The organism is Methylobacterium sp. E-041 (assembly GCF_022829665.1).
Lineage (GTDB): Bacteria > Pseudomonadota > Alphaproteobacteria > Rhizobiales > Beijerinckiaceae > Methylobacterium.
Map to the genome: position 1 here is coordinate 1 of NZ_JAKSYQ010000053.1, position 55,882 is coordinate 55,882.

The following is a 55,882-nucleotide window of genomic DNA, read 5'->3' on the forward strand; positions in this document are numbered from 1 at the left end:
CACAAACACCAGGCCACCCGGCTCTCGCCAGCTGCCCCATCGCTCGTCATGTCGGTGGACCAAGTCCAGAACCGCGTCGCCGCCGCCCCGTCTCGATGAACAGGGGTATACGGACCACCCAGCAGCCCGTCAACAGCCAAATGCGGAGAAATCCATAAAATCCGCGACAGGCGTGTGACGCGGTCCTCCCGGGTTCCGGCGACGACGGCAGGCCTCTCCGGGAAGTCGACTCATCCCCACCCGTCCTCTTCGCGCGTCAGTGGCTGCGGCTCTCGGACGGCAGGCGTCGGGCCACCGTCCGCGCGGATGGGAAGCCTGCCGAACCCCTTTGACGGTGCGATCACGGGGTCTTCGCGAAACTGGACCGCGGAGGCGTTCGGCACGACATCGACGTCAGTCGGCCGGCCGGCCGGCCGGGCGATCGCCCGAGCAGGTGGCCCGAGCTCAGCCATCTGCCGCCGATCGCGCGACCGTCAGGCGCGCGTCCAACCCGGCACCGGTTCAATCCCCGTACGCCCGCGCGGGCCGATCGAGATCGAGGGTGACGGTCAGGCCGTCATAGGCCGGCACCACGCCGGGCGGCAGCTTGGCCGCCAGCGTCGCGTGGTCGAGGTCGGTGTGGAGATTGGTGAGGATCGCGCGGCGCGGGCGCACGTCCGCGATCAACGCCAGCGCCTCCGAGACCGAGTAATGGGTCGGGTGCGGGGTCTCGCGCAGGGCGTCGATGATCAGCAGGTCGAGATCGTGGAGCCGCGCCCGGCTCGCCTCGGGCAGGAGGCTGAGATCCGGGATGTAGGCGGCCGGCCCGAGGCGGAACCCGAGGGCCGCCTCGTTGCCGTGCTCGACCGGCAGCGCCTCCGCCTCGATCGCCCCGCCCTCCCCGCGGACTGCGACGATCTCGTGGATCGGCAGATCGCGAAGGTCGAGGATCGGCGGGTAGGCGCTGCCCGGCGGCGTCTTGAAGCAGTAGCCGAAGCGGGCGCGGAGCAGGTCGCTCGTGAGCGTATCGGCATGGACCGGAATGCGCGCGCGCATCTGGATCACCAGGGGGCGCAGGTCGTCGATGCCGTGGGTGTGGTCGGCATGGGCGTGGGTGAACAGCACCGCATCGAGGCGCGTCACCCCCGCATCGAGCAGCTGCTCGCGCAGGTCCGGGGAGGTGTCGATCAGCAGCGTCGTGGCGGCCTCGCCCTCCCGGCGCTCGACGAGGATCGAGCAGCGCCGGCGTCGGTTCTTCGGGTCGTGCGGGTCGCAGGCGCCCCAGCCGTAGCCGACGCGGGGCACGCCGCCGGACGAGCCGCAACCGAGGATGCGCAGAGTCAGCGTCGCCATCCGGACCTCCCGCTCGGGTGGTATCCGAGGACGGCGCCGGTTGTCACGCGGACGGGCCTGCCTTCAGGTCCGCCTTGGCGAACAAGCGATGGAAGTTCGCGGTGGTCAGGCGGGCGAAGGCCTCCGCTTCGAGGCCGAGGGTCCCGGCCAGCGACCGGGCGGTGTCGGCGGTGTAGGCCGGCTCGTTGGTCCGGCCGCGATGCGGCTCGGGGGCGAGGAACGGCGCGTCGGTCTCGACCAGGATGCGGTCGGGCGGCACCTGCCGGGCGATGTCGCGCAGAGCCGTCGAGCGGCGGAAGGTGACGATCCCGGAAAACGAGACGTAGAGGCCGAGCGCGACGCCCGTCTCGGCCAGCCGCGCGCCCGACGAGAAGCAGTGCAGCACCGCCGAGAACCGGCCGCGGCCCATCTCGTCGGTCAGCACCCGCTCCATGTGGGCGTCGGCGTCGCGGGCGTGGATCACCAGCGGCAGCCCGGTCGCGCGGGCGGCCTCGATGTGGGCGCGCAGCACCCGCTCCTGAACCGGTTCGGGCGCCGCGTCCTCGTAATGGTAGTCGAGCCCCGCCTCGCCGATGCCGATGCAGCGCGGGTGGTCGGTCAGCGCCGCGATGGTCTCGGGCGCGACGTCCGGCTCCTCGGCCGCGCCGTGCGGATGGGTGCCGACCGTGTACCAGACCTCCGGGTGCGCCTCGGCGATGGCGCGATAGGTGTCGGCCTTGGCGACCCGCGTCGCGATCGTGAGCATCCGGCCGACGCCGGCGGCCTTCGCCCGGGCGATCACGCCCGGGAGGTCGGCGGAGAAGTCGGGGAAGTCGAGATGGCAGTGGCTGTCGATGAGCATGCGGTCCGGGAGCCTGGGCGAGGGGTTCGGTGTGGCGGGAACGGCCGGCTCACGCAGCCGGTGCCTCGGGCTTCTCGAACCGCGGGAAGATCGGGCTCGGCGCCGGCAGCGGCGTTCCGGGCGTCAGGCGGCCGCCCTCCCCCACGTCGGCGAAGAGGCGCCGGTCGGCCGGCACCGCCAGCACGTCGAGCAGGCTCGCGGCCGAGCGCGGCACGAAGGGCTGCACCAGGATGCCGACCGCGCGCAGAACCTCCGCGGTCACGTAGAGCACGGTGCCCATCCGCTCCGGATCGGTCTTCTTCAGCTTCCACGGCTCTTCCGCCGCGAAGTAGCGGTTGGCGTCGGCCACCACCGCCCAGATCTCGGCGAGGATGGAATGGAGCGCGAGGTCGTCCATCAGCGCCCGCGCCCGCGCCGGCAGCGCGTCGGCGGCGGCGAGCAGTGTCCGGTCGGCCTCGGTGAAGGCACCCGGCTCCGGGACCGCTCCGGACACGTTCTTGGCGATCATCGAGAGCGAGCGCTGGGCGAGGTTGCCGAGGTCGTTGGCGAGGTCCGCGTTGATGCGGGTGATGATGGCCTCGTGGCTGTAGCTGCCGTCGCCGCCGAAGGGCACGTCGCGCAGCACGAAGTAGCGCACGGCGTCGACGCCGTAGGTGTCGGCGAGGTCGATCGGGTCGAGGACGTTGCCGAGCGACTTCGACATCTTCTCGCCCTTCGAGAGCAGGAAGCCGTGACCGAAGACGCGCTTCGGGAGCGGCAGCCCGGCCGACATCAGGAAGGCCGGCCAGTACACCGCGTGGAAGCGGACGATGTCCTTGCCGATGACGTGCAGGTCCGCCGGCCAGAATTTCCGCCGTTCGTCGGCCTCGTCGGGGAAGCCGGTGACGGTGAGGTAGTTCGTCAGCGCGTCGACCCAGACGTACATGACGTGGCCGGGCCGGTCGGGCACCGGCACGCCCCAGTCGAAGGTGGTGCGGCTGACGGACAGGTCCTTCAGGCCGGAGCGCACGAAGCTCGCGACCTCGTTCTTCCGCGATTCGGGGCCGATGAAGTCCGGTTGCGCGTCGTAGAGGGCGAGCAGGCGGTCGGCGTAGGCCGAGAGCCGGAACAGGAAGTTCTCCTCCTCCATCCACACGACGGGCGTGTCGGTGGCGAGCGAGCGGCGGGTGCCGTCCTCCAGGAGGCGGGTCTCGTCCTCGCCGTAATAGGCCTCGTCGCGGACCGAGTACCAGCCGGCATAGGTGTCGAGGTAGATGTCGCCGTTGGCCTCCATCCGCCGCCACAGTTCCTGCGCGGCGGCGGTGTGGGCGGGCTCCGTCGTGCGGATGAAGCGGTCGTAGGCGCAGTCGAGCCGGTCGGCCACCGCCTGGAACCGGGCCGCCATGCCGTCGACGAAGGCGCGCGGCGTGGTGCCGGCGCGCGACGCCGTCTGCTGGATCTTGAGCCCGTGCTCGTCGGTGCCGGTGGTGAACAGCACCTCGTAGCCGTCGAGGCGCTTGAAGCGCGCGATCGCATCGGTGGCGACCACCTCGTAGGCGTGGCCGATATGCGGCGCGCCGTTGGGGTACGAGATCGCCGTGGTGATGCTGAAGGTCTTGGTGCTGTTCGTCTTGGCGGTCACGTCGGACATTCCCGGATACGCGGCTCTGCAGGATCGGCGCCGTTCCGGCGCGGCGTCGTGCGCGTTCGCCGGCGCCGAACCGGCACCGTTCGGGACGATGCTCTAGCCGGTCCGCACGGCGCCCGCGAGGTCCGCGAACAGCGACAGGACCACGGGCCGGCGATCGAGATTGTAGGTCGCGGCCTCGCGCGCCGTACGGCCGAACTTCTCACACACCTCGACCAGGGCCGCAAGGCGCGCCGGCGGCTCCGCCCGCCGGCGGTGGAGCTCGGCCGAGACGAAGCGCTCGACGGTCTCCAGGCCGGCCGCGAACAGGGGCTCGGCCTCGCGCCCGGCGAGCTTGTCGGCGAGCTTGAGGACGCGGCCCCAATCGGGATGGTCGGCGCGCGACAGCAGGGTCTCCATCTCGGCGACCAGCCCCTGCATCGCCGGATCGAGCATCGCGACGGCGCGCGCCACCGAGCCCTCGGACAGGTCGGCGGCCCGGGCGAGCGCCTCGGCGGAGGGCGCCGGGAACGGCGGCGGGAAGCCGGACACCACCGCCGCCACGGCGCCCGCGTCCAGGGGCCGGAGCGCGAGGGCGCGGCAGCGCGAGCGGATCGTCGGCAGGAGCCGGCCCGGCGCATGGCTGACGATGAGGAACAGCGCGCGGGGCGGGGGCTCCTCCAGCATCTTCAGCAGTGCATTGGCGCCGTTGGCGTTCAGGTCCTCGGCGCTGTCGACGATGCAGATGCGGTAGCCGGCATTGCCCGCGGTGGAGCCGAACAGCTCGAGCGCCTTGCGCACCGCGTCGACCGGGATCTTGGTCGGCAGCGTCTTCGCGGTCGGCACCCGGTGGCGGCGCAGGGCCACGAGGTTCGGGTGCGAGAGCGCCGCGATCTTGGCCGTCACGGGATCGCCCGCGGCGATGTCGAGGCCGGGCGCGCGCGAGACCCCGTCGGGGTCGGCGAGCAGGCGGCGGGCGACGCGGTAGGCCAGGGTCGCCTTGCCGACGCCGGCCGGGCCGCCGATCAGCCAGGCATGGTGCAGGCGGCCCGAGGCGATGCCCTCGGCGAAGGCCGCTTCCGCCTCGGCATGGCCGACGAGGCGCAGCGTCTCGCGCGGGCGGACGATGCCGGGAAGGTCGCCGGGCTCGACGTCGTCGGGGGCGCGATCAGGCGGCATCGGTGCGGCCTTCGGTGTCGGCAAGGAGGCCGGGCAGGCGGCCGGCGACCGCTGCGCGGACCGCGTCCGCGACGGCATCGGGATCGCGCGCCGCGTCGACGAGGACGCAGCGCGCCGGCTCGGCCTGCGCGATCGCCCGGAAGGCATCGCGGAGGCGGGCGTGGAAGGCCAGCGCCTCGGCTTCGAAGCGGTCCGGTGCGGCCTGCGCCCCTTGTGCCCCCTGCCCGGCCGCCCGCGCCCGCGCACGGGCCAGGCCGATTTCGGGGTCGAGGTCGAAGATCAGGGTGAGGTCGGGCCGGGTCGGCCCGACGACGACCCGCTCGAGCGCCGCGACGGCTTCCGCATCGAGACCGTCGGCGGCGCCCTGGTAGGCGCGGGTCGAATCCATGAAGCGGTCGCACAGCACGACCTCGCCCGAGGCCAGCGCCGGGCGGATCAGGCGGTCGAGGTGGTCGATGCGGGCGGCCGAGAACAGCAGCGCCTCGGCGAAGGGCCCGTAGGGCTTGGCGACCCCGGCGAGCAGCGCCGTGCGGATCTCCTCGGCGCGGGTCGAGCCGCCGGGCTCGCGGGTGGTCGTGACCGTGCGGTGCGCGCCGAGCGTCCGGGCGAGGCGGGCCACCTGGGTCGACTTGCCCGCGCCCTCCCCGCCCTCGAAGGTGATGAAGACGCCGCGAGGTGTCGAAGCGGTCGGGGTCGAAGCGGTCATGGCTGCCGAAGCGGTGGTGGCAGCATGGGGCCGCGCCTCTCGGTCCTCACGACGGGTTGGCGGCCTTCTCGCCAGGCTTGTCGCCGGCTTTCTCGCCCTTGCCCGCCTTGTCGAAGGCGCGGCGGACGAGGCCGGTGCCGAACTCGAGCGCGGCATCCATCGCGCGCTGCTGGATGGTGCCGGCCTCGACGGAGGCGCCGGCATAGAGCGGCTGGTCGAGCGCCACCGCATCGCCGCGCATGATCTTCAGGCGGCCGACCTCGCGGCCCTCCTCCACCGGGGCGACCAGCGGCCCCTGGTAGACGGCGCGCGCCGTCACGCGATCGGAGGAGCCGCGCGGCAGCAGCACCCGCACCGGCTTCTTGGCGACCAGCGGCACCGATCCCGACGCGCCGCCGAACACCGAGGCCTCGGCCACCGTCTCGCCGGGGGTGAACACCTGCCGCGGCTCGAAGGCGCGGAACCCCCATTCCATCAGCTTGCGCGCCTCGGCCGCACGGTCCCGCGCGGTCTTGAGGCCGGAGATCACCATGATCAGGCGCTGGCCGTTCTGCACCGCCGAGCCGGTGAGCGCGTAGCCGGATTCCTCGAGGTAGCCGGTCTTGAGGCCGTCGGCGCCGATGTCGAGGGCGAGCAGCGGGTTGCGGTTCTGCTGCTTGATCTTGTTCCAGGTGAACTCGCGCTCGGAGAAGATCTTGTACAGGTCCGGGTAGGTGTCGATGATGTGCGCGGCGAGCCTGGCCATGTCGCGCGCGGTGACCCGCTGGTCGGGCGCCGAGTAGCCGGTGGCGTTGCGGAAGGTCGAGCGCGTCAGCCCGATCTCCTTCGCGCGCTGGTTCATGATGGCGGCGAAGGCCTCCTCGGAACCGGCCATGTTCTCGGCGATCGTGATCGCCGCGTCGTTGCCCGACTGGACCACGAGCCCGCGCAGCAGGTCCTGCATCTTGATGCGGCTGTTGACCTGGGCGAACATCGACGAGCCGCCGCCCCCCGCCCCGCCCCGGCGCCACGCGTCCTCGGTCACCGTGAACTCGGTCTCCATCGTCAGCCGCCCGGATTTGAGGGCGTCGAACACGATGTCGGTGGTCATCAGCTTGGCCATGCTGGCCGGGGCGAACGGCTCGTCGGCCGCCTTCTCGAACAGCACCGAGCCGGAATCGGCGTCGACCAGGATCGCGTGCGGCGCCGCGGTCTGGAAGACCTGCGCGCGGGCCGGCGTTGCGAGCGCGCAGGCCGCCGCCAGAAGGAAGACCCAGGTCCTGCGCATCAAAAACTCCCGTGCGGCCGGGCCGCCACGCTCGCGAACATCCCGCCTCGGATAACAAGCGTGACCATATTACGGTTTCCGCGCCGGATCGAATGCGAAATGACGCAGCGCACCTGCCCGCGCACCGACCGATGCGGGTTCTTCTACGATCCGAGGTTGCTTCGGGCCGAGATCGCCGGGACTTGAACGATCCCCCGGCCGCAGGGATACGCAGGGGGTCGGTCCCGGCCCGCCGGCCCTCCCCGCGACCGCGGGACCGACGGTCGTCTTGCGGACGACCGGGCTCCGCCAGGACGGGACGGCGCCGGCTCGTCAGTAGATCCCGGCGAGCCGCGCGCCGCGCTTGTCGGCAGGCTTGCCGGGCGGCTTCGCGGCGAGGTCGACGCGGCTCTTCACGACTGCGCGGGCCGTTCCCTTGTCGCCCGAGCTCTTGTCGCTCGGGGCCGCGGCGCCCGTGAGCCGGGCCAGCGCGAGCTTGGCCGAGGGCGGCATCGCGGGCGGGACGGAGCCCGGCCGGGCCGCCGGCACCCGTGCGGGCACGGCCTGGGCCGTGCGCGTCGCGGGCGAAGTCGCGGCGAGACGGACCGGCGCGTCCTTGCCGGGGAGCCGGGCGATCGGCGCGGAGGCCGTCGCCATGCGCTCCGCGGCCGGGTTGAGCCCCGCCACCCGCACCGGCGCCGGCCGGAACGCCTGGCCGCGCACGGCCGTCGGCTGCAGGGCGGCCGGCACGGCCACCGCCGCCCGCGCCAGCACGATCGGCGCGCGCACCGGATGCGGGGCGGGGGCCTCGTCGCGCTCCTCGCGCTCCGGTGCCGGCTTGAACGCCAGCGGCGCCGGCGTCGTGCGCGAGAACCGCTCCGGCTCCTCCGAGGGCCCGAGATCGGCCACCATCACCGGGGTGCGCACGCCCGCCGGCCCGCCGTCGGTGCGCAGCGTTGCCAGGAGCTTGCGGTCGTCGGAGCCGGCGACCGAGGCCTTGCCGAGATAGGCGACGCGCACGTGCGCGGTGCCCTTGTTGTGGAACTCGAGCGCCCGGGCGACCTCCTCCGAGACGTCCATGACGCGGTCGGCATGGTAGGGGCCGCGGTCGTTGACGCGCACCACCATCGAGTAGCCGTTCGCGGTGTTGGTGACGCGGACGTAGCTCGGCAGCGGCAGGGTCGGGTGGGCGGCGGCGATCGAGTGGCGGTCGAACACCTCGCCGTTGGCGGTCATCCGCCCGTGGAAGGCGGCGCCGTACCACGAGGCCAGGCCCTCGCGGACGTAGCCGCGGGCATCCTCCTTGGGCACGTAGGTGCGGCCGGCGACCACGTAGGGCTTGCCCGAGAAGCGGCGTCCGCCGCCCTTCGGGATCACGTCGCCCTCGTTGTAGAGGCGCGGGCTGGTCTTCACGCCGTATTTCGGGTCGAGCCCGTTGCCGGCGGGGCCGGCGAACTTCTGCGGGTTCGTGCTGCAGTTGGCGGTGGCCAGCGCGATCGCCGAGACCGCGAGCAGGCGCCGCAAGGGAAGCGGGCCGCGGCGCGAATCCGGGATTCGAAGAAGCGTCGAACGCGCCATGCCCACCGGATCCGCCTGTACGCCACGTGCCGAAGGTCCGGCCCGCACGGGAGCGGTCACGCCGGGGCGTCCGGCTCGCCCCCTGCACAAGGGGGCGGCGACCGAACGAGCCGACACTTGTCCGAACGCCGTAAAGGAAGCCTGAACGGAACGCGCCGCGCGCCGTCCGACCGCCGCGATTCACAGGGTTTCGCGTTCCCGCATCGCTTGAGCGTTCGGCGCCAAGGCGTTCCAGAATCGTTCAGAAACCGCTCGCACGCGGATCGGCGAGACCGGGCGGGGGCAAGGCCCGTACCCGTGATCTCGCCGGTGCGGTTGCGGAGCCTCAGCGCTGAAGCGGCTCCGAGAGCTGCTCGATCGAGCGGGCGCCGCGCTGCTTGAACAGCAGGTCGAGGGCTTCCAGCATGATCGCGTGCATCTTGGTGCGCTCGGCATAGGCGAGGTCGCGCAGCTGGTCGTAGACCGGCGGCTCGAGATAGACCGACATCTGCCGGGCGCGCTCCTTCAGGGTGGCGGGCCCGCGCTTCGGCGGGCTCGCGCCGCGGTCGAGCTGGACGATCTCGGCGGTCTGCGGCACGGCGCGCGCGGCCGGCACCGAGGCCGCGACGATCGAGGCGAGATTGAGCTTAGGCGGCTTCGACATGCTTCACCGCCTTGCCGGATCCTATCTGGCCCGAAACGGGCTTGCCCGAGACCGCCTGTCCCGATCCGACCTTGCCCGCCTGCGTGCGCTTCTCGATCCAGGACCACAGCCGGCGCACCTCGCCCGCCGCCTGCCCCTTCGGGTTGAACTCGGTGACGCCCTGGCCGACGCCGATCGCGTCCTGGTGGTCGGTGCGCGCCACGATGTTGACGTCGGGGAGGATGCCCAGCACCGCGAGGCCGTCGGCCGCGTCGCGGATGCGGTAGGAGCGCGGCGGCGTCTGGTTGAGGACGAAGGCGAACTTCTTCTCGAGCCGGTACACGGCGGCGAGCGTCGGCTTGAACGCGCGCAGGTCCGCGGGCGTCGGCCGGCACGGGATGATGCAGAGGTCGGCGGCGCGGATCGCCGAGAGGGTGCCGGTGGAATCGACGCCGGGCGTGTCGATGAAGACGTAGTCGTAGGCCGAGTCCCGAAGCTGGGTCATCACGGCGTCGATCTGCGTCGCATCGATCTGCGCGACCTCGGGGCCCTCCGCGGTGCGGTGGTCGAGCCAGTCGGAGATCGTGGCCTGCCGGTCCATCTCCAGGATGCAGACCGAGCGGCCGGCCTCCTGTGCGGCGACCGCGAGCGAGATGCAGAGCGTGCTCTTGCCGCTGCCCCCCTTCTGGGTGACGAAGGTGATCGCTTTCATCGGCCGGTCCTCGGTTCAAGCTGCCTTGGCTCAAAAGCGCGCGCATGCGCGTCGCGGTGCGGCACGATCCGGCGTCCTGCCGGGCGCGGGCATGCCGCCGTCCCGTTCGCAGGCCAAAGCCGGAGTTGCGGCGCACGCGCTCCGGGCAACCTAGAATCGGGGAGCTCCGCGCGAAGGCGAGGATCCTGTGACCCAGGGATGCCGTGATCCCGATATCGCGTCGATTATGGTTAAGAGGCCGTTAACGGAGGCGGGCCCCGGCTCGGGCCGGCCGGCATCCGCTCGCCATCCGCCGGCTCCGGAACGCGGCCCGAGACCCGGGATGCGGAGGGTTTTTCCAACCTCAAGTTTGTTTTCGAGGGCTCCCTGTCGGTTCTCACTTTTCTTAGAGGAAGCGATGCCTTAGATTGCTTTTCGAGGGCGCCATCCCGTCCGTCGATCGTACCTCAAGTTTATTTTTGCTGCCGCCGGCCTTTAGGAGTTGCATGGCACAGGCTCCGAACCCGCACTCCAACGACGAGCTCCGGGCTGTCCTCGACGCCTCCGGCGTCGTCGGCGCCTGGGTGCACGATCACTGGGCGGGGCGTCTCACGCTGTCGGGCGACTTCGCCGGCTTGCTCGGCCTCGATCCCGAGGTCGCCGCCGGCGGGGTATCGATCGACACGTTCCTCGAGCGGACCCATCCCGAGGACCGCAGCCGGGTCGAGAGCTGCCTGCACGCGGCCGGCGAGATCGGCGGGCCGGTCGAGGCCGAGTTCCGGACCGTCGAATCGGCGGCGGGCGTGCGCAAGCTCCTCATCCGCGGGCGCGTCGAGCGCAATGCGGTCGACGGGACGGCGCAGGGGCGGGGCATCGCGATCGATCTCACCGAGAACCGGTCGGCGGACCTGCGCCAGACGGAGCGCCTCGTGAACCGCATGGCCGAGCACGCCATCGCGCTCCGCGCCCTCGCCGACGGCCTCGGGGAGGCGAACCTGACCAAGCTGATCGACGGCCTGATGATCGAGATCGGCTTCGAGCTCGCCAAGTTCCTGCAGGATCCGCGCTCCCTCGGCGAGCTCCGGGCCGAGCGCCACCACTGATCCGGGCGGCCGCAGGCCGTTGGATCACGCTGCCGTGCGCGGTACTGTCCGGGCCTTGCTCGCCGGGAGGCCGCCATGCGCCGCGACACGATCTACGACCGCGACCTCGACCGGAATCCGGCCAACCACCAGCCGTTGACGCCGCTGGGCTATCTCGACCGGGCGGCGCGGGTGTTTCCCGACCAGGTCGCGGTGATCCACGGGCCCCTGCGGCGCAGCTATGCCGAGCTCTACGCCCGCTGCCGCCGCCTGGCCTCGGCGCTCGCCGCCCACGGGATCGGCCGGGGCGACACCGTCGCGGTGCTGCTCGCCAACACGCCGGCGATGATCGAGTGCCACTACGGCGTGCCGATGGCGGGCGCCGTGCTCAACACCCTCAACACCCGCCTCGACGCCGCGGCCCTGGCCTTCTGCCTCGATCATGGCGAGGCCAAGGTCCTCGTCGCCGACCGGGAGTTCTCGCGCGTCGCGCGCGACGCGCTGGCGCAGGCCGGGCGCAGCCTGCTGGTGATCGATTACGACGATCCGCACTATGCCGGCGCCGGCGAGGCCCTCGGCACCCGCGACTACGAGGCGTTCCTCGCCGAGGGCGATCCCGAGCACGACTGGGCGATGCCCGACGACGAGTGGGACGCGATCAGCCTGAACTACACCTCCGGCACCACCGGCGACCCGAAGGGCGTGGTCTACCACCACCGCGGGGCGGCGCTGCTGGCGCTCGGCAACGTCGTCACCGGGAGCCTGGGGCAGCACCCGGTCTATCTCTGGACGCTGCCGATGTTCCACTGCAACGGCTGGTGCTTCCCGTGGACGCTGTCGATCGTGGCCGGCACCCATGTCTGCCTGCGCCAGGTCCGGGCCGAGGCGATGTTCGCGCTAATGGCCGAGCACGGCGTCACCCACCTGTGCGGGGCGCCGATCGTGATGCAGCTGCTGATCAACGCCTCCGACGCCGAGCGCCGCCCCCTGCCCCACCGGGTCGCGTTCTTCACCGCCGCCGCGCCGCCGCCGGAGGCGGTGCTGGCGGGCATGCGCGAGGCGGGCTTCGCCGTCACCCACCTCTACGGGCTGACCGAGAGCTACGGCCCGGCCGTCGTCAACGCGTGGCACGCCGAGTGGGACGACCTCCCGGCCGACGCGCAGGCCGCCAGGAAGGCCCGCCAGGGCGTGCGCTATCCCGTGCTCGAGGGCCTCGACGTGCGCGACCCCGAGACCCTGGAATCGGTGCCGGCGGACGGCCGGACGATGGGCGAGGTGATGATGCGCGGCAACGTGGTGATGCGCGGCTACCTCAAGAACCCGGCCTCCACCGAGGCGGCGTTCCGGGGCGGCTGGTTCCACACCGGCGACCTCGGCGTGAAGCACCCCGACGGCTACGTGCAGCTCAAGGACCGCTCGAAGGACATCATCATCTCGGGCGGCGAGAACATCTCCTCGATCGAGGTCGAGGACGCGCTGTTCAAGCACCCGGCGGTCGCCGCCGCCGCGGTCGTCGCCAAGCCCGACGACAAGTGGGGCGAGACGCCGTGCGCCTTCGTCGAGCTCAGGGACGGCGCCGCGGCCAGCGCCGACGACCTCATCCGGTGGTGCCGCGGGCGGCTGGCCGCCTACAAGATGCCCCGGACCATCGTGTTCGGGGAGCTGCCCAAGACCTCCACCGGCAAGGTGCAGAAGTACCTGCTGCGCGAGCGGGCGCGGCAGGAGCCGGGGCAAGGATCGTAGGGAGCCGAGGATCATGGCAGTCGACCCGGGCGGCGCGCGCCGCCCGCGGGAGGCTCACCACTTGTAGCTCAGGCTCGCGGTGATGCGTCGGGCCTCGCCGTAGAAGCAGGCCGTCGTCGACTGGCAGGCCGAGACGTAGCGCTTGTCGGCGATGTTCTGAGCGTTCACCGCGAAGCGCCAATTGTCGCGGGTGTAGTGCACCACCGCGTCGAACAGCACCCGCTCGGGCACCGTCAGGGTGTTGGCGGTGTCCGCGAACGAGCGCCCGACGTATCGCGCGCCGCCGCCGAAGCCGAAGCCGCGCCACTCGCCCCCCGGGATCGTGTAGTCGGCGAACACGGTGGCCAGAGTCTCCGGGGTCGCGGTCGGCGCCCGGCCGATCACCCCGACGTCGCCGCGGGTGACCTCGATGTTGAAGGTCGTGAACGAGGCGGTGACGTTGAGGTCGCGGGTGAGGTTGGCCACGAACTGCGCCTCGAAGCCGCGCGAGCGCGTCTCGCCGAGCTGGAGCTGGTTGAGGTTGTTGCTCGGGTCGATCGTCAGCGAGTTGGCCAGGGTCAGATCGAAGGCGGCCAGCGTCAGGAAGGCGTCGTAGCCCGGCGGCTGGTACTTCACGCCGACCTCATACTGGTCGCCGGTGGTCGGCTTGAACGGCTGGCTGAAGAAGTTCGTCCCGATCTGCGGGTTGAAGAAGCTCGCGTAGGAGACGTAGGGCGCCAGGCCGAAATCGAAGTTGTAGATCAGGCCGTAGCGCTGGGTGCCGGCGTTGGCGGTCTGGCGCGTGACGGTGCTGGCCAGCAGGTTGTTGACCTCGTTCGAGGTGAAGTCGCCGCGGCCGGAAAGCACCAGGGTCAGCTCGGGCGTGAGCTTGATCTGGTCCTGCGCGTAGAGACCGACCTGCTGGAAGACGTCGTAGTTGACCAGGTAGGGCGCCGCCGCCACGGTCGGCGAGCCGTAGTTCGGCGCCAGCAGGTTGAAGTTCGCGACCGCCGGGCCGACGAAGCCGCCCGTCGCCTGGTTGTCGTTCAGCTGCACGTTCTTGTAGTCGAGCCCGACCAGGAAGGTGTGCCGGAACAAGCCGTCGTCGAACCGGGCGACCGCGTTGTTGTCGACGTTGAACGCGCCGATCCGCGAGGTGGCGCGGAAGCGGTAGCGCGCCAGCTGCGTCTGCAGCGGGTCGGCGTAGCCGTTGATGCTGAACGAGTTGTCGTAGGACTCGCTGTACGCGTAGCGCAGGTTCTGCCGGAACGTCCACGTGTCGTCGAAGACGTGCTCGAACTCGTAGCCGAGGCTGTACTGCGTCCGGCGATAGACGTTGTTGTCCTTGTCCTGGACGTTGTAGCTGCGCGGGATGCGCGCGCCGAACACGTCCGGGCGCGCCGTGCCCTGGTAGGGCAGGAAGGCGTTGATGCGGCCGGTGTCGTCGTATTGCAGGCTCGTCAGCACGGTGAGCGTGGTGGCGCCGTCCGGCTTGTAGGTGAAGCTCGGCGCGATGTAGCCGCGGTTCTCGTCGAGGCCGTCCACCTGCGTGCCGCCCTGCCGGCCGATGCCGGTCAGGCGGTAGAACCAGTGGCCCTCGGTGTCGGCCGGGCCGCCGAAATCGAAGGCGAGGTACTTCTGGCCGAACGAGCCGCCGCCGACCTCGACGTAGTTCAACGGCTCGAGCGGGGGCTTCTTGCTGATGATGTTGATCAGGCCGCCGGGGCCGCCCTGGCCGAACAGCACGGCGGCGGGGCCGCGCAGCACGTCGACGCGCTCGACCCCGAACGGATCGACCTTGTAGGAGGCGAAGCCGTAGTTGAACAGCTGCAGCCCGTCCCGGTACAGGCCGGTGTCGCTCGCGGTGAAGCCGCGGATCTGGAAGAAGTCGACCCGCGAATCCGGGCCGAAGGCGTTGCCGAACACGCCGGCCGAATAATTGATGATCTCGCCGATCTGCTGGGGCTTGATCGCGTCGAGCTGCTGCCGGCCGATCACGCTGACCGATTGCGGCGTCTCGATCAGCGGCGTGTCGGTCTTGGTCGAGGTCAGCGTGCGCTTGGCGACGTAGCCGTCGATCGGCCCGCGCGGATCCTCGCGCGGGACCACGACGCGCGCCGCCGTGCCGTCGCGCGACTCGACGGTCAGTTCCTCCAGGCGCACGCTGCCCTGCGCCGAGGGCTCGCCGACGCCGCGGCGCGGCGCGGTCGCCTCCTGCGCGGACGAGGGCAGGACGAACGGCGCCAGCGCGATCAGCGAGGCGCCAGCTAGCACGAGGCGACGCGGGTTCGGGGTGGGGCGGGGGGCGGGACGACGCATGGGACTGAAGGGCCTTGCCAGGATGCGGACAGCAGGGGACGATCGCTGCGAAAACGGCTTCGCGACGTTGTTTGGAATGATGCTAAACTGATGTTATTACTAGCTTTTCCGGGTCTTCGTTACGGCCGGGCCGGATCGCGCACAAGGCCTCGGCGGACGGATGCACCCGCCCTGTGGCCTGCAAGCCACGGTTGATACCGCCATCCCGGCCCCGGCGCTCCGCGTGCCCTGCCCTGCTCTTCTCTGCCCGGGCGGCCTCAGCGCGGGCGCGCGGCGATCCAGCCGATCACCGCGTCGGCGACCTGGTCGCTGTTCTTTTCCAGCATCATCATGTGGCCGTTGCCGCGCAGGCCCTGGTCGACGAGCTTGAGGCTGTCGGGCCTGGCACCGGCCTGGGCGAGGAAGGCGGTGGTGCAGTCGTCGACCGGGGTGCGGAACGAGGCTTCGGCGGTCACGATCACCGCCGGCACGCGGGCGAGGTTCGGGAGCCGGCGCACCGGCTCGCCCTGGAGCCAGCAGCGGATCCGACCCTCGGCCGCCGGGGCCTTGGCCTGCATCACCACGAGATCCTCGGGCGACGTCACCGGCGGGTCGAAGGTCAGCGGCACGCGGGTGATGCCGTAGGCGCGGGCGCGCCCGTCGCCCGCCTTCTCGTAGAAGTCCTTGCCGCCGCGCAGGCGCACGTCGAAGAACGGCGGCCCGTTCGGCTCGATCGCGACGTGGGCCTTCACGAGGTCGGGCCGCGCATCCGAGACCGCCCAGCCGAACAGCCCGGCCTGCCCGTGGGTGACCAGCACCGCCGGCCCGATCTTGTCCAGCAGCGCAATCAGCGCCGGGTCGACCAGCTCCTCGGTCTGCTGCGCGCCGGCGAGGTAGGGCACCTGGCTGGCGAAGAACTGGTCGAAGGCGGCGTTCCCCTGCACGCCGGGGCCGCCCGGCCACTGGGTGTGGAGCTTGGCCTGCGGGAACAGGTCGTAGAGCTCCTGGGCGGTGTAGGTCTCCTCCAGGGCGCGGGTCGAGAACCGGGCGTAGGGCCCGTAGACTTCCGGGTTGGTGCCGGACCGGCCGCGGCCGACCTGGTCGACGATGTAGACCGCGAACCCCTTCTCGACGAAGCGCTGGGCCCAGCCGGGCCGGCCGTCCGGCGTCCCGAGGAAGTTGACCCCGGTCTGCGAGATGCCGTGGACCATCACCACCGGCCAGGGCTGCGTGACGGTGGCCGGCCGCCGCGACTGCACGAACATCTGGCCGACCATCACGGTCTTGTCGGCGACGCGCTCGTAGCGGCCGCCGATGTAGAAGTAGCTCGCCACCGTCAGGGGCCCCTGAGCGGGGGCGTCCGCGGCGGCGGACGGCCCGGGCTGCACCCCGGCGACGGCGAGCCCCACGGCGACGAGACCCGCGCCGAGCCGCTTGCGCACGCCGCGCCCCGAAAAGCCCTGCCTGGCGATCATGCCGTCCTCCCGCCGAGGCCCTGCCCTCCGCCGGGCGGCTTATCGCGGGATTTGCGGCGATGGGCCAGCCGTCCGCGGCCGCATCCGGCCCGGAGCGGCCGCGAAACCCGCACCGCGGAAGCCCGGTTTGGGCGCTGTCGGGTCGGACGGATCGGCGAACCGAAGAAATTCTTCACGGTTTCTCCATCGATCATGCGTTCGATGCAGCATTCGCGTGCGGAGACGCACGAGACCCGAGCCGGGCACATGACTGCCACCGCGTGCGGCCCGGTGGTGCCCGCCGGGCACGAGGCCCAGATTCAGGGCCATCGCAACCGCACCCGCTTCAGGACCTTTCGCCGTGGACGTCTCGACCGCCAAGACCCTCGTCTCCGCCGTGCTGGTCTGCGCCATCGTGCTGTTCAGCGGCATCTCGCTGCGGATGTTCGTGCTGGAGGTCGGCCGGGATCTCCGCAGCGCGCGGGCGCAGCGCGTAACCGCCGGCAACGACCGCCGCGACTAGGCGCCCTTCCGCCGGATCCGCCTCAGCCCCGATCCAGATCGAGCGCCGGCGCGTAGATCGCGTCGCCGAGCCGCCGCAGCGGCCCGTGCGGGCCCGCGCGCTTCCACAGCCGCGTGTTCAGCGCCGCGACCGGATCCTGGCCGGGGACGGCGAACCCTTCCGCGACGAGCGCCTCCAGGATCTCGCCCGCATGCATCGGCCGGCCGGCGCGCACGAGGATGCCGCAGGCGGCCTCGACCAGGGCGCGGCCGTAGCGGCGCGCGCCGACGGGATCGACCTCGAACGCGACGGGCACCCGCTCCGGCAATGGCTCGGGAGCGGGAGCGGGAGCGGGAGGCTCGGCCCGGAGGGCGGCGCCGGCGGCGCGCGGTGCGTCGGGCTCCGGCGGGACGTGATCCTCGGGCGCCTCGATCGCCCGAGATGGCTCGCCCCCGCGCAGGCGACGGCCGAGCTCGAGGTAGAGGACGTGATCGGCGATCTCGCGCTCGAGGGCGTCGCGCTGGCGCCGCAGGCTCGCGAGCCGCGCCTCGATCTCCGCTTCCGACAATCCCATGATGGGCCCGCATCTTCCCTGATACTCAGATATGGAATATCAGGCATCGCGCTCGAACGGAAGATTGTTTTGCCTCGGAATTTTGCTCCGCTGAGGGAATGGAGGTGACGTTTCCTGGAAGCGTACTAAGAGAATAGATCAGTCAGGCGATGCCCGTTCCCTCAGGCTGCCGCGTCCTTCCCTGCCGACGCCTTCCGTATTCCCTTGCGCGGCGGGACGAGGAGCATGCCGGGATCGGCCGGCTGCAAGGTCATGCCGCCGTCGTCCAGCGCGATCGGCAGCTTCGGGAAGACCTCGCACAGGTGGGCGATGTCGGTCTTGAACGCCTGCCGGAAGCTGCGGATGCAGGCGTTCTCGGCGCCGAACTGGCCGTGCAGGTTGGTCCAGGTGAGCCTCAGGGGCCGCTGCAGGGCGCGCAGGCGGTAGCCGACCCAGAACAGCAGGTCGAGCTTGCGCGCCGAGCCCGAGAAGGCCCGCGCCGCCCGGATGTCGACGGGCAGGGCGTGCCGGATCAGGTTGTCGTAGAAGTCCTGGTGGAACTGCACGGTGCGGGACCAGGCCGCGCCCTCCCCGTCCCTCGCCCCCTCCCTCATCCCATCCTTGGCCCCGTCCCGGGCCGTGGGCCGCCACAGGTCGAGGCTGCGGAACGGCGGCACGTTGAGGGTGCTGGCCTGGTCGTGCCCGTCCCACAGGCCGATCTGCATCGAGCAGGCGGCGAGGCGGTTGAGCTGTTCCTTGAACTGCCGGATCGTGCCGCGCTCGCCGCCGGTGACGGCAAAACCCATCTCGCGCATGAAGCCGGAGAGGGAATCGGCGACCGCGATGGTCGGGCTGCGCTGGCGCACGGCCTCGGTGCAGAGGTGGAGCAGCACGAGCCGCGCCTTCGGGCCGTAGGGCAGGCCCTGCGGCTCCATCTCGCCGGTGATCGGGCTCTTCAGCCGGCCGGCGACGAGGTTCAGCGAGTTGCGGCCGTAATCGCGCGAGAATTCCCGCACCGGCCCGGGATCGCGGTAGGGCAGGCCGCAGAGCGCGAGCACCGAATGGATGTGCTGGAGGTTCTCCGGCACGGTCGGCTGGTTCTCGATCACCTCGCGCACGGCGTCGCGCCGGCGCTGGTCCCGCCCCATCCCGGCCCGCCGGCCGGCGACCGCGCCCTTGGCCGAGGCCTCCGCGTCGCGGACCTGCTGCCGGTGCAGGATGTGCTCGACGATCTGGGCGAACAGGAAGCCGCCACGCGCCGCCTCGACCTCCGCGCGGAGGTCGGCGTCGCGAATGCCGGCCAGTCTGTCCTGGATCCCCATGCCCGTTCCGAAACTCCGCGACCGCGCTGCGCGGACCATCCCTGCCCGGGCCGCACCTGCAAGCGCCCGATCCCGCGGCCGCATCGGGCCGGGGCACGATGGTCATGACACGATTTGCCGGCCCGGAGTCCCCGGGGGCGGGCGGGTTATCCCGGCTATCCACGCTTCCCCTCCCCCCAAGGTTTCGCGGGCGGCGTCCCCCAGGGGTTCGCGGGCGGCGTCCGATGCGTGGGGGTGGGTCGATGCGCGCCGCGCAGAGTTCGATGCGGGGTCGCGACCGCCGGCCGGCCACGCAGAGTTCGATACGCGCAGGGGCCGCCGACTTGTCCCCATTCCCCACCGCCCTTGGCGTGAAATCACGCCGAATCGCATGCGGATCCACGCAGACTCCGATGCGGCCTCCCGGGAATCCCACGCAGACTTCGATGCGATCCCACGCAGAGTCGGATGCGGACCTACGCAGAGTCGGATGCGAGAACCCCCACCAAGCCATTGTCGGGGATAGGGTTTTCGGCGCCCCATATAACCTTCAGAACAGACTCTCTGAGAATCGTTTCTGATAGATTTCCTAGGCCTCCTGCGGTGTCGTTCGCTTTGGCGAACACCCCGAAACCCTCAGAATGTCCACTTGGAACACAAGGAATATGCCGCTTTTGTCCCCAAAGGCGCGCCGGAAGCGCGGAGCCGGACCGGGAGCGGCGGCGTGCGCCGCGAGGCTCGCGCAGGTGATTTCGCGGCCGTGCCGGTCTACCCCTGCGGCCGGTGGGCGTCGGGCAGGCCGACCCCGTGAGGAGCCGTGACGCATGGCCGAAGCGCCGCTCGATGCCTTGAGGCGGGTGATGGCCGCGCTGCGCGATCCGAACCGCGGATGCACCTGGGACGTCGCCCAGACTTCGGCGAGCATCGCGCCCTACGCCCTCGAGGAGGCCTACGAGGTCGTCGACGCGATCGCGCGCGGCGATCTCGGCGACCTGCGCGAGGAGCTCGGCGACCTGCTGCTGCAGGTGGTGTTCCACGCCCGGATGGCCGAGGAGGCCGGCGCCTTCGATCTCGACGACGTCGCGCGCACGATCGTGGCGAAGCTGGTGCGGCGGCACCCGCACGTGTTCGAGCCCGACGGGACCCTGCTCCCGGCCGGCAGCCCGCGCCGCGACGCGCGCGCGGTCGAGGCGCAGTGGCAGGCGATCAAGGCCGCCGAGCGCGCCGCCAAGCCGTCCCGCGCCCCGGCGGGACCGCTCGACGGCGTCGCCCGGACGCTTCCGGCCCTGACCCGGGCCGAGAAGATCTCGCGGCGGGCGGCCGGCTACGGCTTCGATTGGGCGGATGCGGCGGACGTGGTCGCCAAGGTCCGCGAGGAGGCCGACGAGGTCGCCGAGGCGCTCGCCGGCGACGACGGGCAGGCCGTGGCCGAGGAGATCGGCGACCTGCTGTTCTCGGTGGCCAACCTCGCCCGGCACGCCGGGATCGACCCGGAGGCGGCGCTCAGGGCCGGCAACGACAAGTTCGTGCGCCGCTTCACCGCGATGGCCGCCCGGCTCGAGGCCGCGGGCGGGACGCTGTCGGATGCCGACCTCGCCGCGATGGAGGCGGCCTGGGCCGCGGTCAAGCGAACCGAGCGCGAGGCCTGATCGCGGATTTGAGATTCCAAAGGGATCATCCCTTTGGCGGGTGTCGGGCGGAGCCCGACGAATAGGCACCAGGGCTTCGCCCTGGACCCACGAAAGGGATGATCCCTTTCGAAACCCGCTCTCAGACCACGCTGCCGCGCAGGTCGTAGGCGTCGGCCGCCTCGATCCTCACGGTGACGATGTCGCCCTGGCGCACCGGCCGGCGGCTGGCGACGTGGACGGTGCCGTCGATCTCGGGCGCGTCGTATTTCGAGCGGCCCTTGATGCCGTCGGCCCCCACCGTGTCGACGATCACGGGCAGGCGCTTGCCGATGCGCGCCTTCTGCAGGCGCAGCGAGACCTGCTGCTGCGCTTCCATGAAGCGGCGCTTGCGCTCGGCCTGCAGTTCCGGCGGCACCGCCGCGCCGACGGAATTGGCGAGCGCGCCCGTCACCGGCTCGTAGGTGAAGCAGCCGACGCGCTCGAGCTTGGCTTGCCCGATCCAGTCGAGCAGCTCCGAGAACTCGGCCTCGGTCTCGCCGGGGAAGCCGACGATGAAGGTCGAGCGGATGGCGAGGTCCGGGCAGGTCTCGCGCCAGCGCCGGATGCGCTCGAGCTGGCGCTCCTGGTTGCCCGGGCGGCGCATGCGCTTGAGCACGGTCGGCGAGGCGTGCTGGAGCGGCATGTCGAGGTAGGGAAGGATCTTCCCCTCCGCCATCAGGGGGATCACCTCGTCGACGTGCGGGTAGGGGTAGACGTAGTGCAGCCGGACCCAGGCACCGAGCTCGCCGAGTTCCTTGGCGAGATCGTAGAACTTCGCCCGCACCGCGCGGTCGCGCCACGGGCTTTCGGCGTAGCGCAGGTCGACGCCGTAGGCGCTGGTGTCCTGCGAGACGACGAGCAGCTCCTTCACGCCGGCCTTGACCAGCTTCTCCGCCTCGCGCAGCACGTCGCCGGCGGGGCGGCTGACGAGGTCGCCGCGCAGCGACGGGATGATGCAGAAGGTGCAGCGGTTGTTGCAGCCCTCCGAGATCTTCAGGTAGGCGTAGTGCCGCGGGGTCAGCTTGACGCCCTGCGGCGGCACCAGGTCGAGGAACGGGTCGTGGGCCGGCGGCACCGCCTCGTGGACGGCGGCCACCACCGATTCGTAGGCCTGCGGGCCGGTGACGGCCAGGAGGTTCGGGTACTTGTCGCGGATCTCGTCGGGCTGGGCGCCCATGCAGCCGGTGACGATGACCCGGCCGTTCTCCGCCATCGCCTCGCCGATCGCCGAGAGCGATTCGGCCTTGGCCGAATCGAGGAAGCCGCAGGTGTTGACGATGACCACGTCCGCCCCGTCGTGGCGCCGGGCGAGCTCGTAGCCCTCCGCCCGCAGATGCGTGAGGATCCGCTCGGAATCGACCAGCGCCTTCGGGCAGCCGAGCGAGACGAACGAGATCTTGGGTGCGGCCGAGACCCTTGCGGGCGTCGGATCGGACGGAAGAGCGGATGCGGTCATGCTGCCTTCGTGCGGCGTGGACGCCGCCAGGTCGGACGCCTCGAGAATCCGAGGATGGGGGACATCCCGATCTTCGGCCCGAATTTTCGTGATGGGGCATCGCTATAGCGGGATCGCGGCGCCCGCGCGAGCCCCCGCCGGCGCGCGGCCGAGCGCCGAGTGGGATTGCGTCGGGCGCATCGGTCGCAAAACCCTGCGGCATCGGCTGCGGCTTCCCAGGGGCTACCGCCTGTGCGAGGCCTTCGGACCCACCGACGGGCCGGCACCCGTCGCCCTCGAACCGGACGCGACAGCGCAGGACATGGCGGCGCAACAGATCTGGACCCGGGAGATCCCGTTCGTCGACCCCGTCGCGGCGGCGATGCGGCTGCGCCGCTGGCCCGGCCTCGCCTTCCTCGACAGCGCGATGCGGCACGACACCCTCGGCCGGGTCTCGATCCTGGCGGCCGACCCCTTCGCCCGCTTCCGGTTTCGCGACGGCCGCGCCACGCTGGACGGGCGGCCCGTCCCCGGCGGGCCGATGGCGGCGCTCCGCGCCTGCCTCGCGCCCTACCGGCTCGGCCCGGAGGAGGGGGCTGCGTTCTCCGGCGGCGCGATCGGCTACTGCGCCTACGATCTCGGGCAGGCGCTGGAGCGGGTGGTCCCGCCCGCGCGCCGGGCCGGGCTGACGGACGACGCCGCCTTCGACCTCCACGACGTCGCGCTCACCATCGACCACCGCGCCGGCACCTGCCGCCTCGCCGCCACCGGCTTCCCGGAGACCGAGCCGTCGCGGCGCGAGGCCCGCGCGCAGGCGCGGCTCGCCGCCTTCGCCGATCGCCTGAGCGGGGCGACGCCGGAGCCGGCCGCCCTGCCCCCGCGCGCTGCCCCGCCGACCTGGCACTCGAACTTCACGCGCGCCCGCTACGAGGCGGCGGTCGACCGGGTGCGGGACTACATCCGGGCCGGCGACATCTACCAGGCCAACATCGCCCAGCGCTTCACCGCCGCCCTGCCCGCGGGCTTCGACCGGTTCGCGTTCTACCGCCGCTTGCGCGAGACCAACCCGGCGACCTTCGGCGCCTATCTCGAGTTCGACGGGCTGACCGTCGCGTCGAGCTCGCCCGAGCGCTTCCTGAAGCTCGAGGGCAGCCAGGTCGAGACCCGGCCGATCAAGGGCACGCTCGCGCGCAGCCCCGACCCGGTCGAGGACGCGGCCCGCGCCGCGCGGCTGCTCGCGGACCCGAAGGAGCGCGCCGAGAACACCATGATCGTCGACCTGCTGCGCAACGACCTGTCCCGGGTCTGCGCGCCGGGCAGCGTGCAGGTGCCGGTGCTGTGCGGGCTGGAATCCTATGCCGGCATCCACCATCTCGTCTCGGTCGTCACGGGTACGTTGCGGGACGGTCTCGACGGCTTCGACCTGCTGGAGAGGACCTTTCCCGGCGGCTCGATCACCGGCGCGCCGAAGCTCAGGGCCATGGACATCATCACCGAGATCGAGGGCGACGCGCGCGAGCTCTATTGCGGGGCCATCGGCCGGATCGGGTTCGACGGGTCGCTCGACACCGCGATCGCGATCCGCACCGTGTTCATGGACGCGACGACCGCGGTGCTCCAGGCCGGCGGCGGCGTCACCCTGCTCTCCGAGCCGGCGGCCGAGTACGACGAGACCCTGACCAAGGCCGCCCGCGTGTTCCAGGCGTTCGAGGCAGAGGCGTTCGAAACATGAGCGCGCCTGCGCGAGCCCGGGCCGGCGCGACGACCGGGGGCCGCACGGGGAGATCCGAGCGGAGGTCGGCGCGCGCGACCGCGCGTCGCCGGCGGCGCGGCCGATGCCTGCGGCCGGCGACGGCCGGGGGCCACCGGGAAACCCCATGATCCTCGTCGTCGACAACTACGACTCGTTCGTCTTCAACGTCGTCCGCTACTTCGAGGAGCTGGGCGAGACGGTGCGCGTGGTGCGCAACGACGCCCTCGACGTGGCCGGCATCCGCGCGCTCGCCCCCGACGCCCTGGTGATCTCGCCGGGGCCGTGCACGCCGGCCGAGGCCGGGATCTCGCTGCCGGCGATCCGCGAGCTCTCGGGTCGGATGCCGATCCTCGGGGTCTGCCTCGGGCATCAGGCGATCGGCGCGGCCTTCGGCGGCACCGTCGAGCGGGCGCGGAAGCCCCTGCACGGGCAGGCGACGCCGGTGGCGCATGGCGGGGAGCGGCTGTTTGCCGGGCTGCCGCCGGCGATGCAGGTCGGGCGCTACCACTCCCTCGTGGTGGCGCCGCAGCCGGCGATGGCGGCCCACCTCACCGTCGACGCGCGCTCGGCCGAGGGCGAGGTGATGGCGCTGTCGCATCGCCGCCATCCGACCTACGGCATCCAGTTCCACCCGGAATCGGTGCTCACCGAGAACGGCCACGCGATCTTCTCGAACTTCCTCGGCCTGGCCCGCGACTGGCGGGAGCGGCCCGCATCCGGGGAGGGCGGCGATGCTGTGGCATGACGGCCGCCTGATCGACGGCACCACCCTGCCCTTCGACCTGACCGATCGCGGCCTGACCCTGGCCGACGGCGTCTTCGACACGGCCCTGGCGCTGGCCGGCCGGGTCGCCTTCGCGGACGCGCACGTCGCCCGCCTCGTCGCCTCGGCCGAAGGGCTGGGCTTCTCCGTGTCCGCCGATGCCGCCCGCACGGCGATGCATGCGCTCGCCGCCACGGGCGATCGCCTGGCGATCCGCACCACCGTCACCCGCGGCACGGGCCCGCGCGGCCTCGCCCCGCCGCCCGATCCGCGCCCGACGCTGTTTGCGACCGCGGCCGTCAGCGACCGCCGGATCGCGTTCGCGCCCCTGCGGCTGTGGCCCACCGCCATCGCCCGGAACGAGACCTCGCCGCTGGCACGGCTCAAGACCCTCGGCTACGGCGACGCGATCCTCGCGGCGCGGGATGCGCGGGCGGCCGGCTTCGACGAGGCCCTGTTCTGCAACACGCGGCGGCACCTCGCCTGCGCCGGCACCGGCAACGTCTTCGCGCTGTTCGGCGACCGCCTGGTCACGCCGCCGCTCGGCGACGGGGTGCTGGCCGGCATCGTGCGCGCCGTCGTGATCGCCGACCTCGCGCCGGCCTGCGGGCTCGCCTGCGAGGAACGGTCCGCGACGAGGGCCGAGCTGCGCCGCGCCGACGCGGTGCTCGTCACCAATTCGCTGCGGCTCGTCGCACCGGTCGCGGCGATCGGCGACACCGCCTACGCGACCGACCACCCGGTACTGATGCGGCTGATCGCGGCCCTGCGCGACCGCGTCGCAGCGGAATGCGGCGTTCCCGCCAGCGTCGTCGCATGACGGGCGGGCGATCGATGGAGACGCCCGGGCGGATCTGGCTGCGGCGCGGGCTGGTCGGCCTCTACGGCCTCGTCGGCGCGGTGCACCTCGCCGCGCCCGACACCTTGATGCCGATCATGCCGGCCTGGGTGCCGGAGCCGCGCCTCGTGATCCTCGGCACCGGGCTCTGCGAGGTCGCGGGCGCGCTGGCGCTGACGCGCCCGGCCCTGCGCCGGGCGGCCGGGATCGGGCTCGCGCTCTACGCGCTCTGCGTCTGGCCGGCCAACATCAAGCAGGCGGTCGAGGGGATCGTGGTGCCGCCGCTGCCGGATTCCTGGTGGTACCACGGCCCCCGGCTGGCCTTCCAACCGGTGCTGATCTGGGCCGGATTGTTTGCCGGCGGCGCGATCGACTGGCCGTTCCGCCGCGCGGCGTCGCGGGCTGCGGGCCGGCGCGCCCCGGGGCGATGATCCCGTGATCCCGGGATCCGGTCATGCTGCGATCCCGTGATCACGGGATCTTGTGCCGATCGCATCATGCCGGCACCCCGAAGCGGAAAAGCCCGGCGCTTCGGGGCGCCGGGCTTCTTGCAAAAGTCAATTTGCAGGGGCCGATCCCGACGGCGGGATCGGCGGTCGCGAATCAGGGCTTGGGGGCCGCCGCGGCGCCGGCGCCGGCCGCGCCCGGCTGCTCCAGCTTCTTGCGCATGTCCTCGCTGCGCTTCTCGAGCTCGGCCTGGAGCTTCTTCTGCTGCTCCTCGAGCACCTTCGGGTCCATGGCCGGGCCGTCGAAGGCCTTGCCGAAGCCGGCGAGCGGCACGGCGAAGGTCACCTCGCGCTGGGTCTGGTTCTGCACCGAGACGTTGAGCGTGGTGCCCTTCTTCATCGCAGCGACGACGCCGGCATCGACGCCGCCGGCCTCGGCGAAGCAGCCGTTGGGGAAGCAGACCGCGAACTTGCCGGCGGTGCTCTGCTGGCCGTCGACGGTGAAGCGGATGCCGGGCTGCAGCAGCAGGCCGAGCGGCAGCAGGTAGCGCACCACGCGCACCTCCTGCTTCGTGGCCGGGTTCTTCATCTCGTACACGGCGACCGCGAGGACCGGCTGGCCCTGGTCGGAGACGAAGTCGCGGGTGGTGTAGCAGATGTCGGTGCCCGACCCGCCGTCCTTGCCGCAGACCTTGGTCCAGTCGGCCTGGCTCGGCTCGGACTTCACGGTCACGGTCTGCGGGCCGGTCTGCGCCGCGGTGTTGGCCGCCGGCGTGCTCTGGGCCGGGGCGGGGGCCGCCGGCGCCGGGGCCGCGGGGGCCGGCGTCGCCTTCTTCGGCTGGGCGAGGGCGGGTCCGGCAAGGCCGGCGAGCGCAAGGAACGCGGCGGCGCGCATCAGGAGCGCCGGGCTTTTGGCGAAGGACATCGGCTCAGACCCTTTGAAGTTCGTCGATGAAGAGGACGTCGTCGTGACGGGAAAACGTGATGCGGTGCGGGACGCGGGCGGCCGGTCCGACAGGGCGCCGCGCTGGTCCCGGGCGATCGGGCGGCCTGCATTCCCCGCCGAATGCGGCGAAGGCATGACACCCACCGCGACACCCGGCCCCGCGCATGCGGGACATCCGCGGGTCGGCCTTAGGCGGGGGTTAACCCTAAACCTGCATCGATGGCCAGCCGTCCCCGTGCGGGATGTCGGGCGACGCCCTTCGGATGGAGTTCGAGAACCCCGTGAGCGCGGCGCAGCCCTCCCTCGAGCCGTCGACCGCCGGATGGGGGCCGGCCGCCGATCGACGCCCCCTGCCCCGGACGGCGGCCCGCGAGCCGGTGCGGTCGCCGGCCGCCGCCGAGGTCGTCCTTCCGCGGGTGGGGCTGTGCGCGCTGCTCGCCGGAACCGCCCGCCTCGACCCCGCCCGCCTCGCCTTCTCCGACGCCGCGCCCAAGCGCGGCTGGAGCGACAGGCCGCCGATGACCTGGACCTACGGGACGGCGGCCGAGATCGTCGGGCGGCTCGGCCGGGCCCTGCGGACGTGGCGGCTGCCGCCGGGAAGCCGGATCGGCCTGTGGTTTCCCGGAAGCACCGAGGGATTGATCGCCCACCTCGCCGTCGAGGCGGCGGGGCACGTCCCCTGCCCGCTGCCCGCGTCCTGGACCGAGGCGCAGGCGGCGGCCGGCATCCAGGCGGCCGGCCTCTCCGCGGTGCTGACCCAGACCCATGTCGGGGCCGGCCGCCCGGCGGAGGCGATGTGCCGGATCGCGGCCGGCTATTTCGGCCTGCGCTATCTCGCCGCCTTCGGCCCGGCCGTGCCCGACGGCGTGATCAACCTCGACGCGCTCGCCCTCGACCGGGCCGGGGGCGCCGTTGCGTTGCCCGAGACCGGCGGCGGCCTCGTCAGCTTCGTGGCGGGCGATCCGGCGCGGCCGGTCCACCGGACGGGCGACGCCCTGCTCGCGGCGGTCGCCGCGCACCTGGTCTCGGCCCGGATCGAGCCCGGCGACCGCATCCTTACCCTGCTGCCGCCCTCGGATCTGCGCGGGATCGTCACCGGCCTCGGCGCGGCGCTCGCCGTCGGCGCCGACCTCGAGACGATGCCGGTCTTCGACGGAGGCGCGCTGATCGAGAGCTTGGCGCATCCGCGCCCGACCCATCTCGTCGCCCCGGCCTTCCTGGAGGGTGCGCTCGACGCCCTGCCCGCGACGACGCTGCGCTCGGTCGTCCTCGCACGCCGTGCGCCCGGGCCCGTGCCTCCGCCCGGACCGGACCCGGCACGGCCGGTGCTCGATGTGCTGGCCTTCGACGAGGATGCGATCCTCTCGGTCAGGCGCAAGGGGCCGGGCCTCGCCGGGGCGCTCACCGAGCCCGGCCACCGCGCCCTGCCCCCCGCCCTGTTCGACCTGCGCCGCGAGCCCGACGGCCGCCTCGCCTTCCGCGGCCAGGCCTGCGCGACGGCCCTGGTGCAACGCGGCGAGGCCGGCGCGTCCGAAGCCGATGAGTTTCGCGCCTCGCGCTTCCGCGTCGATCGCTTTGCCGGAACCGGGATCGCCGTGACCGAGGCCTGAGCGGCCGCTCGGGCCGCCCCGCGCCGCACCATCCGGCGCGGCGGTGCCGCGTGCCCGCCCGGCGCATCCCTCGACCGCGCATCCTCGCCCGTGAAACGAAACCGTTCCGAAAGCTCAGCGTCGCCAGGGCCTTGGCCGCCCGTGCCCGCGCCTGTGCCCGGTACGATCGATGGCGCCGGCCGCGCGGTTCATCGGACGCTCATCGAAAGGGTTTATTTTCGCATCTGCAAAGGGCGCCGGCGAACCAAACCGTTGGCGGAGGGTTTAAAGCTCAGCTCTCTTCCCAAGTGGCCTGCGATGGGGTAGCTCTCGATCTTATGGGTGCGCTGCAACAAGTGCTCGTCGTCGACGATGGTGTCCGTGCCATCGATCACTCCCTGGCCGGAGAATTGGCCGAGCTCGGCTATGCCAGCGTCACCGTCTCCCTCGAGGCGGCGGCGGACGTGCTGGCGGTGATCGCCCGGCCTGCCGCCATCCTGCTCCAGACCTCGTCGCGCCGCGATTCGAGCTATGCCCGCCTCGCAGCCCGGCTTCGTGCGCAGGTCCGCGACCAGGGCATCCCGGTCCTGGTGATCGACGGCGCGAAGGGGCGCCGCGCGGGCGCGCCGATCGACCTGATGAGCCGCATCGGCCCCTACGTCGTCAACGAACCCGACCTTTAGGCATCGCCCGGCCCGGGCGCCGATCCGCTACGAATGGATCGGCGCGTCGTGCTTGTGGAACGCCTTGAGACGGCGGAACAGCGCCGTGTCGTAGTTTCCCGGCACCTGTTCCTCCCCGACGAGCCAGCGGAACAGGTCGCGGTCCGGCACCTCGATCAGGCCCTCGAACAGGTCGAGATCCGCATCGCTCATGCTGCCGATCTCGGCGTCGGCGAAGCGCCCCATGATCAGGTCCATCTCGCGGATGCCCCGGTGCCAGGCGCGGAACAGCGTGCGGCGGCGGCGGGGATCGAGATCCGCGCTGGTGCGGGTGGTGCCGGACATCGTGAGGGCCTTCGGATCGCTGGAGACAACCCGTGATCCGAGGATCACGGGACGAAAGGCTCAGACCAGGCCCGCGAAGGCGGTCTCGGACCACGCCGCGGACGGCCCGGGCGGGGCCGGGACGGGATCGCGCGGGCCGACCGGTGGCTTGTGCCCGCGCTGGCCCTTGGCGACCCGGGTGCCGCGGTCCGGCTTGGCCGGGCCGCCGACCGCATCGAACTCGAACAGCAGCCGGTTCCCGCGCGCGTCGCTGATCCATCCGTCGGAGAACCAGCCGACGAAGCGGCCCGAATAGGCGAAGACCTTGTCGTCGTCGATGATCGCCGCGGGCCGCCCATCCCAGTGGTAGACCGCCCGGCCGTCGTCGCAGAAGGCGGATGGACGTCCCTCCCGGTCGAAAAACTCGATCATCGCCTTGGCTCCCGCCGCCGGCCGCGCCGAGCGCCGCCACCGTCCGTATCTAAGCCATCGCGGCCGACCTGCCAGCCGGCCGCATCCGGGCGCCGGGCACAGGATCCTCCGATCCGCCGATCACGGGAGGGCGACGCGGCACGCCAGCGTCGAGCGGCCGCGCGCGACGGGGCGGGATGCACGGGCTATTAGGGCCCGCCGGGCAGGATGGGCCGAACGAGCGGATTGGCGATGCGCGACGAGACGGCCCCTGCGCTCCTGCGCCCCAGCATCCTCGATCCGCTGTTCGCGCCCGCGCGCGGGCTGCCGGGCGTCGGCGCGAAGATGGCGCCCATGATCGAGCGGCTGCTCGGCACGCCCGAGCGGCCGGCCCGCATCGTCGACCTGCTGTTCCACCTGCCGCAGGGCGGCATCGCGCAGAAGCTCGTCGGCTCGGTCGGCGAGGCCCCTGTGGGCGAGCCGGTCACCGTCGGCGTCACCGTCTCGCATCACCGGCCGGCCGGGACCGGGCCGGGCAGGCGCCCGCACCGGGTGCTGGTCGAGGACGAGACCGGCGACATCACCCTGGTGTTCTTCGGGATGCCGGCGGCGCGGGTCGAGAAGATGCTGCCGCTGGGCAGCCACCGCTACGTCACCGGCCGCATCGACCTCTGGGACGGCAGCCGCCAGATGGTGCATCCCTCCCGCATCGTCGACGCGGAAGGCCTGGCCGCCCTGCCCTCCGTCGAGCCGGTCTACGGCGCCACGGAAGGCCTGACCTCGCGGGCGATCGGCAAGCTGGCGGTGGCCGCCCTGGAGCGGCTGCCGGTGCTGCCGGAGTGGCAGGACCCGGCCTGGCTGCGGCAGAACCGGCTGCCGCCCTTCGCCGACGCGCTGCGCGCCGAGCACCGGCCCGAGGAGGCGCCCAAGCCCTCGACGCTGGGCCCCAACGGCGTCGCGGTCCCGCCGCCCGCGACGCCGTCGCGAAAACGGCTGGCCTACGACGAGCTTCTGGCCTCGCAACTGGCTTTGGCGCTGATGCGGGCGCGCAGCCGCCGCAAGCCCGGACGGGTCAACGCCGGCGACGGCCGCCTCTCCGCCCGGATCGAGGCGGGGCTGCCCTTCGCGCTGACCGGCGCGCAGACGCGCGCCGTCGCCGAGATTCGCGGCGATCTGGCCTCCGACAAGCGGATGCTGCGCCTGCTCCAGGGCGATGTCGGGTCGGGCAAGACCGCCGTGGCGCTCCTCGCCATGGCCTCGGCCTGCGAGGCCGGCCGGCAGGCGGCGCTGATGGCCCCGACCGAGATCCTGGCACGCCAGCACTTCGAGCGCCTGAAGCCGCTGGCCGGCGCCCTGCGCCTGCGCCTGATGACCGGCCGGGACCGCGCCGCCGAGCGCCGGGCGACGCTGGCCGACCTCGCCGCCGGCGAGATCGACATCCTGGTCGGCACCCACGCCCTGTTCCAGGACAGCGTGGTGTTCGCCGATCTCGGGCTGGCGGTGGTCGACGAGCAGCACCGGTTCGGCGTCCACCAGCGCCTCGCGCTCGGCGCCAAGGGCGCGGCGGTCGACATTCTCGTCATGACCGCGACCCCGATCCCGCGGACGCTGGCGCTGACCTGCTTCGGCGACATGGACGTCTCGGTCCTCGACGAGAAGCCGGCCGGACGGCAGCCGATCCGGACGATCACCATCCCGACCGAGCGCATCGACGAGGTCGTGGCCGGCCTCCACCGCGCGCTCCAGGGCGGCGAGCGCGTCTACTGGATCTGCCCGCTGGTGGCCGAATCGGAGTTCGTCGACCTCGCCGCGGCGGAGGAGCGCTTCGAGGACCTGAAGCAGCATTTCGGGGCCGAGGTCGGGCTGATCCACGGCAAGATGCCCGGCGCCGACAAGGATGCGGCGATGGCTCGCTTCGCTGCGGGCGAGACCCGGGTCCTGGTCTCGACCACCGTGGTCGAGGTCGGGGTCGACGTGCCGGAGGCGACGATCATGGTGATCGAGCATGCCGAGCGCTTCGGGCTGGCCCAGCTCCACCAGCTGCGCGGCCGGGTCGGGCGCGGCGCGAAGGCCTCGTCCTGCCTGCTGCTCTATCGCGGGCCGCTCGGCCAGGTGTCGAAGGCCCGCCTCGAGATGATGCGCGAGAGCGAGGACGGGTTTCGCATCGCCGAGGCCGATCTGCGGCTGCGCGGCGAGGGCGAGGTGCTCGGCACCCGCCAATCCGGCCTCGCGGCCTTCCGGCTCGCCCGCCTGGAGAGCGACGGCGCCCTGCTGGAGGTCGCCCGCGACGACGCACGGCTGATCGTCGAGCGCGATCCGACCCTGCGGACCGAGCGGGGCCAGGCGCTGCGGGTGCTGCTCTACCTGTTCGAGCGCGACGCCGCGATCCGGCTGCTCGGAGCCGGCTAGAGCATCGTCGAGCGAGGTGGATTCCCGCTGGCGTGACGACGATGCGTCCTCGAGACGAGAGCGAGCCGTGTCCGTGATTGACGGATCACGGACCATGCTCTCGCCGGCGCGGGTTGCCGCAGCCTGGGCGACAGGCGCGCGCGATCGCCCTAGATCCGTTTGGGTCGTACCAAGGATTCTCCGCCCGTGCCCCAGCCGCCCCGACAGGACAGGACGTTTGCCGTCGCGGTGGTCGGCGCCGGCGCCGCGGGCCTCGCCGCCGCCCTGGCGCTCGCCCGCGACGGCGTGCCCACGGCCCTGGTCGGACGCCATGCACCCGTGGCCGACGGGCGCACCGTCGCCCTGCTCGACGGGTCCGTGCGCTTCCTCGCGGCGCTGAAGGCCTGGGGCGGCATCGCCCCGCAGGCCGGCCCGCTGGCGACGCTGCAGATCATCGACGACACCGGCAGCCTGTTCCGCCCCCCGCCCGCGCGCTTCCAGGCCGGCGAGATCGGGCTGGAAGCGTTCGGCTGGAACGTCGAGAGCCGGCTCCTGGTCGAGTCCCTGCGCCGGCATGCACGCGCCACCGAGAACCTCACGCTGTTCGAGAGCGATGCCGCGGAAGCCGTTCCTGGCGAAGAGGTTTCCGAGGTTCGGCTCGTCGATGGCGGGCGCGTCTCGGCACAGCTCGTCGTCGCCGCGGACGGGGGGCGGTCGCCGTTGCGGAGCGCGAGCGGCATCCGGGTGCGGGACTGGTCCTACCCGCAATCCGCGATCACCACGATCCTCGCGCACGACCGCCCGCACGGCGACGTCTCGACCGAGTTCCACACCCGCGGAGGCCCCTTCACCCTGGTGCCGCTGCCGGGGAACCGCTCGAGCCTGGTCTGGGTCGCGGCCGAGGGCGTCGCGCGCCGGCTCGCCGCGCTCGACGACGCGGCGCTGGCCGAGGCGGTCACGCGCCAGGCGCAGGGCATGCTCGGGACGATGCGGATCGACGGCCCCCGCGGCCTGGTGCCGATGCGCGGCCTCTCCGTGGCGACCCCGACCGCCCACCGCCTCGCCCTGATCGGCGAGGCCGCCCACGTCTTCCCGCCGATCGGCGCGCAAGGCCTGAACCTCGGATTGCGGGATGCCGCCGCCCTTCGGGACGCGGTGCTCGGTGCCACCCGCGAGCGCCGCGATCCGGGCTCCCGCGCGGCGTTGTCCGGCTTCGCCCGCGCCCGCCGGCTCGACGCGGCGCTGCGATCCACGGCGGTCGACACGCTCAACCGGAGCCTGCTCGCCGACCTCGTGCCCGTCGACGCGCTGCGCGGCTTCGGCCTGCTGGCGATGAGCGCGATCGGGCCCTTGCGCCGCGCCGTGATGCGCGAGGGCGTCCTGCCGCGGCTCGGCGCACCCGAGCAGATGCGGGCCGAGCGCTGAACGGAAAAACTCTTTTCGACGTGTGGGTTGTCCCTATCGGCTCGCGTTGGGCATCAAGCGTTTCGGCGCGAAAATCGGGTGCGCGTCCCTCCTGCAATCCGCCCCTGCGACACCGGCATGCGGAGCACCCACCCGAGCCGCTCCGTGCCGGACCTGTCGGCGCAAGAGCCGACGGGTCCGCATCGGGAAAAAACGATCGAAAATCGCTGATTTCGAGTAGGTTGCCTCGAAAAGCTCATCCCATGCATTCGTCCGGTCGGACCATGGCGGCCCGGGTCGGGGCGCCGCATCGTCGGATCGCCGCCTCCTGACACCCTGCCTTCCGGTCTATACATCCCGTCTCGCGGGCCCCACGTCCCGCCCCCGGGCATCGCCTGCCCGCCCGATTCGACGACGAACAGACACCCGATGGCCAAGCCCGCATCCAAGACGTCCGCATCCAAGACGCCCGCGCCCCCGGTCCCCGCGCCGAAGGTTCAGACGGCGCGCTTCGCGCTTCCCAAGTCCGGGCCGCTGGCGCGGATCCGCGACGCATTCGCGCGCGGCGAGAGCCCGACGCTGGCCGGCGTCCCGGACGGGTTCGACGCCCTGGTGGTGGCCGACCTCGCGCGCGCCCTGAGCGCCGGCTTCGAGGGGCCGGCGGTGCTGGTCCACGTCGCCCGCGATTCCGGGCGCTCGGCGGCCTTCGTCAACGCCCTGAAGTTCGTCGCGCCCGAGATCGAGGCGATGAGCGTGCCGGCCTGGGATTGCCAGCCCTACGACCGGGTCTCGCCCAACGGCGCCACGGCGGCGCAGCGCATGACCGCGTTCTCGCGGCTGACGCGCACGCGCTCCTCGGAGGCCGCGCCCCGCATCGTCTGCACCACGGTCAACGCCCTGATCCAGCGCGTTCCGCCGATGAAGCGCATCGCCGTCGAGACCTTCTCCGTCGCGATCGGCAACGTCGTCTCGATGGACAAGGTCGTGGCCTGGGTCGAGGCCAACGGCTTCCTGCGCACCGGGACGGTGCGCGACACCGGCGAGTACGCCGTGCGCGGCGGCATCCTCGACCTGTCGCCGCCGGGGCTCCCGAACCCGATCCGCCTCGACTTCTTCGGCGACACGCTGGAATCGATCCGCGCCTTCGATCCGGAGACCCAGCGCACCGTCGGCCAGCTCCGCTCCCTCGATCTCGTGCCGATGAGCGAGGTCCAGCTCACCACCGAGACCATCCGGCGCTTCCGCCAGGGCTACGTCGCCAATTTCGGGGCCGCGACCCGCGACGACCGCCTCTACGAGACCGTGAGCGAGGGCCGGCGCTATGCCGGCCTCGAGCACTGGATGCCGCTGTTCTACGAATCCCTCGACACCCTGTTCGACTACGTCGCCGGGGTGCCGATGGTGTTCGAGCCGCAGATCGAGGATGCGGCCGCCGAGCGGCTGGCCCTGATCCAGGACTACTTCCAGGCTCGCGAAGGCGCGCGCAAGACCCCGCAATCGGGCGTCGCGCCCTACAAGCCGCTGCCGCCGCGCGCCCTCTACCTGACCCAGAACGAGCTGCGCGACCGGATCGCGGCCTGCTCCGTCGCCCGGCTGACCCCGTTCGCGGTGCCCGAGGGCGGAGCCGGCGGCCCGGCCATCGATTGCGGCGCCGAGCCCGGCCGCACCTTCGCCGCCGAGCGCGCGAGCGAGGGGACGAGCGTCTTCGACGCGGCGGTGGCGCACGTGAAGGATCTGCAGGGATCCGGTCATCACGTGATCCTCGGATCCTGGTCCGAAGGCTCGCGCGACCGGCTCTGCGGCGTGCTCGCCGACCACGGCCTCAGGAAGCCGATGGCGATCTCGCGCCTGTCGGACGTCTACGCGCTGAAGCGCGGCACCGACGTCGCCGTCGCGGTCTGGGGCCTCGAATCGGGCTTCACCGCCGGCCAGCTCGCCGTGATCTCGGAAGGCGACATCCTCGGCGACCGGCTGGTGCGCCAGAAGCGGAAGTCCAAGCGCCCGCAGGACGTCATCCTGGAGGTGCAGGCGCTTCAGCCCGGCGACCTCGTCGTGCACGCCGACCACGGCATCGGCCGGTTCGTCGGCCTGAAGACGGTGACGGCGGCCGGCGCCCCGCACGATTGCCTGGAGCTGCAATACGCCACCGGCCTGCTGCTGCTGCCGGTGGAGAACATCGAGCTCCTGACCCGCTACGGCTCCGAGGATTCCGAGGTGGCGCTGGACCGCCTCGGCGGCGCCGGCTGGCAGGCCCGCAAGGCGCGGATGAAGAAGCGCATCCTCGAGATGGCCGGCGAGCTCATCAAGGTCGCCGCCCAGCGCTTCGTGCGGCAGGCGCCGCGGCTGGTGCCGCCCGAGGGCCTCTACGGCGAGTTCGCCGCCCGCTTCGCCTTCGAGGAGACCGAGGACCAGGCCAACGCGATCGAGGCGGTGCTCTCGGACCTCAACGAGGGCCGCCCGATGGACCGGCTCGTCTGCGGCGACGTCGGCTTCGGCAAGACCGAGGTGGCGCTCCGCGCCGCCTTCGCCGCCGCGATCTCCGGGCGGCAGGTGGCGGTGGTGGTGCCGACCACCCTGCTCGCGCGCCAGCACTTCCGCACCTTCGCCGAGCGCTTCAAGGGCCTGCCGATCCAGGTGGCGCAGCTGTCGCGCTTCGTCGGCGCGGCCGAGATGAAGCAGACCCGCGCCGGGCTCGCCGACGGCACCGTCGACATCGTGGTCGGCACCCATGCGGTGCTGGCCAAGACCATCGCCTTCAAGGACCTCGGCCTGATCATCGTCGACGAGGAGCAGCATTTCGGCGTCAGCCACAAGGAGCGCCTGAAGGCGCTGCAGGCCGACGTGCACGTGCTGACGCTCTCGGCCACCCCGATCCCGCGGACGCTGCAGCTGGCGATGACGGGCGTGCGCGACCTCTCGATCATCGCGACCCCCCCGGTGGACCGCCTGGCGGTGCGCACCTTCGTGACGCCGTTCGATCCGCTGACCATCCGCGAGGCGCTGCTGCGCGAGCGCTACCGCGGCGGCCAGTCGTTCTACGTGGTGCCGCGGATCGAGGATCTGGCCGAGGTGAAGCGCTTCCTCGACACCGAGATGCCCGAGACCACGGTGGCGGTCGCCCACGGGCAGATGGCGGCGGGCCAGCTCGAGGACGTGATGACCGCGTTCTACGAGGGCAAGTACGACGTGCTGCTCTCGACCACGATCGTCGAATCCGGTCTCGACATCCCCACCGCCAACACGCTGATCGTCCACCGGGCCGACATGTTCGGCCTGGCCCAGCTCTACCAGCTCCGCGGCCGCGTCGGCCGCTCCAAGGCCCGCGCCTACGCCCTGTTCACGACGCCGGCCAACCGCACCCTGAGCGCCCAGGCCGAGCAGCGCCTCACCGTGCTGCAGACGCTCGACACGCTCGGCGCCGGCTTCCAGCTGGCCTCCCACGACCTCGACATCCGCGGCGCCGGCAACCTGCTCGGCGACGCGCAGTCCGGCCACATCAAGGAGGTCGGCTACGAGCTCTACCAGCAGATGCTGGAGGACGCGGTCACCGCGCTCAAGGCGGGCTACGAGGAGCCGGTGGAGGAGGCGTGGTCGCCGACCATCGCGCTCGGCGCCCCGGTCACCATCCCCGAGACCTATGTCGAGGATCTCGGCGTGCGGCTCGCCCTCTACCGCCGGCTCTCGACCCTGGAGAACGACGCCGAGATGGAGGCGTTCGGCGCCGAGCTGATCGACCGCTTCGGGCCGCTGCCGCCGGAGGTGGAGCAGTTGCTCAAGATCGTGACGATCAAGATCCTGTGCCTGGCCGCCAACATCGCCAAGGTCGAGGCCGGGCCGAAGGGCGTCGTGGTCCACTTCCGCGACAAGTCGTTCGCGAACCCGCAGGGGCTGGTCGCCTACGTCGCCGAGCAGGCCTCGTTCGCGAAGGTCCGGCCCGACATGAGCGTGGTCTTCATCCGCGAGCTCGACTCGATCCCGGCCCGGCTCAAGACCGCGACGCAGGTGGTGCGGGCGCTGGCAGGGATCGCCGAGCGCGGGGGGAAGAAGAAGGCGGCGTAAGCGCCGCTCAGCGCGTCGCCAGGGCCTGCGAGGCGTCCGGTCGGGATGCGTCCAGGCGCGGCGTCGCCGGCTGCGGGGCCTTCGGATGCAGCGCGCCGAGCGAGCCGGTCGGCAGGTTCGACGAGCCTTCGGCCAGCGCCTCCGGTCCGCCGAAGGCCGTGCCCTCCTGGCCGAGCTTCTCCGCGTGGGCGAACAGCGCCTTCATGTAGCGCTGGTCAAACGGGGCCGGCGAGGTGTCGGTGAAGCGGTCGTCGATCTCGGCGACCTTCAGGTCGATGGATTCGCGGCGGGCGAAGGCGTCGGCGAGCGCCAGGGCGTCGCGCGTCTGCGCCTTGATCGCCGACGACATCGCCCGGCCGAGCACCGAGAGCGTGGTGTGCGTCGCCATCTGGAAGTACGGCGCGAGCTTGTTGTTGACGACGAGGTAGACCGTCCGGGCCGGGATCCTGACCCCGCCGGCACCCGTCTGCGCCGCGATCAGCGCCGGCTTCGGCGCGAGGAAGAACGGCGCCGTGGTGCCGCCGTCGACGTGCATCTCCTGGATCGTCTTGCCCTGGTTCGTCTTGCCGTCGACGGTCGTCGAGTCGATCGAGACGGGCGGGAACACGCCCGGCACGGCGGACGAGGCCAGCACGATCGACCGGAACAGGTTCAGCGCCTTGTCGTCGCCGATCGTCGCGATCGCACCCATGTCCCACAGCACAGGGCGCTCGGTGTCGAGCTCGGTGGTGGCGACCAGCAGGCGCCGGCCCTTGGCGTGCTCGGCGGCGATCGCCTTGAGCAGGCGCGGCGTCACCGCCTTCTCGATCCGGCGCTTGAGCGGCCAGGTGTCGGTCAGGGCCTCGGCGGAGCCGCCGAACTCGAACACGTCCGCCGCCGAGACCGTGGTGTAGGCCTCGCGCAGGGCGGCATCGCCGGCGGCACCGATGAAGGCGAAGGGGGCGATCAGGGCGCCCGTCGAGACGCCGGTGATCACGCCGAAGGCCGGGCGGCGCCCGCTCGCGCTCCAGCCGGAGAGGAGGCCCGCGGCGAAGGCGCCGTTCTCGCCGCCGCCGGACAGCACGAGCCAGGGGTCGGCCGCCGCGGACGCCCCGTCGATCAGCGCCTGGAAGGCCTGCCCGTCGTCGCCGGCGATGCGGATCGCGCCCTTCAGGGCGGCAGGACGCGCCGTCGCGATCTCGCCGGCGGTGAACGCCGTGCGCTCGGTGCGTTTGGCAGTATCCGATCCGGCACGGGAAAGGTCAGGCGCACCGATTCCAAGTGCGAGGATCGTCGCGCAAAGCGCGAGCTGACGCGTCTTCGAAGAGGGCATAGCCCGTTTCCCGATACCGATTGACCCGCCTCGGTTCGAAAACGCTGCGCCGTCCGCGGTGTTCCCGCAACCGGGCACGACCACCGAGCCGGCCGCGCCATTCGTGCGGCAGCGCACCATGACGCTTGCCACGCGGATCGCTTTACGCCGGGCCTGTGCTTGCACTAACCGGACGAACCGGTCCGTCACGCCGACTCGGCAAGCCGACCTGCAACGAGGTTCTTCCATGAAACTGCCGCGCCGCTTCTTCCAGCCGCTCGCCGCCGGCGCGCCCGAGCCCTTCCGCGAGCTGCCGGTGCGGCTGGAGCGGATGATCCACTTCGTGCCGCCGCACAACGACAAGGTCCGCGCCCGCGTGCCGGAGCTCGCGCCGACCGTCGACGTCGTGCTCGGCAACCTCGAGGACGCGGTGCCGATGGACCAGAAGGAGGCCGCCCGGAAGGGCTTCGTCCAGATGGCGCAAGCGACCGACTTCGCGGCGACCGGCACCGGCCTGTGGAGCCGCATCAATGCGCTGAACTCGCCGTGGTTTCTCGACGACCTGTTCGAGCTCGTGGCCGCCGTCGGCTCGAAGCTCGACGTGGTGATGATTCCCAAGGTCGAGGGCCCGTGGGACATCCACTACGTCGACCAGCTCCTCGCCCAGCTCGAGGCGCGCCACGGCGTGACGAAGCCGATCCTGATCCACGCGATCCTGGAGACGGCCGAAGGCGTCGCCAACGTCGACGCCATCGCCTGCGCGTCGCCCCGCATGCACGGCATGAGCCTCGGCCCCGCCGACCTGGCGGCGTCCCGCGGCATGAAGACCACCCGCGTCGGCGGCGGCCATCCGGAATACCGGGTGATCGCCGACCCGGCCGGCGAGGGCGTCGCCCGCGCCTCCGCCCAGCAGGACCTCTGGCACTACACCATCGCGAAGATGGTCGACGCCTGCATGGCCAACGGCATCAAGGCCTTCTACGGCCCGTTCGGCGACTTCTCCGACGGCCCGGCCTGCGAGGTCCAGTTCCGCAACGCCTTCCTCATGGGCTGCGCCGGCGCCTGGACGCTGCATCCGAACCAGGTCGCCATCGCCAAGCGCGTCTTCGCCCCCGATCCGGACGAGGTGGCCTTCGCCGCCCGCATCGTCGCGGCGATGCCCGACGGCACCGGCGCGGTGATGCTCGACGGCAAGATGCAGGATGACGCCACCTGGAAGCAGGCCAAGGTCATCGTCGACCTGGCCAAGCTCGTGGCGGCCAAGGACCCGGAGCTGGCCGCGGTGTACAAGCTCGGCTGATGAGCAGACCTCGATGAGCCCGACGCATCGAGGCTTGGCCCCCGCGACCGCGGGGCGGCGGTCCTCCGCCGGACCTCACGGGTTCTCGCCCATGAGGTCCGGCATGAGCCGTCACGGCCCGAACCGGCTTCGGTAATCCTGCGGCAGCGCAGCGACGAGCCGCAGGAAGCTGCGACGCATGGTTTCCTCCGAGCCGAAGCCGCAGGCCTGCGCGATGCGCTTCACCGGGCGCCTGGTCTCGGACAGCGCCCGTTGCGCCGCCTCCACCCGCAGGCGCTCCACTCCCTTGGCCGGCGTCAGCCCGGTCGCCGCGCGGTAGTGCCGGCCGAGGCTGCGCTCGCTCATGCCCGCCACCGCCGCCAGCGCCGGAAGCGAGAGGTCGCCGGCCAGGTTCTCCCGGATCCAGGCATGGAGGGCATCGAACCGGTCGTCGCCGGCCTGGAGCGCGAGCGCCGCGCTGAACTGCGCCTGCCCGCCGGGGCGCTTGAGGAACATCACGAGATGGCGGGCGACGCCGAGCGCCAGCGCACGGCCGAGATCCTGTTCCACCAGCGCCAGCGCCAGGTCGATGCCGGCGGTGATCCCCGCCGAGGACCAGACCGGGCCGTCCTGCACGAAGATCGGGTCCGGCTCGACGCGCGCCAGCGGATAGAGCTCGGCGAGCCGCTCGCAATGGGCCCAGTGGGTGGCCGCCCGGCGCCCGTCGAGGAGCCCTGCCGCCCCGAGCAGGAAGGCGCCGGTGCAGACCGAGGCGACCCGCCGCGCCCGCGCCGCCCGCGCCCGCATCCAGTCGACGAGGTCCGCGTCGGCCGAGGCCGCGACGACGCCGGGGCCGCCGGCGACGATCAGCGTGTCGAGCGGGGCGTCGCGGTCGGGCAGGGGGTCGACCGCCAGCCGCAGGCCCGCGGACGAGGTCAGCGCGCCGTCGCCCCAGCCGACCACACGCGGCGCGTAGGGCCGCGAGCCCCGTGCCTGCTCGTTGGCCGTCGCGAAGACCTGCAGCGGACCGGCCACGTCGAGCAGTTGCACGGACGGAAAGGCCAGCACCTCGACGACGCGGGGCGATCCGGCATGGGTTCGAACGGTATGGGTTCGAGCGGTATCTGGCTGGAAACGAGGGTCGTCTGGCATCCCGGCCAGATCTTGAGGCCTTAGGGTGTCCCTGTCCACCACGGAGACCCCGCGATGATCCCCCCCGAGACCCACCTGCAGATCGGCTCGCTCCTGTTCGAGGGGCTGGACCAGATCGACCTCACCGGCCCGTTCGAGGTGCTGTCCCGCATCCCGAACGCGACCTACCGGATCTACGCCCCGACCGCCGAGAGCGTGCGCGACGTCCGCGGCCTGCGGCTCACCCCCGACGCGGCCTTGGCCGATGCGCCGCAGCTCGACGTGCTGCACGTGCCCGGCGGCTTCGGCCAGGAGGCGCTGATGCGGGACGAGGCCGTGCTCGGCTGGATCCGGCGGCAGGCGGGGGGAGCCGGGCACGTCTTCTCGGTCTGCACCGGCGCCCTGCTCCTCGGCGGTGCCGGGCTGCTGAGGGGGCGCCGGGCGACGACGCATTGGAGCGCCTTCGCGCTGCTGCCGTATTTCGGCGCGCAGCCCGTCGACCGGCGCGTCGTGGTCGACGGGTCGTGGGTGTTCGCGGCCGGCGTCACCGCGGGCATCGACGGCGCGCTGCAGCTTGCGGCCGAGCTGCGCGGCCCGGAGGTCGCCCAGGCGATCCAGCTCGGCATGGAATACGCCCCCGAGCCGCCCTTCGACAGCGGCACGCCGCGGACCGCCCCGGCCGCGATCCTCGAGCGGGCGCGCACCGGCGTCGCCGAGATCACCGCGCGGCGGGAGGCGACCGCACGCAGGATCGCCGCCGAGCTCGGGATCGCCCTCCCCGCCGGCGGGTGAGGCTCGTCTCGATCACGCCGGCCGCACGGGCGAGGCCGGCCCGCGACGCGGGTCGGTTCCGATGCACCGCCCCCCGGAACCCGGTGACAAGCCCGCCATCCGCGCCTATCTGATCCGTCATGATGGATCAGGCCATGACCGACCCGCGACCGACCGAATCGAGACTGCGCATCGCCAAGTTCGGGATCGGCGCGGTGGTGCGCCACCGGATCTACCCGTTCCGCGGCATCGTGTTCGATGTCGACCCGGTGTTCGACAACACCGAGGATTGGTGGCTGGCGATCCCCGAGGAGGCGCGTCCGCGCAAGGACCAGCCGTTCTACCACCTGCTCGCCGAGAACGCCGAGACCGAGTACGTCGCCTACGTGTCCGAGCAGAACCTGGTGCCCGACACCTCGGGCGAGAGCCTGCGCCACGCCGGCATCCCGGAGATGTTCGAGCGCGACCCCGGCGGCACCTACCGCATGCGCGACCGCACCGCGAACTGACCGTTTCGGGACGCGCGCCGTCCGGTGCTCCGAGCGCCTTCGTGGCCTACGATCCCGTGACGTCGGCGCTCGTCGCCCTGCCGATTCCGGCGGCTTCCATCCGTGCCCAGGCGGCGGCGAGCGATCCGCCCTGGTCGATCGCCCGCGTCGCGTCCGCGACGACGGCGGCCGCGAAGCCTGCCGCGCGCGCATCGAGGGCGCTCCAGGCGACGCAGTAATCGGTGGCGAGCCCGCACAGGACCACGCGCCGGACGCCGCGCTCGCGCAGGTAGCCGGCGAGCCCCGTCGGCGTCCCGTCGGCCTCGACGAAGGCCGAGTAGCTGTCGACTCCGGGGCTCAGGCCCTTCCGCAGGACGAGGGCGGCGCCGGGCAGGTCGAGGCCGGGGGCGAGCCCCGCCCCGGCGCTGCCCTGCACGCAGTGGTCCGGCCACAGCACCTGCTCGCCGTAGGCCAGCCGCACCGTCTCGAACGGCGCCCGGCCCGGATGCGCGCTCGCGAACGAGACGTGCCCGGCCGGGTGCCAGTCCTGCGTCAGCACCAGGGTCCGGAACCGCGCGGCCAGCGCCCGGATCGGCGCGACGACGGCGTCGCCGTCGGGCACCGCGAGCGCGCCGCCGGGCAGGAAGTCGTGCTGCACGTCGACGACGAGCAGGGCCTCGGCCGCGCCGACCGTCACGGGCATCCCCCGGCTTCGGCGGAAAGGCGTCCGCCCGGGATCCTCCGATCCGGCGATCCCGGGATCACGGGACCATCACCGTCGAGCCGGTGGTCTCGCGGCCGGCGAGGTCGCGGTGGACCTGCTGGGCCTCCGACAGCTTGTAGGTCCGGTTGACCGGGATCCTGACCGCCCCGCTCTGCACCACCGAGAACAGGTTCTTCGCCATCTCGGCCAGGATCTCCGGGCGGCTCGCGTAGGTGAACAGGGTCGGGCGCGTCACGTAGAGCGAGCCCTTGGCGGCGAGCAGGCCGAGGTCGAGCGCCTTGATCGGGCCGGAGGCGGAGCCGAAGCTCGCGAGCAGGCCGAGCGGGGCCAGCGAATCGAGCGAGCCCATCAGCGTGTCCTGCCCGACGCCGTCGTAGACCACCGGGACGCCCTTGCCGCCGGTGATCTCGCGGACGCGGGCCGCCACGTCCTCTTCGCGGTAGAGGATGACGTGGTCGCAGCCGTGGGCGCGGGCGAGCTCCGCCTTGTCGGCCGAGCCGGCGGTGCCGATGACGGTGGCGCCGAGGTGCTTGGCCCATTGGCAGGCGATCAGGCCGACGCCGCCGGCGGCCGCGTGCCACAGGATCGTGTCGCCCGGCTTCACCGCATAGGTCCGGTGCAGCAGGTACTCGGCGGTGAGCCCCTTCAGCATCATGCCGGCGGCGGTCGAATCGTCGATCCCGTCCGGCACGTGCACGGCGGCCGAGGCCGCGATCAGCGGCTCCTCGGCGTAGGTGCCCTCCCCCGATCCGGTGGCGACCCGGTCGCCGACCGAGAACCCGGTCACGCCCTCGCCGACCGCCGTCACCGTCCCGGCGACCTCCTTGCCTGGGGTGAACGGCAGCTGTGCCGCCTTGTAGGCGCCGGAGCGGAAGTAGATGTCGATGAAGTTGACGCCGATCGCGCCGGCGCGGATGCGGATCTGGCCGGGGCCGGGCTGCGGCGTCGGCACGTCCTCGTAGGCCATCACCTCGGGGCCGCCGTAATCCTGAACGCGTATCGCCTTCGGCATCGTCGTCGCCTCTTCCTCGCGTGAGATCGTGCCCGGCGAGATAAGGGACGGGGCGCCCGGCGCAATGGCTTCGATCGGGGCGGGCGATACAGAGCGGGGCGCGCATCCCGGCGCCGCGAGCAAATCATCGATCCGGGGAGGGAACGCGATCGGCCCGGACGCGGTTGAGAGGCCCACGTCGCCGAGCATGCCTTGCAGTGGCCATGTTTCAATCTTAACTGAACCTGAACGAAAGGCTGATTCGTTCAGGCCGTCACGGGAAAGATGGAGGACAGCGATGCTGACCGGACCGTTCCAACGCCTGCCGGGGTCTTCCGAGGGATGGCAGTCCCTCGCTCACGAGCCCTGGCTGCTGCCGATCTCCGACGCCGCCTCCGAGCAGGCTTCCGACGTGGGTATCGCGGTTCGCCGGGCCGCGCGGCCCCTCTGGATCGCCGCCAACGGCCTCTGCTTCGCCCTGGCGCTCCTGCTGGCCGCCGAGACCTCGACCGGCTGGATGAGCGGCAACCGCGTCGCGGCGACGCCGAAGACCGTCGTCACCGCCAGCGCCTCCTGAGTCAGACCGTTTCGCGACGCGGGGCGGCGCCTGCCGGCGGCGTCTCCCGCGACGTCTCGGGCGCGAGCCCCTGCGCCGTCCGCAAGGTCGCGGCCATGGCCTGAAGCCGGGCCTGCGGATCGTCCGGCTGGATGACGCCGGCCGACATCACCAGCTTGGCCGCATCGTCCACGCTCATCCCGACCTCGATGATGTCGGTGCGCGGCAGGTAGAAGAAGAACCCCGTGGTCGGGTTCGGCGCGCAGGGCAGGAACACGCCGACATAGTCGTTGCGGCCGTCCTCCCCTGCTTCTCCCTTGCCGCCGGGAAGCGCCGCCTGGACGTCGGGCGCGGCCGGCGCCGACAGGAACACCACCGACCAGGTTCCCTTCACCGGGAACTCGACGAGGCCGACCGTGCGGAACGAGGTTCCGTTGGCGGAGAACAGCGTCTCGAAGATCTGCCGCAGGCCCTTGTAGAGCCCCGAGATCACGGGCGTGCGCGCCAGCAGCACCTCGCCGAACTCGATCACGCTGCGCCCGACGAGGTTCGCCGTGAGGAAGCCGAGCAGGGTCACCGCCACGAAGGCGATGAGCATGCCCAGCCCCGGGATCGAGAACGGCAGGTAATGGTCCGGCAGGTAGCTCGCCGGCACCAGCGGCTTCACGAACCCGTCGATCAGCGTGATGATCCACCACGTGATGTAGGCGGTGATCGCCAGCGGCCCCGCGACGATGATGCCGGTGAGGAAGTACGTCCGCAGCCGTCCGCGCGCGCTCACGCGGGGGCGGGGGCCCGCGGGGTCTGGCTCGGGCGTCGGCAGCGTGGTCGGCGGTCTCACGGAAACCAGGGCAGCCCCCGAAGGCAAGGTCGCGAAGGCACGATGCCGGGCACGGCTCCGGTGCCCTCAGACCTACTCCCTCCGCCGGCCCGTCTCAAGGCCGCGGTTCGGCGACGAGACCGGGGCCGCGCGGCGCCGACCGTCGCGCGGCCCCGGCACGCCGGCGCAGGACGTAGAGCACGAGGCCGGTGATCGCGAGCAGCGGCATCATGAGCGCGGCGAGGCAGAAGACCAGGGCGAAGACCCCACCGAAGAAGCGCCCGCGATGGACCTCGAGCATGGACTCGGCGATCTGCCGGCCGAGCGCCTCGTCGGAGAAGCGCACGCGCGAGAGGCGGGCGCCGGTCGCGGCGTCGAAGGTCGATTCGTTGCGCGCCTTCGGGGCGTCGGACGCCGCGGCGATCCAGCGGATGCGGATCCGCGTCGCGTCGCGCCCCGGCAGCGTCACGGTCGCGAGCGCCGCCGACGCGCCCTCCTCCGCCCGGAACGCGGCCCAGGCCCTGTCCAGGGCGAGCGGGTTCTCGGTGCTCCCGACCGGGCTCGCCTCGCCTTGCCTCTCTCCCGCCTTGCGCCCGGCCGCGCGGTCCGCGCGCGCCTCGGGCGCCTTGCCCGTGAGGAGCCGGGTCGCGGCCGACCTGTACGGCTCGTAGGACCACCACAGCCCCGTCAGCGCGATCACGGCGTAGACCGGCAGCAGCCAGGTGCCGGCGACGGCGTGGAGCGACCAGTAGCGCGGGCGCCCCGGCCGGCGCAGACTCGGCCTCAGCCAGATCCGCCAAGCGTGGACCTTGGGCCAGCGCAGGTACAGGCCGGTGGCGAGGAACGCGAGCAGCGCCACCGCCGCCGCCCCGGTGATCGTCCGACCCCAGCCCCTGCCCTCCCCGGGCAGGAGCAGCCACCGGTGCAGGCCGCGGATCGTCGCGAAGGTCGCCTCGCCGCGGATCTCGCCGCGCAGCGTGCCGTCGTAGGGATCGAGGTAGACCGAGGGCGGCCGCGCGCCGGACGTGTCGTCGGCGAAGCGCACGCGGGGGACGATCGCCGGGTCGCCGGCGATCGTCAGCGTGCTCACCCTGAGGCCCGGGCGCTGCGCGCCGAGTCGCGCGACCAGCGCCTCCGGGCCGAGATGCGGCCGGTCCAGGACCGCGATCCGCGCACGGTCGGCATTGGCGAGATCGACGATGGCCTCCTCGTAGCTCATCATCGCGCCGGTGACGCCGACCACGGCGAGGACGAGACCGGCGGTGAGGCCGAGCGCCCAGTGCAGGCGGAACAGGACGGTGCGGAGGGGGACGGGCATCGCGGGCGGTACGTCATGAGAACGACGTGAAGTCAAGTTTTCCGGCGGAACCCCGATATTTTCGACGCCGAATTACTACAATTCAGGGTAGTGTCCCCTCGCGTTGCTTGCCCGGCCACGGTCGAACGCCCCGAAACCCTTCGCCCGACACGGACGGACCGGAGGGCCGGGGCCGGTTCTTCGACCCGGCGCCGCCCGACGATCGCCCGGTCGCAGGCCGTCGAGTCGATTGCGCCCTCCGGCGGCCCCGCGTATACAAGGTCATTCCCCTTTTGAATGCGTGAGACGGGACTTTCGGATCGAGCGGTCCGGAGCCTGCGGACCGATGCCCGGCCCCGTCCGTCCACGCGTCGGTTTTGGAGCCCGTGCGAAACATGACCCAGGGTCCGCTGATGCCCAAGGCGACCGCCGTCTGGCTGGTCGAGAACACCTCGCTCGCCTTCGAGCAGATCGCCGATTTCTGCAAGCTGCACCCGCTGGAGGTGAAGGGCATCGCCGACGGCGAGGTCGCCGCCGGGATCAAGGGCTTCGATCCGATCACCGCGGGCCAGCTCACCCGCGACGAGATCGAGAAGGCGCAGAAGTCGCCGGCCTACAAGCTCAAGGTCGCGGTCTCGAAGGTGAAGCTGCCCGAGGTCAAGCGCACCACCAAGGGGCCGCGCTACACCCCGCTGTCGCGCCGTCAGGACCGCCCGAACGCGATCCTCTGGCTGCTGCGCAACCACCCCGAGCTGAAGGACGCGCAGGTGATCCGGCTCGTGGGCACCACCAAGTCGACGATCCAGCAGATCCGCGAGCGCTCGCACTGGAATTCCGGCTCGCTGCAGCCGATGGACCCGGTGACGCTCGGCCTGTGCACCCAGATCGACCTCGACTTCGAGGTCCAGCGCGCCGCCAAGGACCGGCCGGCCGCGCTCGCCGCCGATTCGGGAGCCTCGCTCCTGCCGACCGAGGTCTCCACCCGCGACGAGGCGCCCGAGGCCGACGAGCACCGCCACGGCGGCCGCGAGGAGCGGATCAACGCCGATTCGGTCTTCGCCAAGCTCAAGGGCGTCCGCCCGGCGGACGACGACGAAGACTAGATCGTACCCGGGGGTCTCAAGTCTCCGGACCGAAGGCGTGGGCCTGCTTCGAAGGAAGCGGGCCCATTTTCGTGCCGACATCCGTTTCTGTTGAACTTCAGGGCCCGTTGCTGTAGAGAGCCGGCGTCCTTCCGGGCCGACCGCACGCGCGTGTTCTCGTGTTGCGCCGCGCCGCCCCGGGACGACCGCCCTCGGACACCGTACGAACGCGTCGGCAAGCCGATCCCATTTTCGGATCGGTCGCTCCCCCATCCGGAGCGGCAGCGGCAACGGGGGCGTTCGCAACACGAGCCGCCGACGTGAGGGCATCCCTCGAGGGAGCCCGTTCAGGAGACAGAATGACTGCTGGTACCGCTCTGCAGCGCGACGCCTACCGCGACGACTTCGCGGCGCTGCTCGAGGAATCGTTCCTCCAACACGAGATCACCGAAGGCTCCGTCGTCAAGGGTCGCGTCGTCGCGATCGAGAAGGACGTCGCGGTCATCGACATCGGCGCCAAGACCGAGGGTCGCGTCGCCCTCAAGGAATTCAACGGCCCCGGCCGCGAGGGCGAGCTCGCCGTCGGCGACGAGGTCGAGGTCTACGTCGACCGCATCGAGAACGCGCTCGGCGAGGCCGTCATCTCGCGCGACAAGGCGCGCCGCGAGGAGTCGTGGGTCAAGCTCGAGAAGGCCTTCGAGGCCAACGAGCGCGTCTCCGGCACGATCTTCAACCAGGTCAAGGGCGGCTACACCGTCGACCTCGACGGCGCCGTGGCGTTCCTGCCGCGCTCCCAGGTCGACATCCGCCCGGTGCGCGACGTGACCCCGCTGCTCGGCACCCCGCAGCCGTTCCAGATCCTCAAGATGGATCGCCGCCGCGGCAACATCGTCGTCTCGCGCCGCACCGTCCTCGAGGAGAGCCGCGCCGAGCAGCGCTCCGAGCTGGTGGCCAACCTCGAGGAGGGTCAGGTCATCGACGGCGTCGTCAAGAACATCACCGAGTACGGTGCGTTCGTGGATCTGGGCGGCATCGACGGCCTGCTCCACGTCACCGACATGGCGTGGCGCCGCGTGAACCATCCGTCCGAGGTCGTGACCATCGGCCAGACGGTCAAGGTCAAGATCATCAAGATCAACCACGAGACCCACCGCATCTCGCTCGGCATCAAGCAGCTGCTCGCCGATCCGTGGGAGGGCATCGCCCAGCGCTATCCGGTCGACGCCAAGCTCAAGGGCCGCGTCACCAACATCACCGACTACGGCGCCTTCGTGGAGCTCGAGCCGGGGATCGAGGGTCTGATCCACGTCTCCGAGATGAGCTGGACCAAGAAGAACGTCCACCCCGGGAAGATCGTCTCCACCTCGCAGGAAGTGGAAGTGCAGATCCTCGAGGTCGATCCGGTCAAGCGCCGCATCTCGCTCGGCCTCAAGCAGACCCTGCAGAACCCGTGGGAGGCCTTCAACGAGAAGCATCCCGTCGGGTCCGAGGTCGAGGGCGAGGTCAAGAACAAGACCGAGTTCGGCCTGTTCATCGGCCTGGAAGGCGACGTCGACGGCATGGTCCACCTGTCGGACCTCGACTGGAACCGTCCCGGCGAGCAGGTGATCGAGGAGTTCAAGAAGGGCGACATGGTCAAGGCGCAGGTTCTCGACGTCGACGTCGAGAAGGAGCGCATCTCGCTCGGCATCAAGCAGATCGGCGGCGACCCCTTCGCGGAGGCCGGCGACGTCAAGAAGGGCCAGATCGTCACCTGCGAGGTCGTCGAGGTGAAGGATTCGGGCATCGAGGTGAAGATCGTCGACACCGACATGTCGACCTTCATCCGCCGCGCAGAGCTCGCCCGCGACCGTGGCGACCAGCGCCCCGAGCGCTTCGCCGCCGGCGAGAAGTTCGACGCCCGCGTCATCCAGTTCGACCGTAAGGCGCGCCGCGTCCAGCTGTCGATCAAGGCGCTGGAAGTCGCCGAGGAGAAGGAGGCGATGGCCCAGTTCGGCTCCGCCGATTCGGGTGCCTCGCTCGGCGACATCCTCGGTGCGGCCTTCAAGAAGGCCCGCACCAGCGACGACGTCGAGGAGAAGTAGTCCGGTCCATGCCGGCCGCCCGGTCCATCCGGGCGGCCGTCAGGTCCCGGTCGATCGAAGGCCCGCGCCGGACATCCGTCCGGCGCGGGCCTTTCGTTTGGCGGGGCAAGACGATCCGGCGCCCCATGACAGGCGCGGCGCAACCGCAAGGCGATGCGGTTTTGGCCCCCTGCGCCCCTTGCCGGTCCGTGTCCGGCAGGGCTAGAACACCGCTCGCGGGCAACCGCCCGGCGCCCACGAGCTCAAGCCTGCCAAGGACTTGGTCTGTACCGCTGCCTAAGGTGCGGACCGCGTCGCGGCGCGTGAGCCTCGTGCGCCCTGCCCCGGGCATCGGTCTGCGGGTGGGCTGAGAACCGGCCGGCCCGCGCGGCCGGGACCGTGAGGGAGCAGACCATCGCATGGCAGCCGACGCCGAACTCCTGATCGACCGGCGGCGGCTGCGCCGCAAGCTGTCCCTGTGGCGCGTCGTCGGCATCGGCGGCCTCGTCGTCGCCGTCGGCGCGGTCGGCCTGCGGGTCCGCGCCGGAACGGAGGACGGGCTGTTCGGTGCGGTGAAGCCGCAGATCGCCCGCATCTCGATCTCGGGCTTCATCTCCGGCAGCGAGGCCACCGCCAAGCTGATGAAGCGGGTCGGCGAATCCGCCGCCGTCGAGGGCGTGGTGGTCTCGATCAACTCGCCCGGCGGCACCACCACCGGCTCCGAGGAGCTGTTCCGCAACCTGCGGGCGCTGGCCGAGAAGAAGCCGATCGTCGCCTTCGTCGACGGCACCGCGGCCTCGGGCGCCTACATCACCGCGATCGCCGCCGACCACATCGTCGCGCGCGAGACCTCGCTCGTCGGCTCGATCGGCGTGCTGTTCCAGTATCCGGACGTGTCGGGGCTGCTCGACAAGGTCGGCGTGAAGGTCGAATCGGTGAAGTCCTCGCCGCTCAAGGCCGAGCCGTCGGGCTTCACCCCGACCTCGCCGGAGGCGCGTGCCGCCCTCGCGGCGGTGGTCGGCGACACCTACGCCTGGTTCAAGGACCTCGTGGCCGAGCGGCGCGGGATGGACGGCGCCCAGGTCGCCACGGTCTCCGACGGCCGGGTGTTCAGCGGCCGCCAGAGCGTGCCGCTGAAGCTCGTGGACGAGCTCGGCAGCGAGCGGCAGGCGATCGCCTGGCTCGAGAGCGCGCGCAAAGTGCCCAAGAACCTGCCGGTGACCGACTGGAAGCCGGCTTCCGGCCAGGGCTTCGGCCTGTTCTCGACGCTCGGCCTCGGTGCCGACCTCCTCGGGCTCGACGGCCTGTCCGCCCGGTTGGCCGAGGCCGGGGCCGAGGCGGGGGCCGTCACCCGGGGCGGCATGCTCGTGCTGTGGCGCCCGAGCCCGTCCGCCGCGCCCTGATCGGTGCGATCCATCAGGATTCGCGCCCCGGAACTTCGAGAAGACCAGACGCCATGATCAAGTCGGAGCTCGTCCTCAAGATCGCCGAGCAGAACCCGCACCTCTACCAGCGGGACGTCGAGACGCTGGTCAACGCGATCCTCGACACGATCGCCGACGCGCTGGCACGGGGCGACCGGGTCGAGTTGCGCGGCTTCGGCGCGTTCTCGGTGAAGCGCCGGGATGCGCGCCGCGGGCGCAACCCGCGCACGGGTGCGGCCGTTGCCGTGTCGGAAAAGGCCATCCCCGTGTTCAAGACCGGCAAGGAGATGCGCCTGCGCCTCAACGCGGCCGGGATCGGCGAGAGCCAGTCCGCGGCCGAGTAGGGCGCCGCGGGATGCCGGGCGGCCGCGTCGCCGCCGGTGCGGCGGATCGCGGATGGCCCCTCGGGCCATCCGCAGCACGGTTAAGAACGGTTCGGAGAGATCGATGGTCCGCTTCCTCAAGAGTCTGGTGCTGCTGCCCATCGCGGTCCTGGTGATCCTGCTCGCGGTCGCCAACCGCGATCCCGTCCGCCTCTCGCTCGATCCGTTCTCGCCCGATCCGGTGTTCAGCGTGACGCTGCCCCTCTACGCGATCCTGTTCGGCGCCGTGGCGCTCGGCATCGTCGTCGGCGGCATCTTCGCCTGGCTCGGGCAGGGCAAGGCGCGCCGCCAGGTCCGCCACCGCGGCCGCGAGATCCGCCGGCTCGAAGGCGAGACCGAGCGGCTGAAGGCCTACGCCCCGCCGGAGCCCGGCACCGCCCTGACGCTGCCTGGGCGGACCGCGTTGCCGGCCCCGCGCTGACGCGCGATTCCGGTTCTCGGGCCATGTCGATTTCTCGGGCGATGTCGATTTGCGTCAAGATCTGCGGCCTGAGCACGCCCGAGACGCTGGCCGCCGCGCTGGAATCCGGGGCCGACTGGATCGGCCTCGTGCGGTTCGAAAAGAGCCCGCGCCATGTCGGCCTCGACACGGCCCGCGCCCTGTCCGAGCAGGCCCGCGGCAGGGCCGAGCGCGTCGTGCTGCTGGTCGATCCGGACGATGCCGCGCTCGCCGCCGCGATGGAGGCGATCGATCCCGACCTGATCCAGCTGCACGGCTCCGAGACCCCGGAGCGCGTCGGCGAAATCCGCCGCCTCGCCGGCCGCCCGGTGATGAAGGCCATCGGCGTCGCGACCCGCGCCGACCTCGATCGGATCGCGGCCTACGCCGTCGCCGACCGCCTGCTCCTCGACGCCAAGCCGCCGCCCGGAGCCGCGCTGCCCGGCGGCAACGGCCGCGCCTTCGATTGGGATCTGCTCGCCGGGGCGGACCTTCCCGCCGGCTGGATGCTGTCGGGCGGCCTCGACGCGGTCAGCGTCGCCGCGGCGCTCGCCCGCACCGGCGCCACCGCGGTCGACGTCTCCTCGGGCGTCGAGGCGGGCCCGGGCGTGAAGGATCCCGACCGCATCGCCGCCTTCGTCAGGGCGGCCCGCGCGGGGGGCTGAGCCGGGATCAGCCCGCTCGCAGATCGGCGAGGGATCGCCGCTGCCGCCCGTCTTCGAAAAAGTTGCCGGGGGCGAGCCAGGCCCCGAACGCCGCCCTCACCCGGGGCCACTCGGCGTCGGTGACCGAGAACCAGGCGGTGTCGCGCGAGCGGCCCTTCACCACGACGGCGTTGCGGAAGACGCCCTCGAAGGTGAAGCCGTAGCGCAGGGCCGCCGCGCGCGAGGGCGCGTTGAGGGCGTCGCACTTCCACTCGTAGCGGCGGTATCCGAGCTCGTCGAAGGCGCGGGCCATCATCAGGGCCATGGCCTCGGTCGCGGTGGGCCGCCGCGCCAGCAGGGCCGAGAAGTGCAGGTGCCCGACCTCGATGACGCCGTTGGCCGGATCGATGCGCAGGTACGACGCGATCCCGACCGCCCGGCCGGTGCCGGCATCGACGACCGCGTGGAACAGCGGGTCGGCGCCGGCCGCCATCGCCGCCAGCTCGGCCCGGTAGGCGCTCTCCGTCTCTGGCAGGGTGTTGCCGAGATAGGTCCAGCCCCGCCGGTCCGGCGCCGCGGAGAAGGCCGAGAACAGGTCGGCGCCATGGCGCTCCGCATCGAGCGGCTCGACCCGGCAGGTGCGTCCCTGCATCGCCTCCCGCGGCGGCAGCGGGCGCGGGCGCCAGTCGGGCAGGGCCGGCCCGATCGGCTGGCCGAAGCTGTTCTCGCGCGCGCTCATCGTCCGCTCCGTTCCTGCACCAGGTCGGCCATGTGTGCTGACATGTCCGCCGCCATATCCTCCCGGCCGCCCGCCGCGCGAAAACCCGCGACCACGCCGGCGCGGTCGGCCTCCGGCCGGTTCTGGCTGAGCTTCCACTTGCCGGCGATGCGCGCGACCGGGATCTCGATCCCGACGATGCCCTTCACCTGCGCGTCGGTGAAGGGTTTGGGCGCGTCGTCCACCGACCAGGGCTCGGGCCGCGACGCCTCGCGCTGGTCGGTGAGTTCGGTGATCTGGCGGCGGAGCCAGTCGGGGTCGTCGACCACAAGCGGCCGACCCCAGGCGTGGACGGTGGCGTAGTTCCAGGTCGGCACCACCTTCCCGGTCTCGCGCTTGGTCGCGTACCAGGACGGGGTGACGTAGCCCTGGGGACCCTGGAACACCACGAGGCATTCCGCGACCTGCGCCAGCTCGCGCCATTGCGGGTTGGCCCGCGCCAGGTGCGCGCGCAGCGTCCCCCGTTCGGACGCCGCGCCGTCGATCAGGAACGGGATCGGGTTCGCCATCAGGCCCCCCGGACCGGCGGTGACCAGGAGCCCGAGGGGATGGGCGCGGATCAGGGCATGCTGCGCCCCGAGGTCGTCCTCTCGGAAATGCGGTGGCTGGTACATCGCGGCGCTCCGGACCGGTGGAGGCCCGTGCTTGACCGATCTCCGGTCCAGGCAAAAGATCCGGTTTCACGCAAGCGACTGGACCACTTCGTGCGCAAGGACCCGGAGAGGGAAACGGCGGGGACGAGCCCTCCCGGGGACGCGAGCGCCCTCCCCCTCGTGCTCGATCTCGCGCCCGGCGGGGCGCTGCCGCTGCAGGCGCGCATCGGCGACGCGCTTCGCCGGGCGATCCTGGAACGCCGGATCGCCCGCGGCGCCCGCCTCCCCGGCTCGCGGGCGCTGGCCGAGGATCTCGGATGCGCCCGCGGCACCGTGCTGGCCGCGCTGGAGCAGCTGGTCGCCGAAGGCTACCTGACGGCGCGCGGGGGCTCCGGCACCCGCGTGGCCGCCATCCTCCCCGACGACACCCTCGCCGTCGCGAGCCCGCCCGAGGCCGCCGGGTCCTTCCCGGCACCGCCCGTGCTGTCGCGGCGCGGGACGGCCCTGATGGCGTCGTCGGCGCGGGCGTGGTTCTCCGCGCCGGTCGCGCCGGATGCCTTCGCCCTCGGGCGGCCGGCCGCCGACGCGTTCCCGTTCGCGACCTTCGGGCGCCTGCTCCAGACCGAGTGGCGCGACGGCGCCCCGCCGCCCCAACCCCTCGGCGACCCGCGCCTGCGCGCCGCCACCGCGGCCTACCTCGCCGCCACCCGCGGCGTCGCCTGCACGGCCGACGAGGTGATCGTGACGGCGGGCATCCGCCAGAGCCTGCGGCTACTCGCCCAGCTGCTGCTCGATCCGGGCGAGACGGCTCTGGTCGAGGATCCGGGGTTTCCTGGCATCGCGTCGGCGCTGGCGGAGGCCGGCCTGCGCCCCGCCCCCGTCCCGGTCGGGCCGGGCGGCCTCGCGATCGACCGGGCCGGCGCCGCCATGGGCGCGCGCCTCGCCGTGGTGACCCCGGCGCATCACTATCCGCTGGGCCACGCCATGAGCCTCGAGAACCGGCTGGCGCTGCTCGCCTGGGCCGAGGCCACAAGCGCCTGGATCGTCGAGGACGATTACGGCGGCACGTACCGCTATGCCGGCCGGCCGCTGCCGCCGCTGCGCGCCCTCGACCGGACCGGACGGGTGATCTACGCCGGCAGCTTCTCCAAGGTGCTGCTGCCGGCGCTGCAGCTGAGCTACCTCGTGCTGCCGCAAGGGCTCGCCGGCCCGGTCCAGCGGGCGCTCGCGGAGACCGGGCCGGCGCCCTCCGGCCTCGGCCAGGGCGCGCTCGCCCGCTTCATCGACGAGGGCCATCTCGGACGCCACCTGCGCCGCACGCGGAAGCTCCATGCCGGGCGGCAGGCCGCCCTGCTCGACGCCGCCCGCGACCACGCCGCGGGCCTGCTCGCGGTCGCGCCGCTGGAGGGCGGGATGCACCTGGTCGCTCGCCCCGGTCCGGACTGGCCGCCCCGGCTCGGCGACGCCGCGGCCGTCGCCGCCCTGGCGCAGGCCGGCATCGCGGCCGTGGCGCTCTCGGCCTACCATGCCGACCCGATGACGGCCGAGCCGGGCCTGCTGCTCGGCTACGCCGCCGTGCCCGAGCGCGCCATCGCGCCGGCGGTGACGCGCCTGGCGACGACCCTGTGGGCCGCCGGCGGGGGATGAGGCGACGTGGCCCGCGCCTTGCCATCCGCACCGCGCGCCTGTGCTATCATCCCGAATCCGGCTTTAGAGGGTTCGACAAC

At 72.2% G+C, this 55,882-nt stretch carries 49 protein-coding genes; 24 read left to right on the top strand and 25 right to left on the bottom strand.

Going from position 1 to position 55,882, the window contains the following annotated elements; genetic code table 11:
• Window positions 1-501 precede the first annotated feature (501 nt).
• From MKK70_RS03765 to MKK70_RS03805, 9 genes are all read right to left on the bottom strand, one after another.
• Complete coding sequence (locus MKK70_RS03765; protein ID WP_243938473.1) at window positions 502-1,332, bottom strand: MBL fold metallo-hydrolase; 831 nt, start codon at window positions 1,330-1,332, stop codon at window positions 502-504.
• Between the two features lie 43 nt (window positions 1,333-1,375).
• On the bottom strand, window positions 1,376-2,173 hold the full coding sequence (locus tag MKK70_RS03770) for a TatD family hydrolase (RefSeq protein WP_243945886.1): 798 nt from the start codon (window positions 2,171-2,173) through the stop codon (window positions 1,376-1,378).
• Between the two features lie 49 nt (window positions 2,174-2,222).
• Entirely contained in the window at window positions 2,223-3,803 is a 1,581-nt protein-coding gene (metG, locus tag MKK70_RS03775; RefSeq protein WP_243938430.1) for a methionine--tRNA ligase, read from the bottom strand.
• A gap of 93 nt (window positions 3,804-3,896) precedes the next feature.
• Window positions 3,897-4,958, bottom strand: a complete 1,062-nt coding sequence (locus MKK70_RS03780) for a DNA polymerase III subunit delta' (protein ID WP_243945889.1) — start codon at window positions 4,956-4,958, stop codon at window positions 3,897-3,899.
• Entirely contained in the window at window positions 4,948-5,664 is a 717-nt protein-coding gene (tmk, locus tag MKK70_RS03785) for a dTMP kinase (RefSeq protein ID WP_243945890.1), read from the bottom strand. The genes MKK70_RS03780 and tmk overlap by 11 nt, the downstream gene beginning before the upstream one ends.
• Before the next feature lie 46 nt (window positions 5,665-5,710).
• On the bottom strand, window positions 5,711-6,931 hold the full coding sequence (locus tag MKK70_RS03790; RefSeq protein ID WP_243945891.1) for a D-alanyl-D-alanine carboxypeptidase family protein: 1,221 nt from the start codon (window positions 6,929-6,931) through the stop codon (window positions 5,711-5,713).
• Window positions 6,932-7,243: 312 nt separating this feature from the next.
• Window positions 7,244-8,488 carry a septal ring lytic transglycosylase RlpA family protein gene (locus tag MKK70_RS03795; protein ID WP_243945893.1) on the bottom strand — a complete coding sequence of 415 codons (1,245 nt, stop codon included), beginning with the start codon at window positions 8,486-8,488 and terminating at the stop codon, window positions 7,244-7,246.
• A 325-nt stretch (window positions 8,489-8,813) separates the two neighbouring features.
• Window positions 8,814-9,131, bottom strand: a complete 318-nt coding sequence (locus MKK70_RS03800) for a ribbon-helix-helix domain-containing protein (RefSeq protein WP_147727996.1) — start codon at window positions 9,129-9,131, stop codon at window positions 8,814-8,816.
• On the bottom strand, window positions 9,115-9,822 hold the full coding sequence (locus MKK70_RS03805) for a ParA family protein (RefSeq protein WP_147727997.1): 708 nt from the start codon (window positions 9,820-9,822) through the stop codon (window positions 9,115-9,117). The genes MKK70_RS03800 and MKK70_RS03805 overlap by 17 nt, the downstream gene beginning before the upstream one ends.
• Before the next feature lie 485 nt (window positions 9,823-10,307).
• Here MKK70_RS03805 and MKK70_RS03810 point away from each other — a divergent pair, with 485 nt between their 5' ends.
• Both MKK70_RS03810 and MKK70_RS03815 read left to right on the top strand, forming a co-directional pair.
• Window positions 10,308-10,904, top strand: a complete 597-nt coding sequence (locus MKK70_RS03810) for a PAS domain-containing protein (RefSeq protein WP_243945895.1) — start codon at window positions 10,308-10,310, stop codon at window positions 10,902-10,904.
• A gap of 75 nt (window positions 10,905-10,979) precedes the next feature.
• Window positions 10,980-12,626, top strand: coding sequence for an acyl-CoA synthetase (locus MKK70_RS03815; protein WP_243945897.1), 1,647 nt, complete (start codon window positions 10,980-10,982; stop codon window positions 12,624-12,626).
• 54 nt (window positions 12,627-12,680) lie between these two features.
• On the opposite strand, the gene MKK70_RS03820 is transcribed toward MKK70_RS03815, so the two are convergent.
• Together MKK70_RS03820 and MKK70_RS03825 are read right to left on the bottom strand one after the other, a co-directional pair.
• On the bottom strand, window positions 12,681-14,924 hold the full coding sequence (locus MKK70_RS03820; RefSeq protein WP_243945899.1) for a TonB-dependent siderophore receptor: 2,244 nt from the start codon (window positions 14,922-14,924) through the stop codon (window positions 12,681-12,683).
• Window positions 14,925-15,181: 257 nt separating this feature from the next.
• Complete coding sequence (locus tag MKK70_RS03825; protein ID WP_147844607.1) at window positions 15,182-16,378, bottom strand: alpha/beta hydrolase; 1,197 nt, start codon at window positions 16,376-16,378, stop codon at window positions 15,182-15,184.
• 340 nt (window positions 16,379-16,718) lie between these two features.
• Between MKK70_RS03825 and MKK70_RS03830 the strand changes: the two genes are divergently transcribed.
• Window positions 16,719-16,880, top strand: coding sequence for a hypothetical protein (locus MKK70_RS03830; protein WP_187274950.1), 162 nt, complete (start codon window positions 16,719-16,721; stop codon window positions 16,878-16,880).
• 22 nt (window positions 16,881-16,902) lie between these two features.
• Here MKK70_RS03830 and MKK70_RS03835 read toward each other — a convergent pair whose 3' ends face one another.
• Both MKK70_RS03835 and MKK70_RS03840 read right to left on the bottom strand, forming a co-directional pair.
• Complete coding sequence (locus MKK70_RS03835) at window positions 16,903-17,433, bottom strand: winged helix-turn-helix domain-containing protein (RefSeq protein WP_243945901.1); 531 nt, start codon at window positions 17,431-17,433, stop codon at window positions 16,903-16,905.
• A 161-nt stretch (window positions 17,434-17,594) separates the two neighbouring features.
• Window positions 17,595-18,734, bottom strand: a complete 1,140-nt coding sequence (locus MKK70_RS03840; RefSeq protein WP_243945903.1) for a replication protein RepA — start codon at window positions 18,732-18,734, stop codon at window positions 17,595-17,597.
• 803 nt (window positions 18,735-19,537) lie between these two features.
• On the opposite strand from MKK70_RS03840, the gene mazG reads away from it, so the two are divergent.
• Entirely contained in the window at window positions 19,538-20,362 is an 825-nt protein-coding gene (gene mazG / locus MKK70_RS03845) for a nucleoside triphosphate pyrophosphohydrolase (RefSeq protein ID WP_243945904.1), read from the top strand.
• Window positions 20,363-20,483: 121 nt separating this feature from the next.
• Here mazG and rimO read toward each other — a convergent pair whose 3' ends face one another.
• Window positions 20,484-21,839 (bottom strand): 30S ribosomal protein S12 methylthiotransferase RimO, encoded by a 1,356-nt coding sequence (gene rimO, locus MKK70_RS03850; RefSeq protein WP_243938454.1) that lies wholly within the window; start codon window positions 21,837-21,839, stop codon window positions 20,484-20,486.
• 301 nt (window positions 21,840-22,140) lie between these two features.
• Here rimO and pabB point away from each other — a divergent pair, with 301 nt between their 5' ends.
• From pabB to MKK70_RS03870, 4 genes are all read left to right on the top strand, one after another.
• Window positions 22,141-23,550, top strand: a complete 1,410-nt coding sequence (pabB, locus tag MKK70_RS03855; RefSeq protein WP_243945958.1) for an aminodeoxychorismate synthase component I — start codon at window positions 22,141-22,143, stop codon at window positions 23,548-23,550.
• A 145-nt stretch (window positions 23,551-23,695) separates the two neighbouring features.
• On the top strand, window positions 23,696-24,316 hold the full coding sequence (locus MKK70_RS03860) for an anthranilate synthase component II (protein ID WP_147729349.1): 621 nt from the start codon (window positions 23,696-23,698) through the stop codon (window positions 24,314-24,316).
• Window positions 24,303-25,154 carry an aminotransferase class IV gene (locus tag MKK70_RS03865; RefSeq protein WP_243945905.1) on the top strand — a complete coding sequence of 284 codons (852 nt, stop codon included), beginning with the start codon at window positions 24,303-24,305 and terminating at the stop codon, window positions 25,152-25,154. Before MKK70_RS03860 ends, MKK70_RS03865 begins: the two co-directional genes overlap by 14 nt.
• A gap of 14 nt (window positions 25,155-25,168) precedes the next feature.
• Complete coding sequence (locus MKK70_RS03870) at window positions 25,169-25,603, top strand: DoxX family protein (protein ID WP_147844675.1); 435 nt, start codon at window positions 25,169-25,171, stop codon at window positions 25,601-25,603.
• 172 nt (window positions 25,604-25,775) lie between these two features.
• On the opposite strand, the gene MKK70_RS03875 is transcribed toward MKK70_RS03870, so the two are convergent.
• Window positions 25,776-26,543 carry an invasion associated locus B family protein gene (locus tag MKK70_RS03875; protein ID WP_243945906.1) on the bottom strand — a complete coding sequence of 256 codons (768 nt, stop codon included), beginning with the start codon at window positions 26,541-26,543 and terminating at the stop codon, window positions 25,776-25,778.
• A 284-nt stretch (window positions 26,544-26,827) separates the two neighbouring features.
• On the opposite strand from MKK70_RS03875, the gene MKK70_RS03880 reads away from it, so the two are divergent.
• On the top strand, window positions 26,828-28,174 hold the full coding sequence (locus MKK70_RS03880) for an AMP-binding protein (protein WP_243945907.1): 1,347 nt from the start codon (window positions 26,828-26,830) through the stop codon (window positions 28,172-28,174).
• 317 nt (window positions 28,175-28,491) lie between these two features.
• The gene (locus MKK70_RS03885; RefSeq protein ID WP_147729746.1) at window positions 28,492-28,836 is read left to right on the top strand and encodes a hypothetical protein; all 345 of its coding nucleotides are present in this window, start codon (window positions 28,492-28,494) and stop codon (window positions 28,834-28,836) included.
• A 27-nt stretch (window positions 28,837-28,863) separates the two neighbouring features.
• Here MKK70_RS03885 and MKK70_RS03890 read toward each other — a convergent pair whose 3' ends face one another.
• Together MKK70_RS03890 and MKK70_RS03895 are read right to left on the bottom strand one after the other, a co-directional pair.
• Window positions 28,864-29,160 (bottom strand): succinate dehydrogenase assembly factor 2, encoded by a 297-nt coding sequence (locus MKK70_RS03890; protein WP_147729745.1) that lies wholly within the window; start codon window positions 29,158-29,160, stop codon window positions 28,864-28,866.
• Between the two features lie 60 nt (window positions 29,161-29,220).
• A complete protein-coding gene (locus tag MKK70_RS03895; protein ID WP_147729744.1) occupies window positions 29,221-29,571 on the bottom strand; it encodes a 4-fold beta flower protein in 351 nt (116 codons plus the stop codon).
• Window positions 29,572-29,802: 231 nt separating this feature from the next.
• Here MKK70_RS03895 and recG point away from each other — a divergent pair, with 231 nt between their 5' ends.
• The 3 genes from recG (at window position 29,803) to mfd (ending at window position 37,401) form a co-directional block, all read left to right on the top strand.
• The gene (gene recG / locus MKK70_RS03900; RefSeq protein WP_243945908.1) at window positions 29,803-31,959 is read left to right on the top strand and encodes an ATP-dependent DNA helicase RecG; all 2,157 of its coding nucleotides are present in this window, start codon (window positions 29,803-29,805) and stop codon (window positions 31,957-31,959) included.
• Window positions 31,960-32,145: 186 nt separating this feature from the next.
• Window positions 32,146-33,363: a UbiH/UbiF family hydroxylase gene (locus tag MKK70_RS03905; RefSeq protein WP_243945909.1), complete on the top strand. Its 1,218-nt coding sequence runs from the start codon at window positions 32,146-32,148 to the stop codon at window positions 33,361-33,363.
• Window positions 33,364-33,771: 408 nt separating this feature from the next.
• Window positions 33,772-37,401 carry a transcription-repair coupling factor gene (mfd, locus tag MKK70_RS03910; protein ID WP_243938468.1) on the top strand — a complete coding sequence of 1,210 codons (3,630 nt, stop codon included), beginning with the start codon at window positions 33,772-33,774 and terminating at the stop codon, window positions 37,399-37,401.
• 7 nt (window positions 37,402-37,408) lie between these two features.
• On the opposite strand, the gene MKK70_RS03915 is transcribed toward mfd, so the two are convergent.
• Entirely contained in the window at window positions 37,409-38,713 is a 1,305-nt protein-coding gene (locus MKK70_RS03915; RefSeq protein ID WP_243938470.1) for a patatin-like phospholipase family protein, read from the bottom strand.
• Between the two features lie 226 nt (window positions 38,714-38,939).
• Between MKK70_RS03915 and MKK70_RS03920 the strand changes: the two genes are divergently transcribed.
• Complete coding sequence (locus MKK70_RS03920; protein WP_147728376.1) at window positions 38,940-39,992, top strand: HpcH/HpaI aldolase/citrate lyase family protein; 1,053 nt, start codon at window positions 38,940-38,942, stop codon at window positions 39,990-39,992.
• 111 nt (window positions 39,993-40,103) lie between these two features.
• Here the strand turns inward: MKK70_RS03920 and MKK70_RS03925 are convergent, their stop codons facing one another.
• On the bottom strand, window positions 40,104-41,123 hold the full coding sequence (locus MKK70_RS03925) for a GlxA family transcriptional regulator (RefSeq protein ID WP_243945910.1): 1,020 nt from the start codon (window positions 41,121-41,123) through the stop codon (window positions 40,104-40,106).
• 54 nt (window positions 41,124-41,177) lie between these two features.
• Here MKK70_RS03925 and MKK70_RS03930 point away from each other — a divergent pair, with 54 nt between their 5' ends.
• Both MKK70_RS03930 and hspQ read left to right on the top strand, forming a co-directional pair.
• Window positions 41,178-41,894: a DJ-1/PfpI family protein gene (locus MKK70_RS03930; RefSeq protein ID WP_243945912.1), complete on the top strand. Its 717-nt coding sequence runs from the start codon at window positions 41,178-41,180 to the stop codon at window positions 41,892-41,894.
• Window positions 41,895-42,028: 134 nt separating this feature from the next.
• Window positions 42,029-42,382 carry a heat shock protein HspQ gene (hspQ, locus tag MKK70_RS03935; RefSeq protein ID WP_147728590.1) on the top strand — a complete coding sequence of 118 codons (354 nt, stop codon included), beginning with the start codon at window positions 42,029-42,031 and terminating at the stop codon, window positions 42,380-42,382.
• A gap of 46 nt (window positions 42,383-42,428) precedes the next feature.
• On the opposite strand, the gene MKK70_RS03940 is transcribed toward hspQ, so the two are convergent.
• The gene (locus MKK70_RS03940; RefSeq protein WP_243945914.1) at window positions 42,429-43,064 is read right to left on the bottom strand and encodes a nicotinamidase; all 636 of its coding nucleotides are present in this window, start codon (window positions 43,062-43,064) and stop codon (window positions 42,429-42,431) included.
• Between the two features lie 58 nt (window positions 43,065-43,122).
• Complete coding sequence (locus MKK70_RS03945; protein WP_147842384.1) at window positions 43,123-44,097, bottom strand: quinone oxidoreductase family protein; 975 nt, start codon at window positions 44,095-44,097, stop codon at window positions 43,123-43,125.
• A gap of 277 nt (window positions 44,098-44,374) precedes the next feature.
• On the opposite strand from MKK70_RS03945, the gene MKK70_RS03950 reads away from it, so the two are divergent.
• Complete coding sequence (locus MKK70_RS03950) at window positions 44,375-44,653, top strand: hypothetical protein (protein ID WP_147728587.1); 279 nt, start codon at window positions 44,375-44,377, stop codon at window positions 44,651-44,653.
• 1 nt (window position 44,654) lies between these two features.
• On the opposite strand, the gene MKK70_RS03955 is transcribed toward MKK70_RS03950, so the two are convergent.
• Complete coding sequence (locus tag MKK70_RS03955; protein WP_243985093.1) at window positions 44,655-45,413, bottom strand: DUF502 domain-containing protein; 759 nt, start codon at window positions 45,411-45,413, stop codon at window positions 44,655-44,657.
• A gap of 154 nt (window positions 45,414-45,567) precedes the next feature.
• Window positions 45,568-46,770, bottom strand: coding sequence for a PepSY-associated TM helix domain-containing protein (locus MKK70_RS03960; protein ID WP_243938427.1), 1,203 nt, complete (start codon window positions 46,768-46,770; stop codon window positions 45,568-45,570).
• Between the two features lie 374 nt (window positions 46,771-47,144).
• Between MKK70_RS03960 and MKK70_RS03965 the strand changes: the two genes are divergently transcribed.
• From MKK70_RS03965 to MKK70_RS03990, 6 genes are all read left to right on the top strand, one after another.
• Entirely contained in the window at window positions 47,145-47,852 is a 708-nt protein-coding gene (locus MKK70_RS03965; protein WP_147727603.1) for a DUF1013 domain-containing protein, read from the top strand.
• A gap of 338 nt (window positions 47,853-48,190) precedes the next feature.
• Window positions 48,191-49,915 (top strand): 30S ribosomal protein S1, encoded by a 1,725-nt coding sequence (gene rpsA / locus MKK70_RS03970; RefSeq protein ID WP_147727602.1) that lies wholly within the window; start codon window positions 48,191-48,193, stop codon window positions 49,913-49,915.
• A gap of 398 nt (window positions 49,916-50,313) precedes the next feature.
• Complete coding sequence (sppA, locus tag MKK70_RS03975; RefSeq protein WP_243945916.1) at window positions 50,314-51,297, top strand: signal peptide peptidase SppA; 984 nt, start codon at window positions 50,314-50,316, stop codon at window positions 51,295-51,297.
• A 53-nt stretch (window positions 51,298-51,350) separates the two neighbouring features.
• Window positions 51,351-51,662 (top strand): integration host factor subunit beta, encoded by a 312-nt coding sequence (gene ihfB / locus MKK70_RS03980; protein ID WP_147727600.1) that lies wholly within the window; start codon window positions 51,351-51,353, stop codon window positions 51,660-51,662.
• A 103-nt stretch (window positions 51,663-51,765) separates the two neighbouring features.
• Entirely contained in the window at window positions 51,766-52,122 is a 357-nt protein-coding gene (locus MKK70_RS03985; protein WP_147842388.1) for a lipopolysaccharide assembly protein LapA domain-containing protein, read from the top strand.
• A 41-nt stretch (window positions 52,123-52,163) separates the two neighbouring features.
• Window positions 52,164-52,805 (top strand): phosphoribosylanthranilate isomerase, encoded by a 642-nt coding sequence (locus MKK70_RS03990; protein WP_243945918.1) that lies wholly within the window; start codon window positions 52,164-52,166, stop codon window positions 52,803-52,805.
• Window positions 52,806-52,812: 7 nt separating this feature from the next.
• Here the strand turns inward: MKK70_RS03990 and MKK70_RS03995 are convergent, their stop codons facing one another.
• Entirely contained in the window at window positions 52,813-53,523 is a 711-nt protein-coding gene (locus tag MKK70_RS03995; RefSeq protein ID WP_243945920.1) for a GNAT family N-acetyltransferase, read from the bottom strand.
• A complete protein-coding gene (locus tag MKK70_RS04000) occupies window positions 53,520-54,176 on the bottom strand; it encodes an FMN-binding negative transcriptional regulator (RefSeq protein ID WP_243945922.1) in 657 nt (218 codons plus the stop codon). Before MKK70_RS04000 ends, MKK70_RS03995 begins: the two co-directional genes overlap by 4 nt.
• Window positions 54,177-54,266: 90 nt before the next feature.
• On the opposite strand from MKK70_RS04000, the gene MKK70_RS04005 reads away from it, so the two are divergent.
• The gene (locus tag MKK70_RS04005) at window positions 54,267-55,802 is read left to right on the top strand and encodes a PLP-dependent aminotransferase family protein (RefSeq protein ID WP_243945923.1); all 1,536 of its coding nucleotides are present in this window, start codon (window positions 54,267-54,269) and stop codon (window positions 55,800-55,802) included.
• Window positions 55,803-55,882: the final 80 nt, after the last annotated feature.

Bases quoted from the DNA above. Each gene is read 5' to 3' on its own strand.
- MKK70_RS03825 (WP_147844607.1), bottom strand. From the start codon at position 16,378: ATGATCGCCAGGCAGGGCTTTTCGGGGCGCGGCGTGCGCAAGCGGCTC.
- hspQ (WP_147728590.1), top strand. From the start codon at position 42,029: ATGACCGACCCGCGACCGACCGAATCGAGACTGCGCATCGCCAAGTTC.
- mfd (WP_243938468.1), top strand. From the start codon at position 33,772: ATGGCCAAGCCCGCATCCAAGACGTCCGCATCCAAGACGCCCGCGCCC.
- MKK70_RS03990 (WP_243945918.1), top strand. From the start codon at position 52,164: ATGTCGATTTGCGTCAAGATCTGCGGCCTGAGCACGCCCGAGACGCTG.
- MKK70_RS03875 (WP_243945906.1), bottom strand. From the start codon at position 26,543: ATGTCCTTCGCCAAAAGCCCGGCGCTCCTGATGCGCGCCGCCGCGTTC.
- MKK70_RS03865 (WP_243945905.1), top strand. From the start codon at position 24,303: ATGCTGTGGCATGACGGCCGCCTGATCGACGGCACCACCCTGCCCTTC.
- MKK70_RS03795 (WP_243945893.1), bottom strand. From the start codon at position 8,488: ATGGCGCGTTCGACGCTTCTTCGAATCCCGGATTCGCGCCGCGGCCCG.
- MKK70_RS03965 (WP_147727603.1), top strand. From the start codon at position 47,145: ATGACCCAGGGTCCGCTGATGCCCAAGGCGACCGCCGTCTGGCTGGTC.
- MKK70_RS03930 (WP_243945912.1), top strand. From the start codon at position 41,178: ATGATCCCCCCCGAGACCCACCTGCAGATCGGCTCGCTCCTGTTCGAG.
- MKK70_RS03915 (WP_243938470.1), bottom strand. From the start codon at position 38,713: ATGCCCTCTTCGAAGACGCGTCAGCTCGCGCTTTGCGCGACGATCCTC.
- MKK70_RS03985 (WP_147842388.1), top strand. From the start codon at position 51,766: ATGGTCCGCTTCCTCAAGAGTCTGGTGCTGCTGCCCATCGCGGTCCTG.
- pabB (WP_243945958.1), top strand. From the start codon at position 22,141: ATGGCGGCGCAACAGATCTGGACCCGGGAGATCCCGTTCGTCGACCCC.
- MKK70_RS03960 (WP_243938427.1), bottom strand. From the start codon at position 46,770: ATGCCCGTCCCCCTCCGCACCGTCCTGTTCCGCCTGCACTGGGCGCTC.
- ihfB (WP_147727600.1), top strand. From the start codon at position 51,351: ATGATCAAGTCGGAGCTCGTCCTCAAGATCGCCGAGCAGAACCCGCAC.
- MKK70_RS03765 (WP_243938473.1), bottom strand. From the start codon at position 1,332: ATGGCGACGCTGACTCTGCGCATCCTCGGTTGCGGCTCGTCCGGCGGC.
- MKK70_RS03925 (WP_243945910.1), bottom strand. From the start codon at position 41,123: ATGCCAGACGACCCTCGTTTCCAGCCAGATACCGCTCGAACCCATACC.
- MKK70_RS03860 (WP_147729349.1), top strand. From the start codon at position 23,696: ATGATCCTCGTCGTCGACAACTACGACTCGTTCGTCTTCAACGTCGTC.
- MKK70_RS03815 (WP_243945897.1), top strand. From the start codon at position 10,980: ATGCGCCGCGACACGATCTACGACCGCGACCTCGACCGGAATCCGGCC.
- metG (WP_243938430.1), bottom strand. From the start codon at position 3,803: ATGTCCGACGTGACCGCCAAGACGAACAGCACCAAGACCTTCAGCATC.
- MKK70_RS03780 (WP_243945889.1), bottom strand. From the start codon at position 4,958: ATGCCGCCTGATCGCGCCCCCGACGACGTCGAGCCCGGCGACCTTCCC.
- MKK70_RS03820 (WP_243945899.1), bottom strand. From the start codon at position 14,924: ATGCGTCGTCCCGCCCCCCGCCCCACCCCGAACCCGCGTCGCCTCGTG.
- MKK70_RS04000 (WP_243945922.1), bottom strand. From the start codon at position 54,176: ATGTACCAGCCACCGCATTTCCGAGAGGACGACCTCGGGGCGCAGCAT.
- rpsA (WP_147727602.1), top strand. From the start codon at position 48,191: ATGACTGCTGGTACCGCTCTGCAGCGCGACGCCTACCGCGACGACTTC.
- MKK70_RS03770 (WP_243945886.1), bottom strand. From the start codon at position 2,173: ATGCTCATCGACAGCCACTGCCATCTCGACTTCCCCGACTTCTCCGCC.
- MKK70_RS03895 (WP_147729744.1), bottom strand. From the start codon at position 29,571: ATGATCGAGTTTTTCGACCGGGAGGGACGTCCATCCGCCTTCTGCGAC.
- MKK70_RS03805 (WP_147727997.1), bottom strand. From the start codon at position 9,822: ATGAAAGCGATCACCTTCGTCACCCAGAAGGGGGGCAGCGGCAAGAGC.
- MKK70_RS03885 (WP_147729746.1), top strand. From the start codon at position 28,492: ATGGGTGCGCTGCAACAAGTGCTCGTCGTCGACGATGGTGTCCGTGCC.
- MKK70_RS03790 (WP_243945891.1), bottom strand. From the start codon at position 6,931: ATGCGCAGGACCTGGGTCTTCCTTCTGGCGGCGGCCTGCGCGCTCGCA.
- MKK70_RS03835 (WP_243945901.1), bottom strand. From the start codon at position 17,433: ATGGGATTGTCGGAAGCGGAGATCGAGGCGCGGCTCGCGAGCCTGCGG.
- MKK70_RS03950 (WP_147728587.1), top strand. From the start codon at position 44,375: ATGCTGACCGGACCGTTCCAACGCCTGCCGGGGTCTTCCGAGGGATGG.
- MKK70_RS03940 (WP_243945914.1), bottom strand. From the start codon at position 43,064: ATGCCCGTGACGGTCGGCGCGGCCGAGGCCCTGCTCGTCGTCGACGTG.
- MKK70_RS03800 (WP_147727996.1), bottom strand. From the start codon at position 9,131: ATGTCGAAGCCGCCTAAGCTCAATCTCGCCTCGATCGTCGCGGCCTCG.
- mazG (WP_243945904.1), top strand. From the start codon at position 19,538: ATGGCCGAAGCGCCGCTCGATGCCTTGAGGCGGGTGATGGCCGCGCTG.
- MKK70_RS03840 (WP_243945903.1), bottom strand. From the start codon at position 18,734: ATGGGGATCCAGGACAGACTGGCCGGCATTCGCGACGCCGACCTCCGC.
- MKK70_RS03810 (WP_243945895.1), top strand. From the start codon at position 10,308: ATGGCACAGGCTCCGAACCCGCACTCCAACGACGAGCTCCGGGCTGTC.
- MKK70_RS03890 (WP_147729745.1), bottom strand. From the start codon at position 29,160: ATGTCCGGCACCACCCGCACCAGCGCGGATCTCGATCCCCGCCGCCGC.
- sppA (WP_243945916.1), top strand. From the start codon at position 50,314: ATGGCAGCCGACGCCGAACTCCTGATCGACCGGCGGCGGCTGCGCCGC.
- rimO (WP_243938454.1), bottom strand. From the start codon at position 21,839: ATGACCGCATCCGCTCTTCCGTCCGATCCGACGCCCGCAAGGGTCTCG.
- MKK70_RS03995 (WP_243945920.1), bottom strand. From the start codon at position 53,523: ATGAGCGCGCGCGAGAACAGCTTCGGCCAGCCGATCGGGCCGGCCCTG.
- MKK70_RS03870 (WP_147844675.1), top strand. From the start codon at position 25,169: ATGGAGACGCCCGGGCGGATCTGGCTGCGGCGCGGGCTGGTCGGCCTC.
- MKK70_RS03880 (WP_243945907.1), top strand. From the start codon at position 26,828: ATGGAGTTCGAGAACCCCGTGAGCGCGGCGCAGCCCTCCCTCGAGCCG.
- tmk (WP_243945890.1), bottom strand. From the start codon at position 5,664: ATGACCGCTTCGACCCCGACCGCTTCGACACCTCGCGGCGTCTTCATC.
- MKK70_RS03945 (WP_147842384.1), bottom strand. From the start codon at position 44,097: ATGCCGAAGGCGATACGCGTTCAGGATTACGGCGGCCCCGAGGTGATG.
- recG (WP_243945908.1), top strand. From the start codon at position 29,803: ATGCGCGACGAGACGGCCCCTGCGCTCCTGCGCCCCAGCATCCTCGAT.
- MKK70_RS03920 (WP_147728376.1), top strand. From the start codon at position 38,940: ATGAAACTGCCGCGCCGCTTCTTCCAGCCGCTCGCCGCCGGCGCGCCC.